Source organism: Algoriphagus sp. PAP.12 (assembly GCF_026652115.1).
In the GTDB taxonomy this organism is placed as follows: domain Bacteria; phylum Bacteroidota; class Bacteroidia; order Cytophagales; family Cyclobacteriaceae; genus Algoriphagus.
On record NZ_JAPPSQ010000001.1, the window covers coordinates 461373 to 519043 of the forward strand.

General features: G+C 40.2%; 47 protein-coding genes (2 of these 47 cut by a window edge). 24 read left to right on the top strand and 23 right to left on the bottom strand.

Annotation, left to right across the window (positions count from 1 at the left end; all coding sequences use genetic code 11):
• On the bottom strand, window positions 1-209 hold the 5' portion of the coding sequence (gene clcA / locus O0V13_RS01950) for a H(+)/Cl(-) exchange transporter ClcA (RefSeq protein ID WP_268033310.1). The gene continues 1135 nt to the left of window position 1, outside the view; only the first 209 of its 1344 coding nucleotides appear in the window; it begins with the start codon at window positions 207-209; the stop codon falls past the left edge of the window.
• A gap of 98 nt (window positions 210-307) precedes the next feature.
• On the opposite strand from clcA, the gene O0V13_RS01955 reads away from it, so the two are divergent.
• The 4 genes from O0V13_RS01955 (at window position 308) to O0V13_RS01970 (ending at window position 5457) form a co-directional block, all read left to right on the top strand.
• A complete protein-coding gene (locus tag O0V13_RS01955) occupies window positions 308-724 on the top strand; it encodes a cupin domain-containing protein (protein ID WP_268033311.1) in 417 nt (138 codons plus the stop codon).
• Window positions 725-860: 136 nt separating this feature from the next.
• Window positions 861-3941: a VPS10 domain-containing protein gene (locus tag O0V13_RS01960; protein WP_268033312.1), complete on the top strand. Its 3081-nt coding sequence runs from the start codon at window positions 861-863 to the stop codon at window positions 3939-3941.
• A 49-nt stretch (window positions 3942-3990) separates the two neighbouring features.
• Complete coding sequence (locus O0V13_RS01965) at window positions 3991-4884, top strand: NAD-dependent epimerase/dehydratase family protein (RefSeq protein ID WP_268033313.1); 894 nt, start codon at window positions 3991-3993, stop codon at window positions 4882-4884.
• Window positions 4885-4908: 24 nt separating this feature from the next.
• The gene (locus O0V13_RS01970; protein WP_268033314.1) at window positions 4909-5457 is read left to right on the top strand and encodes a GNAT family N-acetyltransferase; all 549 of its coding nucleotides are present in this window, start codon (window positions 4909-4911) and stop codon (window positions 5455-5457) included.
• 17 nt (window positions 5458-5474) lie between these two features.
• Here the strand turns inward: O0V13_RS01970 and O0V13_RS01975 are convergent, their stop codons facing one another.
• The 4 genes from O0V13_RS01975 to O0V13_RS01990 form a co-directional block, all read right to left on the bottom strand.
• Window positions 5475-6140 carry a heme exporter protein CcmB gene (locus O0V13_RS01975; RefSeq protein ID WP_073571429.1) on the bottom strand — a complete coding sequence of 222 codons (666 nt, stop codon included), beginning with the start codon at window positions 6138-6140 and terminating at the stop codon, window positions 5475-5477.
• Window positions 6141-6164: 24 nt separating this feature from the next.
• On the bottom strand, window positions 6165-7673 hold the full coding sequence (locus O0V13_RS01980) for an amidase family protein (RefSeq protein ID WP_268033315.1): 1509 nt from the start codon (window positions 7671-7673) through the stop codon (window positions 6165-6167).
• 66 nt (window positions 7674-7739) lie between these two features.
• On the bottom strand, window positions 7740-9533 hold the full coding sequence (locus O0V13_RS01985; protein ID WP_268033316.1) for a patatin-like phospholipase family protein: 1794 nt from the start codon (window positions 9531-9533) through the stop codon (window positions 7740-7742).
• 209 nt (window positions 9534-9742) lie between these two features.
• Window positions 9743-10828, bottom strand: a complete 1086-nt coding sequence (locus tag O0V13_RS01990; RefSeq protein WP_268033317.1) for a DmpA family aminopeptidase — start codon at window positions 10826-10828, stop codon at window positions 9743-9745.
• Between the two features lie 154 nt (window positions 10829-10982).
• Between O0V13_RS01990 and nth the strand changes: the two genes are divergently transcribed.
• The 3 genes from nth to O0V13_RS02005 are packed head-to-tail and all read left to right on the top strand — an operon-like array spanning window position 10983 to window position 14643.
• Complete coding sequence (gene nth / locus O0V13_RS01995; RefSeq protein ID WP_073571433.1) at window positions 10983-11648, top strand: endonuclease III; 666 nt, start codon at window positions 10983-10985, stop codon at window positions 11646-11648.
• On the top strand, window positions 11648-13423 hold the full coding sequence (gene asnB / locus O0V13_RS02000) for an asparagine synthase (glutamine-hydrolyzing) (RefSeq protein ID WP_268033318.1): 1776 nt from the start codon (window positions 11648-11650) through the stop codon (window positions 13421-13423). The genes nth and asnB overlap by 1 nt, the downstream gene beginning before the upstream one ends.
• Entirely contained in the window at window positions 13420-14643 is a 1224-nt protein-coding gene (locus tag O0V13_RS02005) for a glycosyltransferase family 4 protein (RefSeq protein WP_268033319.1), read from the top strand. Before asnB ends, O0V13_RS02005 begins: the two co-directional genes overlap by 4 nt.
• On the opposite strand, the gene gldB is transcribed toward O0V13_RS02005, so the two are convergent.
• Complete coding sequence (gene gldB / locus O0V13_RS02010; protein ID WP_268033320.1) at window positions 14606-15613, bottom strand: gliding motility lipoprotein GldB; 1008 nt, start codon at window positions 15611-15613, stop codon at window positions 14606-14608. The genes O0V13_RS02005 and gldB overlap by 38 nt on opposite strands.
• 101 nt (window positions 15614-15714) lie before the next feature.
• On the opposite strand from gldB, the gene O0V13_RS02015 reads away from it, so the two are divergent.
• The 10 genes from O0V13_RS02015 to O0V13_RS02060 all read left to right on the top strand — a co-directional run bounded on the left by O0V13_RS02015 (window position 15715) and on the right by O0V13_RS02060 (window position 28411).
• A complete protein-coding gene (locus O0V13_RS02015) occupies window positions 15715-16719 on the top strand; it encodes a radical SAM/SPASM domain-containing protein (protein WP_268033321.1) in 1005 nt (334 codons plus the stop codon).
• Between the two features lie 116 nt (window positions 16720-16835).
• Complete coding sequence (locus O0V13_RS02020; protein WP_268033322.1) at window positions 16836-19421, top strand: SLBB domain-containing protein; 2586 nt, start codon at window positions 16836-16838, stop codon at window positions 19419-19421.
• The gene (locus O0V13_RS02025; protein WP_268033323.1) at window positions 19421-20485 is read left to right on the top strand and encodes an exopolysaccharide biosynthesis protein; all 1065 of its coding nucleotides are present in this window, start codon (window positions 19421-19423) and stop codon (window positions 20483-20485) included. Before O0V13_RS02020 ends, O0V13_RS02025 begins: the two co-directional genes overlap by 1 nt.
• Before the next feature lie 14 nt (window positions 20486-20499).
• Window positions 20500-21789, top strand: coding sequence for an oligosaccharide flippase family protein (locus O0V13_RS02030; protein ID WP_268033324.1), 1290 nt, complete (start codon window positions 20500-20502; stop codon window positions 21787-21789).
• Window positions 21773-22747, top strand: coding sequence for a glycosyltransferase family 2 protein (locus tag O0V13_RS02035; protein WP_268033325.1), 975 nt, complete (start codon window positions 21773-21775; stop codon window positions 22745-22747). The genes O0V13_RS02030 and O0V13_RS02035 overlap by 17 nt, the downstream gene beginning before the upstream one ends.
• Complete coding sequence (locus O0V13_RS02040) at window positions 22738-24138, top strand: O-antigen ligase family protein (RefSeq protein WP_268033326.1); 1401 nt, start codon at window positions 22738-22740, stop codon at window positions 24136-24138. The genes O0V13_RS02035 and O0V13_RS02040 overlap by 10 nt, the downstream gene beginning before the upstream one ends.
• Before the next feature lies 1 nt (window position 24139).
• Window positions 24140-25264, top strand: a complete 1125-nt coding sequence (locus O0V13_RS02045; protein WP_268033327.1) for a glycosyltransferase family 4 protein — start codon at window positions 24140-24142, stop codon at window positions 25262-25264.
• A 3-nt stretch (window positions 25265-25267) separates the two neighbouring features.
• On the top strand, window positions 25268-26158 hold the full coding sequence (locus O0V13_RS02050) for a class I SAM-dependent methyltransferase (RefSeq protein ID WP_268033328.1): 891 nt from the start codon (window positions 25268-25270) through the stop codon (window positions 26156-26158).
• The gene (locus tag O0V13_RS02055) at window positions 26151-27311 is read left to right on the top strand and encodes a glycosyltransferase family 4 protein (protein ID WP_268033329.1); all 1161 of its coding nucleotides are present in this window, start codon (window positions 26151-26153) and stop codon (window positions 27309-27311) included. Before O0V13_RS02050 ends, O0V13_RS02055 begins: the two co-directional genes overlap by 8 nt.
• Window positions 27287-28411 carry a glycosyltransferase gene (locus O0V13_RS02060; RefSeq protein WP_268033330.1) on the top strand — a complete coding sequence of 375 codons (1125 nt, stop codon included), beginning with the start codon at window positions 27287-27289 and terminating at the stop codon, window positions 28409-28411. Before O0V13_RS02055 ends, O0V13_RS02060 begins: the two co-directional genes overlap by 25 nt.
• A gap of 336 nt (window positions 28412-28747) precedes the next feature.
• Here O0V13_RS02060 and recG read toward each other — a convergent pair whose 3' ends face one another.
• The 3 genes from recG to O0V13_RS02075 form a co-directional block, all read right to left on the bottom strand.
• Complete coding sequence (recG, locus tag O0V13_RS02065; protein ID WP_268033331.1) at window positions 28748-30841, bottom strand: ATP-dependent DNA helicase RecG; 2094 nt, start codon at window positions 30839-30841, stop codon at window positions 28748-28750.
• Window positions 30842-30927: 86 nt separating this feature from the next.
• Window positions 30928-31986 carry a phosphotransferase enzyme family protein gene (locus tag O0V13_RS02070; protein WP_268033332.1) on the bottom strand — a complete coding sequence of 353 codons (1059 nt, stop codon included), beginning with the start codon at window positions 31984-31986 and terminating at the stop codon, window positions 30928-30930.
• 87 nt (window positions 31987-32073) lie between these two features.
• Window positions 32074-33564: a choice-of-anchor I family protein gene (locus tag O0V13_RS02075; protein ID WP_268033333.1), complete on the bottom strand. Its 1491-nt coding sequence runs from the start codon at window positions 33562-33564 to the stop codon at window positions 32074-32076.
• A gap of 290 nt (window positions 33565-33854) precedes the next feature.
• On the opposite strand from O0V13_RS02075, the gene O0V13_RS02080 reads away from it, so the two are divergent.
• Window positions 33855-35630 (top strand): sodium:solute symporter family protein, encoded by a 1776-nt coding sequence (locus tag O0V13_RS02080; RefSeq protein WP_268033334.1) that lies wholly within the window; start codon window positions 33855-33857, stop codon window positions 35628-35630.
• Here the strand turns inward: O0V13_RS02080 and gldD are convergent.
• The gene (gene gldD / locus O0V13_RS02085; RefSeq protein WP_268033335.1) at window positions 35627-36199 is read right to left on the bottom strand and encodes a gliding motility lipoprotein GldD; all 573 of its coding nucleotides are present in this window, start codon (window positions 36197-36199) and stop codon (window positions 35627-35629) included. The genes O0V13_RS02080 and gldD overlap by 4 nt on opposite strands.
• A 78-nt stretch (window positions 36200-36277) precedes the next feature.
• Here gldD and O0V13_RS02090 point away from each other — a divergent pair, with 78 nt between their 5' ends.
• Window positions 36278-36808 carry a DinB family protein gene (locus tag O0V13_RS02090; RefSeq protein WP_268033336.1) on the top strand — a complete coding sequence of 177 codons (531 nt, stop codon included), beginning with the start codon at window positions 36278-36280 and terminating at the stop codon, window positions 36806-36808.
• Between the two features lie 73 nt (window positions 36809-36881).
• Here O0V13_RS02090 and O0V13_RS02095 read toward each other — a convergent pair whose 3' ends face one another.
• From O0V13_RS02095 to O0V13_RS02115, 5 genes are all read right to left on the bottom strand, one after another.
• Window positions 36882-37034 carry a lmo0937 family membrane protein gene (locus O0V13_RS02095; RefSeq protein WP_134204377.1) on the bottom strand — a complete coding sequence of 51 codons (153 nt, stop codon included), beginning with the start codon at window positions 37032-37034 and terminating at the stop codon, window positions 36882-36884.
• Between the two features lie 204 nt (window positions 37035-37238).
• On the bottom strand, window positions 37239-37847 hold the full coding sequence (locus O0V13_RS02100) for a nitroreductase family protein (protein ID WP_268033337.1): 609 nt from the start codon (window positions 37845-37847) through the stop codon (window positions 37239-37241).
• 16 nt (window positions 37848-37863) lie between these two features.
• Entirely contained in the window at window positions 37864-39216 is a 1353-nt protein-coding gene (locus O0V13_RS02105; protein WP_268033338.1) for an FAD-dependent oxidoreductase, read from the bottom strand.
• A 24-nt stretch (window positions 39217-39240) separates the two neighbouring features.
• Window positions 39241-40518, bottom strand: coding sequence for a kynureninase (gene kynU / locus O0V13_RS02110; protein WP_268033339.1), 1278 nt, complete (start codon window positions 40516-40518; stop codon window positions 39241-39243).
• Between the two features lie 118 nt (window positions 40519-40636).
• Complete coding sequence (locus tag O0V13_RS02115) at window positions 40637-41149, bottom strand: 3-hydroxyanthranilate 3,4-dioxygenase (RefSeq protein ID WP_268033340.1); 513 nt, start codon at window positions 41147-41149, stop codon at window positions 40637-40639.
• 121 nt (window positions 41150-41270) lie between these two features.
• Here O0V13_RS02115 and O0V13_RS02120 point away from each other — a divergent pair, with 121 nt between their 5' ends.
• Together O0V13_RS02120 and O0V13_RS02125 are read left to right on the top strand one after the other, a co-directional pair.
• Window positions 41271-42251, top strand: a complete 981-nt coding sequence (locus O0V13_RS02120; RefSeq protein WP_268033341.1) for a dipeptidase — start codon at window positions 41271-41273, stop codon at window positions 42249-42251.
• A complete protein-coding gene (locus O0V13_RS02125) occupies window positions 42251-42862 on the top strand; it encodes a thiamine pyrophosphokinase (RefSeq protein ID WP_268033342.1) in 612 nt (203 codons plus the stop codon). The genes O0V13_RS02120 and O0V13_RS02125 overlap by 1 nt, the downstream gene beginning before the upstream one ends.
• On the opposite strand, the gene O0V13_RS02130 is transcribed toward O0V13_RS02125, so the two are convergent.
• The 4 genes from O0V13_RS02130 to O0V13_RS02145 all read right to left on the bottom strand — a co-directional run bounded on the left by O0V13_RS02130 (window position 42859) and on the right by O0V13_RS02145 (window position 46094).
• Window positions 42859-43341, bottom strand: a complete 483-nt coding sequence (locus tag O0V13_RS02130) for a GAF domain-containing protein (protein ID WP_268033343.1) — start codon at window positions 43339-43341, stop codon at window positions 42859-42861. The two genes, O0V13_RS02125 and O0V13_RS02130, sit on opposite strands and share 4 nt — an antisense overlap.
• Window positions 43334-44359, bottom strand: a complete 1026-nt coding sequence (ribD, locus tag O0V13_RS02135) for a bifunctional diaminohydroxyphosphoribosylaminopyrimidine deaminase/5-amino-6-(5-phosphoribosylamino)uracil reductase RibD (protein WP_268033344.1) — start codon at window positions 44357-44359, stop codon at window positions 43334-43336. The genes O0V13_RS02130 and ribD overlap by 8 nt, the downstream gene beginning before the upstream one ends.
• Complete coding sequence (locus O0V13_RS02140) at window positions 44359-45159, bottom strand: DUF4382 domain-containing protein (protein WP_268033345.1); 801 nt, start codon at window positions 45157-45159, stop codon at window positions 44359-44361. Before O0V13_RS02140 ends, ribD begins: the two co-directional genes overlap by 1 nt.
• A gap of 92 nt (window positions 45160-45251) precedes the next feature.
• Entirely contained in the window at window positions 45252-46094 is an 843-nt protein-coding gene (locus O0V13_RS02145) for a DUF4382 domain-containing protein (protein ID WP_268033346.1), read from the bottom strand.
• A 103-nt stretch (window positions 46095-46197) separates the two neighbouring features.
• Between O0V13_RS02145 and dgt the strand changes: the two genes are divergently transcribed.
• Window positions 46198-47544 (top strand): dGTP triphosphohydrolase, encoded by a 1347-nt coding sequence (gene dgt, locus O0V13_RS02150; RefSeq protein WP_268033347.1) that lies wholly within the window; start codon window positions 46198-46200, stop codon window positions 47542-47544.
• Window positions 47545-47645: 101 nt separating this feature from the next.
• The gene (locus O0V13_RS02155; protein ID WP_268033348.1) at window positions 47646-50648 is read left to right on the top strand and encodes an AsmA-like C-terminal region-containing protein; all 3003 of its coding nucleotides are present in this window, start codon (window positions 47646-47648) and stop codon (window positions 50646-50648) included.
• A gap of 107 nt (window positions 50649-50755) precedes the next feature.
• Here O0V13_RS02155 and O0V13_RS02160 read toward each other — a convergent pair whose 3' ends face one another.
• Both O0V13_RS02160 and O0V13_RS02165 read right to left on the bottom strand, forming a co-directional pair.
• A complete protein-coding gene (locus O0V13_RS02160; protein ID WP_268033349.1) occupies window positions 50756-51205 on the bottom strand; it encodes a hypothetical protein in 450 nt (149 codons plus the stop codon).
• Window positions 51206-51298: 93 nt separating this feature from the next.
• Window positions 51299-53587, bottom strand: coding sequence for a helix-turn-helix domain-containing protein (locus O0V13_RS02165; protein ID WP_268033350.1), 2289 nt, complete (start codon window positions 53585-53587; stop codon window positions 51299-51301).
• A gap of 37 nt (window positions 53588-53624) precedes the next feature.
• On the opposite strand from O0V13_RS02165, the gene O0V13_RS02170 reads away from it, so the two are divergent.
• Window positions 53625-54989 (top strand): purple acid phosphatase family protein, encoded by a 1365-nt coding sequence (locus O0V13_RS02170; RefSeq protein WP_268033351.1) that lies wholly within the window; start codon window positions 53625-53627, stop codon window positions 54987-54989.
• 3 nt (window positions 54990-54992) lie between these two features.
• Here O0V13_RS02170 and O0V13_RS02175 read toward each other — a convergent pair whose 3' ends face one another.
• Together O0V13_RS02175 and O0V13_RS02180 are read right to left on the bottom strand one after the other, a co-directional pair.
• A complete protein-coding gene (locus tag O0V13_RS02175; protein ID WP_268033352.1) occupies window positions 54993-57422 on the bottom strand; it encodes a poly(ethylene terephthalate) hydrolase family protein in 2430 nt (809 codons plus the stop codon).
• Window positions 57423-57598: 176 nt separating this feature from the next.
• On the bottom strand, window positions 57599-57671 hold the 3' end of the coding sequence (locus tag O0V13_RS02180) for an acyl-CoA dehydrogenase family protein (RefSeq protein WP_268033353.1). 1724 nt of this gene lie beyond the right edge of the window; 73 of the gene's 1797 nt are visible here — the last part of the coding sequence; the start codon falls outside the window, past its right edge; the stop codon is at window positions 57599-57601.

The following is a 57671-nucleotide window of genomic DNA, read 5'->3' on the forward strand; positions in this document are numbered from 1 at the left end:
AATATCGACCATAGCCCAGATTCTTGACCCAATTGAATCCAATGTTCATGAAAGTTTTCGATGGAAGTCAGAAAAAATCTAAAGACTGAAGAAAGCAGTCCTGAAAGGATTCCTATAAAAAGTGAAAGCAACAAAAGCTTTCCATTTTTGGTATCCTCCACTCTCAATCGTTCCAGTCTGTTGAAAATGATTTTTCTTGAAATTGGCATTTTAGAATTTAATAAACTCAAAAAGACAAAGTAATTAAAATGGATAAAGAATAGGGAGGAACAATGCCTCTATCAAAAATCATTTCTAACTTTTATCCATGAAACAACTTTTTCTTTTAGCGCTGATTGGCACTTTTTCATTTTCTAGCTGTGAAAAAGCCAGTCTTGAAGCTCCAAGTTCCGAACTCCTGATCGAATCATTCCAATCATGGAATGGAGACTCCCTACCAGAATATCCCAAAGGAAAACCCAAAATTTCCATAGTCAAAGTCACCATTCCCCCTCAATCGGAATTGCCCAAACATTATCACCCGGTCATCAATGCCGGTGTTCTTTTGACGGGAGAATTGACCGTCATCGACTCCAAAGGAGATACGCTCCATATGAAAGCCGGAGACCCAATCGTAGAGCTGGTCAATCAGGTCCATTTCGGAAAAAATGAAGGGGATATCCCTGCCGAAATCGTGGTTTTTTATGCAGGAACAGAAGGATCTGAGATTGTGGTAAAAGATTAAATGAACCGTTGAATTTCTTCTTTTTACATAAGACCATTTTCCCTAAATCGCCAAAAAATCAAAACCATTCCTAAAAAAGTAAATTGAAGCCTCCCTATATCTGATTAAATTCCAATTCATTCAGAAAACCACCTTTATGAAATTCAAATCAACCTTATTCCTCCTTGGAATTGGACTGTCCATCCATGTCCAGGGACAGGAATTAACCTCTGAGATTTTAGACGGATTACCCCTGAGAAATATTGGTCCAGCGACTATGAGCGGTAGAATTGTCGACCTTGCTGTTAACGAGTCGGACCCTTATACATTTTATGCGGCGACCGCCACAGGAGGGATCTGGAAAACCACCAACAATGGCGTTTCTTTTGAACCTGTTTTTGAAAATGAAAATACGCACTCTATCGGCGCTATTGCCTTAAATCAAGAGTACCCCAATATCATTTGGGTAGGAACCGGCGAAAGAGCCAATAGACAAAGTAACTCTTGGGGAGACGGCGTTTACGTTTCTCACGACGAAGGCAAGACCTGGAAAAACATCGGTCTAAAAGACTCCCATCATATCGGTAGAATTGCTTTGCATCCGACTGACACAGCAGTCGCTTACGTTGCAGCAATGGGACATCTCTGGGGACCTAATGAGGAAAGAGGTCTTTATAAAACTTCCGACGGAGGAAAGTCTTGGGAACAATTGATCTATGTAGATGAAAATACCGGAGTAGTCGACGTGGCGATGGACCCTTCTGACCCCAATATTTTATATGCTGCTACTTACCAACGAAGAAGAAAACCTTATGGATTTCATGGAGGAGGACCAGGTTCTGGCCTTCACAAATCTACAGATGGAGGAAAAACTTGGAAGGAATTAACAAATGGCCTACCAGAAGGAGATTACGGAAGAATTGGAATTTCAATTTTCCGAGAAAACCCAGAGGTCGTATTTATTTCCTTGGAGCAAGGCTTTCAATACAATGCCTCCACGGCCTATAATGAAAGAAGAGCTGGACTCTATCGAAGCAAAGACAAGGGAGAAAGCTGGGAATTGATGAGCGATTGGAATCCAAGACCTATGTATGCTTCTCAGCCATTGGTTGATCCAAGTGATGAGTCCAGAATTTACATGATGAACCAATACAGCTATTCCAGTGATAGCGGAAGGACATTTACAGCTCCGCGTCAGTCCCTTCATGGAGATGATCGTATCCTTTGGGTCAATCCAAAAGATTCCCGTCACGTGATCAAGGGAGATGATGGAGGTATTGGGATTTCTTATGACCGAGGCATCCAATGGCTTTTCATCAACAATCTTCCTGTCAGCCAGTATTATCGAGTTACCGTGGATGATGCCAAACCATATAATGTCTATGGTGGATTGCAAGACAATGGAAGCTGGGTTGGTCCAAGTGAAACCTACCGTGCAGATGGAATTCTCAATGAAGACTGGAAACGCCTGGGAGGTGGAGATGGATTCCTCAATCAGGTGGATCAAAACGATCCAGACGTCGTCTTTACCGAATCTCAGTATTTGGGTTTGTCTAGACTAAATATGAAGAATGGACAAAGACAATCCATCAGACCTGGTGATCCAAAAGGAAAAATCGGTGCGAGAAGAAACTGGGATTCTTGGGGACCGGGAATTCCCGAACCAGAATTGGGCAATGCCATGGCTCCGGGTAACTGGGACGGTCCTTTCTTTTTGTCAAAACATGATCCCAATACGATTTACGCTGGAACCAATGTCCTTTGGAAAAGTACGGACAATGGTTCTACCTGGCTCTCATTAGGAGATCTTACAACCAAAGTGAATCGAAGAGAGCTCCTGATCATGGGCCAAAGACCTGATGAAAACACGGCTTCTTTAGATGACGGAATCCCGTACTATCCAACATTAACAGCCATCGCAGAGGATTTATTTACTCCGGGAATCCTCTATGTGGGGACAGACGATGGATTATTGCAAGTTTCTTGGGATGATGGCAAAACTTGGAATGATATGACCAGCGCTTTGAGCGGCCTGCCTAAAGAAACCTGGATCAATACCTTCGAGCCATCCAAACACAAGGCCGGAACTGCCTATGTTGCCATCAATAATTACAGAAATGATGATTTCAAAAATTACATCTACAAAACAACAGATTTTGGGAAAACTTGGAAATCTGTGGAAGGTGACCTGCCTCCAAATCGAGTAGCTAGAACGCTCAGAGAGGACCCGAAAAATCCAGATCTTCTTTACCTAGGAACCGAATTTGGGCTTTTCATCAGCATAGATGGGGGAAATCATTGGGCTGAGCTGAAAAGCAATATGCCGACTCTTCCATTCAATGATTTGGTGATTCATCCAAGAGATAATGACCTAGTTTTGGGTTCCCACGGAAGGGGTGTATGGATTTTGGATCATGTGAATGCCCTGCAAGAAATGACTCCTGAGGTACTGAAAAACTCAGCCGCTCTTTTTTCCATTTCGGAAGCTCAGATCATCAATTATACCAGAGATGGAGCCCATACTGGAGATATGTATTACCGAGGCGAAAATCCAGATTTCGGAGCAGCTCTAGATTATTATTTGAAAGATTCTGTGTCAGCAGATGCGATCAGTTTGAAGATTTATGACAGCCAAGGAAACTCTGTTTCCGAAGTAAAAGCCAAGAATAAAGCAGGACTTCATCGAGTCATGTGGGATCTACGATATCAGAATGATCAAGCTGGAAGTGGAAGGTCAAGAATGAGCGTTCCTTATGTCAATCCTGGACTTTATACCGCCAAACTGAATGTCAATGGAGAAGAATTTGAACAAAAGTTTAGAGTAAGCGATGATCCAAGATTGGATGTGGCCATCGATGTGAGAAAAGAATGGACTGAATCCCAAATGCAGGTATTGGCTCTATCTAAAGAAATCGAGGCTGATCGAGCCGATCTTATCAAGCTGGAAGAGCAAATAGAAAAATTAAAAGAAAAAGAAGTGTCCATTGATAAGACTACAGCCGCTCCATTACTTGATTTCATGCAAAAATATGGAGAGTTAAGCAGTCGAGTAAGATCCCTGTATTCTGAAATAGGAAATTATATCGGCCCTTGGACTAATGACCAAAAAGAACAATACGCTTATTATCTTTCTATGAAAGACAAACTAAAAGCAGAAAGGGACCAAGTGATCAAAAGCACTGTTCCAAAAATCAATAAAGGATTGAAAAAGGAAAACTGGTTGCTGATAGCAAAGTAAAAACTAGCTCCCCGATTTAATTCGGGGAGCTTCAAAACATAAATCCAAAATGCGAATATTCTTTACAGGAGGCTCAGGAAAAGCTGGAAAACATGTGATTCCTTACCTTTTAGACCAAGGACATCAGGTCATGAATGTGGATCTGAAACCACTTGATTATCCAGGAGTGGATAATCTCATTGCTGACATTACCGATTCCGGTCAAATGTTCAATGCGATGAGTTCTTATACCAATTTGGGCGAACTCGAACCTGGAAATGGAGTTCCAAAATTTGATGCAGTCGTTCATTTTGCAGCTGTTCCCCGAATCCTGATTAATCCTGACAATGAAACCTTCCGAGTAAATGCCATTGGGACTTACAATGTGATTGAGGCAGCAGTGAAATTGGGAATCAAGAAAATCATCATTGCATCCTCAGAAACAACTTATGGTGTATGTTTTTCGGATGGAGAGACTGATCCCCATTCCCTTCCTTTGGAGGAGGATTATGATGTAGACCCGATGGATAGCTATGGTCTTTCCAAAGTCGTCAATGAAAAAACTGCCCGGACATTTCAGAGAAGATCCGGCTATGATATTTATGCCCTGCGGATTGGCAATGTGATCGAACCACACGAATACAAGGAGCTATTTCCCCATTATTTCAAGCACCCGGAAGTGCGGAGGAGAAATGCTTTCTGCTATATCGATGCGAGAGACCTGGGACAGATCGTTGATCTCTGTATTCAGAAGGATGGCTTGGGTTTTCAGGTTTTTAATGCAGGAAATGATCATAACGGCGCGGTTATCCCAAGCAAGGAATTGGCCGAACGGTTTTTCCCAGGTGTACCTATCACCCGTGAATTGGAAGAACATGAAGCTTTATTTTCCAATAAAAAAATCAGAGAAGTTTTGGGCTTTAAGGAGCAGCATAACTGGAGGAAATACCTGGATTGGGAATGAAATGATAATAGTTGAGGAAGGAATATGATTACTCAATTTCAAAGTGACAGATTAGTTATTAGTCCAATTACTATGTTGGATTTGGAAAAAATCCATGCACTTCATTCCCTTCCTGAAACGGATCAATTCAACACGCTGGGAATACCTGAAAGCCAAGAAAAAACAAAATCGATTATTCAGGATTGGGTGGAGAAAAATACCAATGGGCTCAATCGAAACTTTGTATTTAAAATCGAATCAAAAAAGACCAAGAATTTCATCGGATTGATAGCAATTAATTTGGGTAGTGAAAAATTCAAGAACGCTGAGGTTTGGTACAAACTTCTTCCTGACTTTTGGAAACAAGGATATGCAACGGAAGCATTGAAAAGGATTCTTGAGTTTGGATTCAATACTTTGGAATTGCATCGAATTGAAGCAGGATGTGCTGTCGAAAATATGGGAAGTATCCGTGTTCTGGAAAAAGTGGGAATGACTCGGGAAGGTAGAAAAAGAAAAGTTTTACCTCTCAAAACCGGATGGACCGATAATTACTCCTTTGCAATTTTGGAGGAGGATTTTAATTCGAATTGAGATTTCAGGACTACCCTTTAGCTTTTCCACAAATAAGGAAACAAAATATAGCCAGCAGCAGCTACGATGGCATTAATTGCCAAAAGGCTCAAAACCTTATCAGCACTCACTGACCAATCCAGACCATCCATCGCATTCTTTGAAATTCGGATGGCCATTAGCAAAATCGGGATGATCACTGGAAAACTCAAAATAGCCATCAAAGTGGCATTATTCCCTGCTTTGGAAGCAATCCCTGAAACCATGGTTAAGCTGGCCGAAAATCCCATTGCCCCCAAAATCAAATTCAATAAAAATAAGCCTTGATCCTGAATCGGGTTTCCCAAAATCACAGAAAAAACCCCGTAACCCAACAAAGCCAAAATCAAGGTTAATCCGGTGTTGTAGATAATTTTGGAGAGGATAATTGCCTCTGGCGAAGCAATCATATAATAATACAATTGTCTACCCTGATGTTCCTGCACAAAGCTTTTTGCCACTGCATTGACAGCCGAAAAAAGGATAATGATCCAGTACAAAGCGTTCCATGTTGGACCGGAAAGATTCCCCATTTTGGCTCCCACACTCAAATAAGTGATGAAAACTGCCGAAACCACATAGAGCAATATCCCATTCAGAGCATACTTTTGCCTCCACTCCAGGGTGATTTCTTTTCGGATCAAAACGGAAATTTCCTTTAGCATAGCCCAAAGATAGGGGATGAAATGTTAATTCGGAGTTTTTCTATGATGGGTACCTTGCTCAAAGGCATAAGTCAATTCGATCAACTTACCTTCATCAAACATTCTACCCAAAAACTGCAAACCGGCTGGCAAATTCCCACTAACAAAACCCATCGGAACAGTGAAGGCTGGCTGGCCGGTGTGTGGGGCGATGATTTGGGAATTATCTCCCTTGTATTCTTCCTGGAAATGATCGATTCTAGCAGCTGGATGATTCCAACTCGGATAGACCAAAGCATCCAAATTCAAGGAATCCATAACATTTTCAATCGCCTCTCTGAAAGCAATTCGATTCGGATCGGTAAATGGATCCCCACAAGGTCTGTCTTCTGGATAAGCCGCCTCAGCAGCATATTCCAATCGGGATTTTGCAAATTCAGAATGGGTGCCAATCCGAATTACATCTTCCAAAGTAGAAACTGTATCTCTCTTAACATAGGTTTGGAGAAAATCTTCCAAATCCTTTCTGAAATCCGGACACCACTGATTTTGTCTCAATTCTTGGAATCCTGGGACCTCCACATAATCCACTATTTCAGCTCCGAGAGTTGCCATATCAACCAAAGCCTGATCAAACAAAGCTGTAATTTCTGGGTTTGGATCGTTTTCACTCAAGGTTCTAAAAACACCGATTCTGGCATTTTCAAGCCCATTTTCCTTTAAAAAGCCAGTATATGTTTCAGGGATTTTTCCTTCTGAATGTTGAGTAATCGGATCTTTGGTATCATAGCCAGCAATCACATCAAGCATCCGGGCTGCATCCTCCACAGTTCTACACATCGGCCCGACGACATCGTTTCTCAAGTACAAGGGCACAATACCTTCTCTACTAATCAGGCCCAAAGTCGTCCTAAATCCGACCAAGGAATTGTGTGAAGAGGGTCCGCGAATAGAATTTCCGGTATCAGTTCCCAAACCAACAGTTCCAAAATTATCCGCGACAGCCGCACCTGTTCCACCACTGGATCCAGCGGGCACATGATCGAGATTATAGGAATTATGAGTTGTTCCTTTGGTTGAGCTTTCGGAGTGCATCGGGCTAAAAGCCCATTCTGCCATATTGGATTTAGCTATCACAATTGCTCCGGCTTCTTTCAGTTTTTGGATAATAAAAGCATCCGACTCTGGATAGAAATCTGCCAATGCCAATGAACCTGCGGTAGTGGGCATCCCTATTGTATTGATATTGTCTTTGACGATGACAGGAATTCCATGAAGCGGTCTTAATTTCCCGGTCTCTTTTAATTCCAAGTCCATTGCTTTTGCATCCTCAAGTGCTTTGGAATTCGTCTCAGAAATGGCATTAATCGCAGAATCTTCCAAAGCTATTCGATCCAGATAGGCCTGCACCAAATCCTCGGCATTAAACTTTCCGGATTGATAGGCTTCGTGTATGGACTCAATCGTCAACTCTTCAAGAACGATAGGATCCTTTTTCTTTTGACATGAGACGAAAAGAAATATAAGTAGGGAAAAATAGGCATTGAACTTCATGAAGGAAATTAGCAAGTTTCCTCGTATTCAAGAAATTATATTTTGTGGTCTTAAGGAAAAGTTCGATCAGACCAACTCTTCATTGGTATTTTGCTTCCAAAAATGCTCCTCAGGAGGAAGACTGTCCAGGTAAAGATTCGTCTGCTCATAGCCTTTATCCAAGATTTCCTTCCATCTCTTATCATCCATAAAACCAATTCCTTTTAGATTCAGCTCGAAATAATGAGACACTTTGGATTTAGTAACTTCTTCTTTTTGAAGGCTATTAAGCGTCAAAGAATTAATAATAATTGAACCTAAACTCGGAATTTTAAATCTCTTTTTCTTCAGCATCTTATCCCAGAATAGAGACCAACCGGTAGGGGTCTCTTCGTAATTGACTTGACGATCTGGCAAGCCTCCTAGAGAAACTGCGAATATCCTGGTAACAGGGAACCGATACATAGGTTCGATTGGCAAATTATCCATTACTGAGCCATCGACATGCAAATAGTTTTCAATCACCACCGGAGGAAAAACTCCCGGTATTGCGATACTTGCCATCACTTGTTTCCAGATCAATCCACTCTCATGGATCTTGGCAGATGCTCGGGAGAAATTGGTTGAAACGCAATAAGAATTAACCCAGATATCTTCCAAATGATGGTCTGAATACATGTCCTTTGCAAATTTTTTGATCTTTTTCCCTGAAAGAATCGAGACCATTGGGAAGGTCATATCATTGGAGGTAAGCTTTGATTTTACAGCGATTTCGGTCGCCTCCACAATCCTTTGAGGATCAAAATCAGCAAAGCTCATCGAAATCCCATAAATCGCTCCAGCACTGGTTCCTCCTAAGAAATCAATCTCAATTCCTCTTTCTTCCAAAGCTTTCACCACACCTAGATGGGCATAGCCTTTGGCTCCTCCACCTCCCAAAACCAATCCAGTGGCATTGTTAGTAATGATCCTACAAAACCGTCGGATGTCTCTCATATTCTTTTTCCTAACATGAAGGTGTAGATTGACCTGTCGGTCTTCTAGCCATTGACGGGTATTTTTTGGGGTAGAGGCATTCTCCTCATGAAGTAGTAGGAGGTAAATTTTCTTATTGAGAATACTCTGGGAATAAAGATCTAATTCCTTTTCAATCGAATACAATCCAGGGTCTTGATCGAATCCAACAGCCAAAATGACCAAATCAGCATAAACCATGCATTGATGGGACCATTCTGGCTCTGCTTCACTACATACCAAAATATTAATGCCTTCGTGCTGCTCCAAAGAATCAAAAAATGCCTGATCCGCATGCTCCAATTGTGATTCATAGTCATAAACCTGGACAGGAACGCGGTTACCTTGAAAGTATTTTTCCATATCCACAGTCCATGGAGTTAGGTCAAAATCTGCCCTCAGATTCACCAAGGCAATATTTTTAGGAGGAGTGGATTTATTCTGTTGGAAGGTATTTCTTCTCAATCTGTTGATCACAAAGCCAGTCAGGGAACTGGCAAACGTTGGATATTTGGCAACAAGAGAAAGGTACTCTTCTTGGTCAAATTCTAAAACCACGGATTTTCGGATGGCCAATACAGAAGCCATCCTCGGCTCCCCTGTGAAAAGAGCAAATTCGCCTACTGGCTCGCCTTCTCCAATATCACCTAGGATTCTGGTTCCATTTTTATCCTCTTTGATGGCACGAAGTCTTCCTGATAAAACCAGATAAAGAACATTCTCGGATTCCCCTTGATGGAAGAGGTATTCTCCTGTATTGATTTCTTTTTTGGTTCCAATTTTTAAAATCTGATCCAATAATTGATCGTCCATGCCTCCAAAAAGTTTGTGGAATAGGCGATGGTAATGTGCATTAAAATCCTGCATAAACTCTGGGTCTATTTGAGTTTTTTTGAATAATGTGAAGATCGAGAACCAGATATGGGGTTTTGAAAAAGATCCAATTCTCCCTTCAGTATTAATTTTGTACAGCTACTAAAGTTTTCTTACAATCTGGTGAAAAATTGCTGATTTTCAAACAATAACAAAAAAAAGCCCTACCTGGGCTTCAATTTTGAGGAAAATGACAAAAAATCTCAGGGATTTTTGCTTTTTATCCAACTCAACACCTTCCCTTTAGGTAAAGCCTCAATTACTCTTCCTTCTTTTCCTGTCATCGTTTCGGCAGCAAATAGAGAATTGACAACTGCTTCTTCAGTTGCTTCGATCACTGCAAGAAACAATGAACTCATATCGTCATTTCTCAGGAAGCTGGCTTCTTCAATTGCCCCGGATTTGGCAGAATAGGAAATCCTCAAACCCTCGGCTGTAGAAAACGCGATCACATAATCTCCTGATCCATTGGAAGCGATTCCTCCTGTTTTCCCTAAGCCCATCATAGCTCTTTGGGCCATTCTTTCCAAATTTCTTTCCAAAACTGGTGCATCTGTAGCAATTACAATCATGCAACTACCGTCGGCTTTTTCCAAAGCATCTTTGAAGGGATATTTTCCCAATTTTTCACCGACAGGTACTCCTGCAATTTGAAGGTTTCCTCCAAAATTGGTCTGAACCAAAACACCAACTGTATATCCGCCTAAGCTTTCTGGAAGTTTTCGAGAAGAAGATCCAATCCCTCCTTTCCAACCAAAGCATATTGTACCCGTACCAGCACCTACATTTCCTTCTTCTAGGGGAGCTGATTCCGCGGATTCGATGGTTTGAATTACTTCTTCAGGACTGATGTGCATTCCTCGAATATCATTGAGAAATCCATCATTGGTTTCTCCAACAACTGCATTGACAGAACCGACATTTTCATTTCCAGGAAGAGCCAAAGAATACTTGACTGCTCCTTCGATACCAGCTGCTACTGAAAGTGTATTTGTCAAAATGATCGGGCTTTCAATATTCCCCAACTCTTGTACTTGAGTGACACCTGCAAGCTTACCAAAACCATTTCCCACAAAAATTGCTGCAGGAACTTTCTCTTGGAAAATATTCCCACCATGAGGTAAAATCGCTGTCACTCCGGTTCGGATAGATTCCCCTTCGATTTTGGTAAAATGCCCCACTTTGACACCTGGAACATCTGTGATTGAATTCCAGGAACCTGTAGGCAATATGCCAAAAGGAACTCCCAATTCTCTAGGTCTTTTTTGAGCAAATGAGTTCGAATTCATCAGAATTAAGGATAAAAGTAAAAGAATAGATTGGTTCAGGTATTTCATGCCTTTGGGAGTGAGGTGGCTAATTTTCCAACAATTCAATCCGCTTTAGCGGACAATTTTTTTCAATAATACCTATCTTAACCCCTCCATCCAAGAATTTCATTTCATGCTTAAAAAAGAGCGATACGAAGCTTTCATCCAATACTTTTCTGAAAATATGCCTGTGGCAGAGACGGAGCTAGACTACGAAACTCCATTTCAGCTTTTAGTGGCTGTTGTACTTTCAGCTCAATGCACGGACAAGAGGATAAATCTTGTAACACCAGCACTTTTTAAGGATTTTCCGACACCCGCGCATTTGGCAGCAACCCATTTTGATGAGCTATTTCCATATATCAAGACTGTTTCTTACCCAAATAATAAAACCAAACACTTGATTGGTTTGGGAAAAATGTTGGTAGAAGACTTCAATAGTGAAATTCCCGAGACTGTGGCTGAATTGGTAAAGCTTCCGGGTGTTGGAAGGAAAACCGCCAATGTGATCACCTCTGTGGTTTGGCAACAACCAAATATGGCAGTTGACACGCATGTATTTCGGGTTTCCAAACGATTGGGCTTGGTCCCTCAAACAGCCAAAACTCCCTTGGAAGTAGAAAAGCAATTGATCAAACATATTCCCAAAGAATACATCCACAAAGCGCATCATTGGTTGATTCTTCATGGTCGATATACTTGCTTAGCGAGAAAACCTAAATGTGAGGAATGTGGAATCACTCATTTCTGTAAGTATTTTGAAAAGAACTTTGGCAAAGTAACCCGAGAAGAAAAGTAATGTGTGGAATCTATTTGATTTGGGGTAAAGGAGCCAATCAGGAATCAATAGAGTTTCTTGTCAATCATTCTACTCATCGAGGACCTGATCAAAAGGCTTTTTTCAGCCCTTGGCCTAGCTTGTGGATCGGTGTCAACCGACTTAAAATCCTTCACCCTGGTCCAGATGCAGACCAGCCATTTTTTGCCCCAGACGGAAACAGTTTTCTCATTTGGAATGGGGAGGTTTACAACTACCGAAACCTGAGAAACATCCTTGAAAAGATGGGGATCGAATTTATCACCCAGTCTGACACAGAAGTTCTTTTGCATTGGCTAAAGATTTTTGGGGCCAAAGGTCTTGAAAGCGTCAAAGGAATGTTCTCTTTGATTTTTGTGGATTTGGCCTCTCAAAATGTCTTGGTTGCCAGAGATAAAAATGGAGAAAAACCCCTCTATTACCATCAAGATCCAACTACGTTGACGATTTCCTCTGAGTCCAAAGGTTTAGGGAAATTATTGGATTCCAAACTGGATGAGGGCCAATTTGACAATTATTACTTCATGCGTACCGCACTTCCTGGCAAGACATTCTACAAAGGGGTCAAGGAATGGAAAGCAGCACGGTTTTCATTGATTCGCCAACATTCTGCATTCCGATGGGATAATATCCCAGAAATCAAGAAAGAGGAGTCCTTATTTACGAAAGACCGTTTCAAAGAGCTTTTACTTCAATCAATTAAGCGACAATTTCATGCTGACATGCCAGTTGGAATGCTTTTGAGTGGTGGTGCTGACAGTTCTTTGCTGTATTCGCTTTGGTATAAGGAAACAGGGGTTTCCCTTCCAACTTTTACCATCGAACACGAGACAAAATATTCCAAAAAGTATGATGATGCGCAAGCTGTATCAAAGCTGGCTAAAAGCATCCCTCTGGAAAAAAACGCGATTCAGGTCAGCCAAAAAATCTTTTGGGAAAACTGGGATGAGTACCTTCAGCAGCTGGATCTACCGGTTGGAGACTCTGCGAGCTTTTTGACTTGGTTGATAGGAAAAGAAGCCAAGAAATCAGTAAAGGTTTTGATCTCAGGGGCTGGAGCTGATGAATTGTGGGGAGGTTATAATCGACATCAGGCTTTTCTTAAATATCAGGAAAATAAAGGCTTATTTCTACCATTGAAACCCTTTTTGGGTATGCTTCCTTTGGGAAGAAACTGGAAGAAATTTTTGGAAGGTATAGAACCAGATTCCAAAAAGACATTTCTGAACTTTACTGCATTAGAGCGTATAGATCATGATATCTTCTCTGATTATGAGCGGGTTTTTGATCAAAAATTAAGTCCGTATAAACAGATTCTGGATTTTGACCGAAGGGTCTTTTTGGTTCAGGATATATTAAAAATTCAGGACAATGCCTTAATGGCACATGGCTTGGAAGGGAGGTCTCCTTATCTGGATGAGGATCTTTTGAATTTTTGGCATCAAATCACAGATGAAGAAGACCTCAAAGGCAAAAAATGGATCCGGGAAATTCTCACAGATCTAGACTTGGAATGGATTAGTCAGCGTAAAAAATTGGGATTTGGCCTACCTCTTTTGGAATGGTTTTCAGAAGAAGGTGAGTTTACAAATCGAGTTTTTGCTTCACTGGAGTCCTATAAAAATGACTACAAATCCAACCTACCAAAACCAGCCCTACAACTTTTGGAAAATCCTCGAAAGCATGTCAAAACGCATTTCTTAACTTTATACAATCTGTTTTTGCTGGCAGAATGGCTCAAGTTGAACAAGCTATGAAAGTCTATTACATCCATCAATATTTCAAAACACCTGAGGAAGGAGGAGCCGTAAGGTCATTTCATCTCGCCAAAGGCTTAGTAAAAAATGGAATCGAAGTGGAAATCATCACTGCCGGCAACCAGAAAGGTTATGATCAAAAATGGATTGAGGGTTTTAAAGTCCACTACTTACCTGTTTCCTATAACCAGGAATTTGGTTTTTTGAAAAGAATCCAAGCCTTTTATTCCTTTGTCAAACAAACCAAAAAGCTTATTCAAAAACTCCCAAGGCCGGATTTATTGTACATTACCTCCACTCCTTTGACTACGGGTTGGATTGGACTATGGGCCAAAAAGAAATTCGCCCTTCCTTATATTTTTGAAGTACGAGATCTTTGGCCTGAAGCTCCGATTCAAGTGGGAGCTATTCGCCAAAAATTCCTGAAAAATTACCTATACGGTTTAGAAAAAAGGATTTATCAACAGGCATTGAGTGTAGTGGCTCTCTCCCCGGGAATAGCTTCCTATATCCGAACCAAAGTTCCTAACCTAAAAATTTCCATCATCCCCAACTTTTCAGATTTGGAGCAATTTTATCCACAAAACAAAAATGAAAAGCTCCGAGAAAAACTGAGTTTAAGCAAGGGTTTGACGATTGCCTATGCCGGAGCTTTGGGAAAGGTAAATGCCGTGGATGAATTAATTGATCTGGCTAATATGGCTCAGCAACAGAAGAAAAACTGGCAGTTTCTCATTATGGGTGAAGGAAGTGAAAAGCAATCTTTAGAGGAAAAAAGTAATAGACTGGGCTTAAAAAATCTGGTTTTTGTGCCTTTTGGACCAAAAGAGGAAGTCAATCAAATTTTGGGTTTGGCAGATTTTGCCTGGATTTCATTTGCTCACCTACCAGTACTGAAAACCAATAGTCCCAATAAATTCTTTGATGCTTTGGCAGCTGGCAAAGCAATTATCGTCAACCACAAAGGCTGGGTACATCAGTTGGTGAAGAAAAATGATTTGGGAATTTCTTGCCTTCCTGGCAAAATGGGAAACTGCTTCAAGAAACTGGAGAAATTGGAATCAAATCCTGAAAAACTGGCTCGATTTCAACAAAATTCCAGGCAATTGGCTGAGCGTTATTTTACAAAAGAGATTGCTGTAGAAAAGCTTGCCTCAATCATTGACCCAAGCAAAACTCCTCCTACGCAGGGGGACGAGGTCTATATCCTGACTGCCTGAAAATCATCTCTGCATCTGGATTCATCATTAGCATCTGCAAGGTGACGTCCTGATTCATTACATAATCATCCACAATATTCCACCCTAACCATCTGCCCAACCTTCCCGGGGCTTTGGTGCTGATGGCATCGGTAAACGGTGCTTCTCCCATGTACTTTCTGATTTCAAATGGATTTGTTTCATAAAGCAATTCATTTTGAACAAAATGTGACCAGATATACTCCTCATTTGCATAGCTATCTGCGATCTCCTCTGGGGTATAGCCAATGATAAATTGATCAGAAGTACAGGGAAGAATGGCTTTTGTAAAATGATAGGCTTTCCCGTAATAGATCATTTCCGCCAAGAGCGTATTATCCTGAGGATTGGTATTATTGAATTGTGATGAAATCGCCGTCACAATCATCGGTACGATATAAGGTCTGTCATATCTCTCAGCCATATATCTGGCTAGCTCAGGCTGAAACTCATGGGTAGGAGGGAGAAAATAATCCAAACCGATCACAATCACTTCTTCTGTGACTACCAAATCTGAATTGAAACCAGAAACAAAGGTGTAAACTTTGGGAACCTGGAATTCTGGAAAATAATATTTGATGGCTTTGAAAGCAGTTTCAAGCTCATTTTCAATATCAGAGAAATCATTGAACACCAATTGTACCGAGTCATTTAATGTTCTCATCGAAGAATCCTGATGGATCATCAACAACTCAGCAGTCAATGTATCCAATGAAGGATATAAATCTGGGCGCAAATAAGTCTCAGTAAATTCTGGATACTTTTCAATCAAAAATAAATAATCCTCCTGGCTATTGGCGTCAAAAAACTCTCTTTCCAAACGGACGATTTCCAAATCCAATTCCTGATTTAGGATCTCCGAATCCAACTCACAATTCTCCTCCTCCTTTTTTCCGCAGGAGAAAATCAGAAGACAAATGCCGGCAAACCAAAATAGATTTGAATACTTCATAGGTGATTATTTTGCTCAAAAGTAATGATTTCAATGTGAATCTTAGAAAACGCAAAACTCATCAATTGAGTATTCTAGCAAGTTTGGCTTAACTTTCTGATGTGAACAACTCTTTTCAAACGGCCATATCTTACATCCAACATCTCAACATTCAAAAGTTGACTAATTTGGCTTTGCTTAGCCTTTCTTTTCAACTCAGCAGAGTTGTGAACAAACCGATTCTTTGGGGAAAACCGACCACCTTAAGCATCGAACCAACTACTTCCTGCAATCTTCGGTGTCCAGAATGTCCCTCTGGCTTGAGGGCGTTTTCAAGACCTACTGGCATGCTGGATGAAGTACTTTTTGAAAAAGTGATCCAGCAATCCAAAAAGCATCTAACCTGGTTACATTTATATTTTCAGGGAGAGCCTTTTCTTCATCCCAACTTTTCGAAACTGGTTTCTCTAGCTTCCAAAAATGGGATTTTCACCTCCACCTCTACCAATGCACATTATTTAACAGAAAACCGAGTAGAAGAAATTCTCGAGAGCGGATTGAAGCAATTGATCGTCTCTATGGATGGGATTTCACAAGAGGTTTATGAAAAATACCGGATTGGAGGAAACTTGAAAAAAGTACAGGAGGGGATTTCTCTTTTAGTTAGAAAGCGAAAGAATGCTAAGAAATCATATCCAAGAATAGTCCTTCAATTCTTGGTAACAGGACAAAATGAACATCAAATTCCTTCTCTCAAATCTTGGGCTGATGAGATTGGAGTGGACGAATTGCAACTCAAAACCACCCAAATTTATGGGTTTGAAAATGGTTCTGAATTGATCCCGTCAGATTTGAAGTATTCCCGATATATCCCAGATGGAAAAGGAAAATGGAAGCTGAAAAAGGAAATCGAAAATAAGTGCTGGAGAATGTGGCAAGGTGCAGTCGTAACCTGGGATGGAAAAGTCGTTCCATGTTGCTTTGACAAAGATGCCAAACATGTCATGGGGAGTTTTGAAAAGGAAAGTCTTGATTCCATCTGGAAATCCAATAAATATCAACAGTTTCGAAGTCAATTGCTTCAAGGCCGAGATCAAATCGATATTTGTAAAAACTGTACGGAATAGCCGCCGCTACTGGTCCCAAATCAATCCTTTTTGGAACTATTTTTGGTTTGGAAGAGAAATTCACGGATTTTTAGGGTGCATATTTGTTTGAATTTCACCCGGGACAGCATTTTCGCATGATTTTAAAAAAACGATTCTGGTACTTTTTAGGCCTTTTAGGATTTATCCTACTCGCTTCTCCTGAGCCTATTCAAGCTCAACAGACCACAGACATTTCTACTATTAAGGTGGACGAACTCAGCGATGAGCAGGTAGAAGAGCTTTTAAGCAGAGCAAGTGAAGCAGGACTGAGTACCGAAGAATTCCTTCAAATGGCCCAATTAAGGGGAATGCCATCTTCTGAAGTAGCAAAGCTCCGTAACAGAATAGAGTCTTTGGACCCAAGTGGCGCGGTTAACAGAAGCACCAATGCTTCCAAGAGAGATTCTCGCCAGCAAGTAGATATCAACAATATCACCCAAGGAATTTATAATCCTCAAACTGAATTGGTGGATCTAGATCAATCCAATCAGATTTTCGGAAGCTCACTTTTTTACCAGAACAATAGAAGATTGAGTTTTGAGCCAAGCTTGAATCAAGCTACTCCAAAAAGCTACGTTTTGGGACCAGGTGATGTGGTCTATGTGGACATTTATGGGCAATCTGAACAATATTACGAAGCAACTGTCAATCCTGACGGATTCGTCCTTTTGGATAATATCGGCCCAATTTCAGTATCTGGAAAAACAATTGAAGAAGCAACTGGTATCATCAAAAACCGAGTAAGTAGATTTTATACGGGCTTGAATGGAGCAAATCCAAATACTTTCCTTCAAGTGACATTGGGAAATGTCAGAACCATCAAAGTTCACATTTTAGGCGAAGTCAGGTTACCAGGAACTTTCACTTTGAGTGCTTTTTCCACTGTTTTCAATGCGCTTTACGCTGCAGGTGGTCCAAATGAAAATGGAACCATGCGCGAAATCAAGGTAGTTAGAAACAACAAACCATTAGCATCGGTTGACGTCTATGACCTTTTGATCAACGGAACTGCCAATTTGGATATCCAGCTTCAAGATCAGGATGTGATTTTAGTAACTCCTTTTATCTCCCGAGTTCAAATCAAAGGTGAAGTGAAAAGACCTATGAAGTATGAGGTCAAAGAAGGAGACACATTCAAAGACTTGGCAGAATATGCTGGTGGATTTACAGATTTAGCCTTTAAGGACCGGGTAGCAATCTCCCGAATTACAGACAACCAAAGATCAGTTTCTGATGTCTATCAAAATCAATTTGGGATGTTTATTCTCAAAGGTGGAGATGAAATCACGGTTGGAAAAATCTTGGATAGGTATAGCAACAGAGTTCAAATCAAAGGAGCCGTTTACCGTGAAGGTACTTTTGCTTTGGAAGATGATTTGACTTTAAAAAAGCTCATTCAAAATGCCGATGGTCTTCGTGGTGATGCTTATACGGATCAGGCAAGCATTCTTCGAACCAAAAAGGATCTAAGCACCGAAATGATTGAGGTGGATTTGAAGGCTGTTCTGGATGGTAATGCGCCAGACATTTCCCTTCAGAGAGAGGACGTAGTTCGTATTTCAAGCATTTATGATATCCGAAATGAGCAATATGTTCAGATCCTAGGAGAAGTGAAAAAGCCAGGAGTTTATCCTTTCTCAGAATCCATGACCGTGGAAGAATTGGTGATTTCTGCCGGAGGTTTCCAGGAATCAGCCAATCCAAATGACATCGAGATCGCAAGAAGATTGGAAGATACAGATTTGGGTACTCTTTCTGATATAATCCCTGTTCAGGTCAATCCAAATTTATCCTACCGATCTGATTCCAAAACTTTGCTTCCTTATGATCAGGTAATCGTAAGAAAAAAGGCAAGCTTTACCATGCAAAAACTGGTGGCTGTAGAAGGCCAAGTGAATTCTCCGGGGATGTTTGCGATTCAAAGTTCAGATGAAAGAATCTCTGATCTAATCAATCGCGCTGGAGGAATTAATCAATTCGCCTATGCTAAAGGAGCTACTTTGATCCGCAGAACGGAGTTTTTCAATACAGAATCTGAGGAAATCAGGAGACAAAGAAATTTGGAGGCACTTCGCCTTCGCTTAATGGAAGATCCAAACAATTCTGAGGCTCAGGAAGAATTGATTCAGCGCTTATTCACCAATCTGCCTAAAGCGGAAAATCCTGTAGACAATCAATTGGCTCTAACTAAAAAAGAGTCTTTGGATCAAATTGCGTCAGAAACTCCAGGTTTTGCAGTCAAAATTAAGGATACCGAAGCAGTAGCCATCGATTTGGAAGCAATCCTTAAAAATCCGGGGTCTGAAAATGACCTTTTACTTGTAGAAGGAGATATCCTTTCGGTACCTAAGTTATTGCAGACGGTCCGCATGAGAGGAGACGTCGTATATCCGACTACCATGCGTCACGAAAGTGGAAGAAGCTTGAAGCACTATATCAATGGGGCAGGCGGTTTCGAAAGAAGAGCCAATAGAAAGCAAACCTATGTAGTCTATGCCAATGGGGCTGTAAAAAGAACCAAGGGCTTTTTGGGCATTCGAAACTATCCTCCAGTAGAACCAGGAGCTGAAGTAATTGTCCCAACCAAAGGGCCAAAAGTTCCCCTTAGACTGGGCGATGTAGTGGGTATCACTACTGGATTGGCAACACTCGCATTGGTAGTTTCACAAATTAATTGGTAATGGCTTCGAAACACTTTTCTGACAATCAATTTACACTCAAAGAAGTCATCCAAAACCTGGGTGAATGGTTTGCCTATTTCCTTTCCAAATGGAAAATTTTAATTGCAGCTGGAATCTTGGGAATGGTACTGGGAGCCTTGGTTTCCATTTTCAAAAAACCAGTTTTTCATGCTGAAACCTCATTCGTTTTAGAAGAAGGAGAAGTAGGCAGTATGGGACAAATGTCCGGTCTGGCCTCTCTGGTGGGAGTAAATCTAGGTTCCTTGGGAGGAACTTCAGGTTTGTTTCAAGGAGACAACATCATGGAGCTTTATCGATCTGATCGGATGCTTGGTGAAACATTATTGAAGCCATTCAGTGAAAGTCAACTATTGATTGATCGCTTTGTGGAATTCGAAGAGTTAGATAAGAAGTGGGCCTCTAAAGTTGATATTTCCTCTATGGACTTTTCCATTCCTAGAGATCAATATTCAGTATCCCAAGATTCTGTAGTAAAGGAAGTCTCTAAACTAATCAGAGAAAATCAACTAAGCGTTGCCAAACCGGATCGTAAGTTGAGCATTATTCAGGTAAGCATTTCTTCGAAGGATGAGGGTTTTGCAAAAGCTTTCAATGAAACTTTGGTCGACAATGTGAATACATTCTACTTCCAGACTAAAACGAAGAAAACGGGTGAAAATCTTCAGATTCTTCAATCTCAAGCAGATTCCGTAAGAGCGATTTTGGATGAAAGCCTGGCTGAATTTGCCACAGCTACAGATCGAGTTCCAAATGCAAACCCACTATTGAGTTCCGCTCAAGTGGAAAGCCGAAAAAGGCAAATCGACGTGCAGGCTACGGGAGCTGTTTATCAAGAAATCGTAAAGAATCTGGAAATCGCAAAAGTCAATCATCGAAATAATTCGCCTTTGATCCAGATTATTGATTCACCAAGATTTCCTCTGAAAAGAAGCGAAATCAGATTGGTCAAAGGAATTGTTTTAGGAGCCATCATCACGGGTCTATTGGTACTTTTTGGATTGTATTTCCATCGACTGTACCAAAAACATGTGCAGGAAAGCTAACAAACTGAGCTGCCATGTTCGAAAAATTATCCCTCATTTCTTTAAGTAGCTTCATCCGGAATAAGTCTATTCAGAATTTCTTGTTCCTGGCAGTTATTCAATCTTCCAATGTCCTGATTTCAATAATCTCCATGCCTTTGTTGATCCAAGGCATAGGAGTAGATCAGTTTGGCTTGGTCAATCTTGCCCTTTCCGTCATTATTTTGCTGAATATCTTGGTTGGCTTTGGATACAACTTGAGTGCTCCAAGAGAAGTGGCCGTCAATCAGCAGGACAAGGACGCCCTTTCACATCTAGTTTCTAATGTATTTTCCAGCAAAATCATCCTTGCTAGTATGGCAACTTTTGTGATTTTTCTGGGAGTATTTGGCTTTAACTTGTTTCAGGAATACCAGATGATTTTGGTTTTCTCATCTCTGCTTTTGTTTTCAGAAGCCACGCTTCCTTTGTGGTTTTTTCAGGGGATGGAAAAAATGAAACTCGTTTCCATCGCCAATATTTTCTCCAAGCTCCTATTTCTGATGGGTATAGTGCTGTTTATCCACAGCCCAGCTCAAAGCAAATGGGTCAATTTCATGATGGGATTCTTTGGGCTCGCAATTAACCTGTCCCTGCTTGCCTACATTCATTTCTTTATGGGGGTCAAGTTTTATAGACCCGAGTTTTCATCCATTTGGAAAAGCCTCAAAGAGAATGTTTTACTCTTCTTTTCCAATCTGGCCAGCCATATTTCGATCAATGGAGGATTGATCATTTTGAGCTTTTTCTCGGTGGCAGAAACCTTAGGAATGTATTCATTGGCAGAGCGTGTGGTGATGGTTTTGAGATTATTTCCGGCACTTATCATCCAAGCAATTTTTCCAAACGCGTCCAAATTGTATAAATCGGATGCTGAGCGATTTTATAAGTTCATGAAAAACGTTTACCTGAGAGTTTTGTTTTTTGGGGCATTGATCTCTTTGGGTGCCTACTTGACTGCTCCTTGGATTATCAAAGTTCTCTCTAGATCAGAATTGGATGAATCGGTTCTTTATCTGAAAACCCTTGCAATCGTTCCTTTTATGGCCTGCTTGAATGTGGGAAATGTAGTTCTTTTGCTTGTGGCAGATCTGAAAGAACTCCTTTTCAAAGCAAGTTGGATGATGTGCTTATATATGATCATTGCTTCCTCCATTCTTACCTATTTCTTTGGGGGAGTTGGCCTGAGCTATGGTATCATTTCTACAGAAATCATAGTCTTTTTGATTTGTCTTGTGCTGCTATACCAACATAAAAAAGAATTGGTCCATGGCTTCTACACCTGATATTTCTGTTGCGATCATATTGGTTAACTGGAATGGCTTTTCATTTACAAAAGCTTGCCTGGAATCCCTAAAAAACATTGATTTTCCAGATCATAAGATTATTGTTGTAGACAATGATTCCCACAAGCCGGAGGGCCAATGGTTATTCAATGAATATCCTGAAATCATTTTAATAGAAAACACCCAAAACTTGGGTTTCACCGGAGGAAATAATGTCGGAATAAAAAAGGCACTTGAAATGGGTTTCTCCCACACCCTTCTATTGAATAATGATACTGAAGTTGAGCCAGATTTCTTAAGTAAAATGGTTTCTACCTTACAGCAACATCCCAAAGCAGGTATAATCCAGCCTGTCATTTGTTTTTTGGAAGAAAAGCAAAAAATCTGGAGCGCCGGAGGCAAATGGAAAAGTAGGTTGGGCAGTGCAATTACAATCGGAGATAGAAATCAGATCCAAGGATTTGAATTTCAGGAAAACTTAGATTGGGCAACGGGCTGCGCTATGCTGGTTTCTAGGGATGCAATCCTTCAATCAGGCCTGTTGAATGACCAGTATTTCGCCTATTTCGAAGATGTAGAGTGGTCCTTGAGAATCCGATATCAAGGTTTTTCAATTCACCTTTCGCCAGAAGCAAAAATATACCATGAAGCGGGAGCCTCTTCCAAAAAGAAAGGTTCTGAAGGAACACTTAGTGCAAATGTGTTCTATTGGCATGTAAGAAACCAATTCTATTTACTCAGAGGAATAAAAAAACTCTCCAAGGGTTTTGAACCCTTGGAGAGTTCCTTAGACAAGTCACCAATCGGAATTTTTGCTTATCCTTTTCATTTGGGTAGATTTTCGCTTTGGATGATCTACTTCTTGCTACGCGGTCGATTTCAAAAATTGAAGGCAGTTGCTAGAGGAATCAAAGATGGGTTATTCAATAAACTTCAAGCGATTCCGACATGGCCCTGATATTCTTTATCATCATAGCGATCGCTGTTGGGGCTGGCTTTTTTTGGACAGTCCAAGAAATGATTTTCAAAGGAAAATGGTCTCATTTCATTTTCTTTTTGGCTGCATTTTTACCCTTTTATATCACCAGCTTAAGTGTGGTGTATTTGGCAACTCGTTCTCCTGAATTGGTGAGCTTGTTCCAAATTCTCAAGGAATTGGTCGTTTTGATCTCACTTTTGGTTTTCATTCTTTACCAAAGAAAAATAGCCGATTACCCATTCCGCATGATGTCCACTGATTGGATGATGATCTCCTTTCTAGGATTGGCTTTTACTTATTTGGTTTTGCCTTTAGGCCAAGCTTCCTTTCTCAACAAAGCCCTATATTTCAAAAGTATGTTGATCCCCGGTTTTGTCTATTTCTTGGGAAGAAATACACATTTTGAGGATTGGGAAATCAATAGAATCTTCAAAATCATCTTTATCGTAGCGATAGGTGCATTTGTAATCAACTTGATAGAAAACTTTATTCTTCAAGCGCATTTGCAGCAATTCTCTGGCTATGCCTTATACAATTTGGCAATCAATGATATAGAACCAACCGGAAATTTTGGACTTACTTGGACCTTCGAAACTCAAGCTGTAACCAAACGATTGGCGAGCTTTTTCTCTGATCCTTTAGAGATGGCTAGTTCGGTATTGATGGGTTTTGCCGCTGGCCTGATTTGGTTTTTGACTAGTAAAAAAGAATACAACTGGCTATACATTTTAGTCATGGCTTGCTCTTTGGGAAGCCTGGTCTTTTCTGCTTCCAGAGCTGCTTTTGGGGCTTTTTTCGTCATGATCTTTTTTATTGCCCTGGTTTTCCGACTTTACAAGCTCATCGCTGCTGGTTTTTTGGTTTTGGTAGCTTTTGGAATTTATGTCCTCTTTTTTGCCTCGGAAGACTTCTATTTCTTCGTTCTTGATACGCTTACATTTGAAAATACTTCCAGTATTGGCCACGTGGTCGAATGGGTTTTAGCATTGGATTCAATGGTAGGAAATCCATTTGGAATTGGACTGGCCATGAGTGGAAATGCAGGTAGTGTGACCGACGAATTGAGAGTAGGGGGAGAGAATCAATTTTTGATTTATGGGGTACAACTCGGTTGGCTTGGTATGATTTTATACATACTCACCTTAGCCACTGGAGTCATTTTGAGCTTGAGAGTCTTTTACCAAACAGAGAACACTCAGGTCGCAAGAATTGCGTTTGTAGGAGCAGTTGTAAAAGTAGGTTTGCTTTTACCCTTGTTCACCGCCAATGCCGAAATGTACACCTATGTCGCTTGGCTGACATGGTGGATGATCGGCTACAGTGTGCACGAGTATAGCAGAATCCAATTATCTTTGAGAAAACCCCTTTAGTTTGAAAGTCCTTTTAGACCTGCAATATTTGAATGTGGCCACCACAGGCATCAAAACCTACATGGTGGAATTGGCCAAAGCCATTCGGAAATATCCCCATCCCGAAGTAGAATTCATTTTTACCCACGAACCGGATAAACAGGCAAAAGACAATTCATTTAAAGGCACGCAATCTAAAATCCAGCGACTCAACTATCATTTGGATTACTTTCGCTGGAAGGAGTTTCAGCTTCCAGATTTGGTCAAAAAGCATCAACCAGATGTCTTGATTTGTCCGGATTTTGTTTCTCCAGCTGCATCACTTCCTTGCCGAAGATTGACTGTGGTACATGATGCATTCTTTTGGCAAATGCCACAGAATTATCCGAAATGGTGGAGAACTTACTTTCTCAATCTGATCAAAAAAGGGCTGAAGGAAAAAACGGAAATCATAACGACTACAGATTATTCCAAAAGATCCCTGGAAAAGCATTTGGGAAAAAACTGGCCGATCTCTGTCATCTACCAATGTCCAAAAAGCCTCAAAGCTGCTTCTGATCCTCAGATTTTGAAAAAATTAGGATTGGTAAACCAGTCTTACTTTCTACACATCGGCACCTTTGATAAAAGAAAACAACTGCCGCTTTTGACTAAGACTTTTGCGGAATTTTTGAAGCAAACCAAATCTTCCAAAAAGCTCCTGCTGGTGGGAGGACCGGGTCAAAGTGCCCAAATGAATGATTTCCCAAAAGTCGAAAATCTGGTAAATGATCTTGGTTTGGAAAAGCATGTAATTTTGCCTGGATTCCTTTCAGATGGGGAAATCAAAGCACTTTACGAGCATGCTTTTGCCTATTTATTCCCTTCGGAAAATGAAGGTTTTGGGATCCCAATTCCAGAAGCTATGGGCTTTGGATTACCTGTGATTCACTCAGATCAAGAAGCGCTCTTGGAGGTTGCTGACGGAGCAGGGCTCCCTTTCCAAACCGGAAATCAAGAAGATTTATTGGAAAAAATGGTACTTTTAGACCGTGATTCTGAGCTATGCCAGAGTCTGAGTGAAAAAGGAAAAATCCGTTCCGGAGACTTTTCAGCTCAAAAATTTGTAGAAGCTTTTCATCAGATCATTCTGAAACCCGGATTGTAAGCCATGCGGCAAACCCAATGTCCTGTCTGCCAAACGCCGACTATTAATTACCCAACAGCAAATTCCCTCATTTCCTGTCCTTCTTGTAAGGTAAAGTGGACTTATTTACCTAAAGAATTTGATGCGGAAGCCCTGTATTCAGACGAGGTCTATGCTGTAGTTGATAATCGAAAATCCATTTTCGAAAGAATCATTTTTTCTGAAGCCAAAAAGGTTCTCAAAAATGTCAAAAAACTCAATCCAGAGGCAAAAAGATTATTGGACTTTGGATCTGGAAAAGGCCTGTTTCTTTATGTTGCCGAATCAATGGGCTGGGATGGAATAGGCGTAGAAACCTCCCAGGATAGAGCCAACTTTGCCATCGAAAAGTATGGTGTCAAAGTCCTATCGGAATATTATTCGCAAGGAAAAATTGAAGGTGGAAATTTTGATTTGATTACCCTCAATCATGTGTTGGAACACCTTCCAGATCCCATTGCATTACTCGAAGAGCTTTTAAAAGAAAATGCCAAAGGGCTTCTATATATCGAAGTTCCTAGAGAAAATTCTTGGCAGGCCAAAATTGCTGGATGCAATTGGATGCACTGGGATATACCGAAGCATTTGAGTCATTGGAACGAAGAAGCTTTGGGAAATGAAATTGGAAAATTAGGCTTTAAAAAGGTTGGCTCTCGTTCTTACTCTTTCCATTTGGGAGTTTTGGGAATGCTGCAGGCGATGTTATTTAAACTTGGTTTCAAAGAAAATCTTATTTTGCGGCTGAAACGGAAAAAGACCATTGGCTTACTTTTAGCTATAGCTGTGGTTCTCCCATTTGCCTGGATCCTAGAGATAATTTCCACCTTTTTTGGAAAATCAGGAATTCTAGGGATTTATTTTCAAAAGAATGCCTAAAACCCGAAATGTCCTTTTTCTCCAAAGCTCCTCTGAGCTTTATGGATCCGGCAAAATCATTTTGCAGGTCCTTCGGGTTTATCAAAAAGAAGGCTTCAATCCAATCGTCGTCCTTACCGGACCAGGAGCGATTCAAGGGTATTTAGAAAAGGAAAATATTCCAGTTTATATTCAGAATTTGGGCATTCTGAGAAGAAAATACGTCAATCCACAAGGTCTGATTAATCGATTCAACAAGAATTTAAAAGCCTACCGATTCATTAGCGAATTGCATGAAAAGTATCAATTCGAATTGGTGTTTTCCAATACATTGGCTGTCATCGTGGGTGCCTATTGGGCTCAAAAAAATCAACTTCCTCATATTTGGCATATTCATGAGATTCTTCCGGGACCAGCACCTCTTGTGAAGCTTTTAAGCAAAATGCTGGACAAAAGCACCGCAAAACCCATTGCTGTTTCACATGCTGTAGCTGACCATTGGCAAGGTTTTCTGAAAAAAGCCCAGATAGAAGTCATCCACAACGGGATACCATATGGGGAGTTTTTGGAATTTTTTCCAAATGCAAAAAAAGAACTGGGGATTCCCGAAAGTTCCATTGCTATAGGAATGATCGGAAGAATCAATCCGGGAAAAGGCCAACTCTTCTTTTTGGAAATGGCTAGACAACTCAGCTTGAAATATCCTGAAACTCATTTTGTTTTGGTAGGGGATCCTTTTCCGGGCTACGAACCCATTCTTGTGGGAATGATGGAAAAAATCCAACAAAAAAGTTTGGAGGGGAAAGTTAGCTATTTGGGTTTTCGAGAGGATATTCCAAAAGTTTTGGCTAGCCTAGATATTTTTGTTTTGCCCTCTATTTTGCCAGATTCATTTCCTACAGTAATTTTGGAGGCTATGGCTGCTGCGAAACCAATCCTTGCAACGCAAACTGGAGGTGCTGTGGAAATGGTAGCAGAGGGCAAAACTGGATTTATTATTGAGCCGGAAGATCTGGAAACAGGAGTTTCTCAGCTCAGTAAATTAATAGAACAAAAAGATCTTAGAAACCAATTGGGAGAAGCAGGAAGAAATAGAGTTCTTTCAGAATTTAGCCTGGAAGCTTTCGAGGAGAGAATTAAAAAACACCTATGGGAGCATCTGGAAAAAAATTAAAAGTAGCGATCATGGGTGCCAAAGGTTACCCCTATGTCTATGGTGGCTATGATACCATGATTCGTGAGCTGGGTGAAAGGTTGGTGGCAAAAGGCGTTCACGTCAGAGTTTATAATCACCGTTCTTTATTTCCAGAAAAACCTCGCTTTGTTAATGGAATCGAATGCATCTATACACCTGCAATCGAAACGAAAAAGCTAACTCAATTATCGCATACATTCTTTTCAATGGTTCATGCCTGTTTCTCAGATGTGGACGTGATTTTTGTGGTGAATTCCGGTAATGGACCTTTCGGAATCATCGCTAAAATTTTTAGAAAACCTACTGCTATCAATGTTGATGGTTTGGAATGGTTGAGGCCAAAATGGAAAGGTTTCGGAGCCAAATATTTCAAATGGGCTTCTAAAATGGCCACCAAACACTTTGATCAAATCATCAATGATTCTGATGAAATGAGAAGGGTGTATTTGGAGCTTTTCAATAAAGATTCAAGAGTAATCGCTTATGGAGCCAATCCCAGAGAAAGTGTCGACTCAGCTCCGATCAAAAAATGGGATTTGGAAAGCCGAGACTATTTCTTGATCGTTGGACGATTGGTTCCAGACAATAATGCCGAATTGATCGTTAACGGATTTCTAAAATCAGATTCTAAAAGGAAATTGGTCATTGTAGGAGATGTACCTTTTGAAGATGAATGGTCCAGTCGATTAAAACAGGTGCAGGATCCTCGATTATTTTTTATCGGCTATGTGACTGATCCAAATGAATTGGCCGCTCTTTATTCGCACTGCTATGCCTATTTCCATGGCCATGAGTTTGGAGGAACCAATCCGGCAATGTTGAAAGCCTTGGGTTATGGTTGCTCTATTTTGGCTTTGGATACTCCATTCAATCAAGAAATGCTTCAGAATGGAAAGCACGGTTGGTATTTTCAAAAAGAACCGGAATCGGTTAAAGAAATCGTAGAAAAGGCTGAGGCTGAGCCTGAATCCATGGATAGCTTCCGAAATTCAGCACGATCAGGATTAACCCAACGCTATAACTGGGATTATGTGACTGAACAGTATCTGGAAGTGTTTGAGGAATTGGCAGGGAAATAGGATTCTATTTACCAAAGACGGACAGGAATTAAGGGTAATTGTTTTAATACAATATCGAAACCCGAATGATGAAGTTAAAGAAAAGTAAAGCCTTGATTTCAAATTTTGAATAGGAATGGAGCTTTAGCCCATTCAATCCTGATCAATTATTCCACATCTGGGCTTTAGCCCAATTCTTATTGAATAATTGGGCTAAAGCCCCGCCGATTTTTTCAATTTATATCCACCAGCTGAAGCAGGTGGCAATTCAATCTCTATTCTCTTGTTCTCCTTATTTTTCAATATCGAACATCGAATGATGAATTTTGAATAAGAAAGAACCTTTCAACCTTCAACCTACGAAATCCTACTCCAATTCACCGCAGTTTTATTTTGCTGCTTGACCTGACGAAGGATTGGAGCATTCACAGGCTGAGTCAAATGAGGGTCATTGGCTAAAATCTGCTGGGCAGCATCCCTAGCCAACGTAAGAATCGGTGCATCCTTGCTCAAATCAGCAATCAACAAATCGGTAATCCCACTCTGTTGAGTGCCCATCAAATCTCCAGGACCTCTCAATCTCAAATCCACGTCTGCTATTTCAAATCCATCATTGGTTCGAACCATCGTTTCAAGACGAATTCTGGAATCTTTTGAGAGTTCGTATTTACTCATTAATACGCAGTAGCTTTGTTCGGCTCCTCTACCTACTCTTCCCCTTAGCTGATGAAGCTGTGAAAGCCCAAATCGCTCCGCATTCTCAATGATCATCACAGAAGCGTTAGGCACATTTACACCCACTTCAATCACTGTGGTCGCAACCATAATTTTGGTTTCTCCTTTCACAAAGCGCTGCATCTCATAATCCTTGTCCTCCGACTTCATTGCCCCATGCACAATACTCAAGGGATATTGTGGAAAGGCTCTTGCAATACTTTCATAGCCATCCATCAGTGATTTGAGATCCATTTTTTCTGAATCCTCAATTAAAGGATATACGATATAGACTTGCCTCCCTTTTTTGACTTCTTCATTGATAAAGCCAAAAACTTTGAGCCTATCCTTTTCATAGCGGTGAACTGTTTGGATCGGCTTTCTTCCTGCAGGCAATTCATCGATGACTGACACATCCAAATCACCATATAGCGTCATTGCCAAAGTCCGAGGAATAGGAGTTGCAGTCATGACCAGGACATGGGGAATAAATTCTTCATTTTTCGCCCAAAGCTTGGCTCTTTGAGCCACACCGAATCGATGCTGCTCATCTACGATTGCCAAACCTAAATTTTGAAACTGGACCACATCTTCAAGAAGTGCGTGCGTACCAATCAAGATCTTCAGTTCTCCATTCAAAAGCTCTTCATGGATGATTTTACGAGCAGATTTCTTTACGGACCCTGTCAAAATGGAAATCTTCAATCCAATCATGTCGGCAAATTCTTTCAAGCCCTCATAATGCTGATTAGCCAATATTTCCGTTGGGGCCATCAAACAGGCCTGTGAACCGGAACTGATAGCAATCAACATACAAATGAAAGCGACCATTGTTTTTCCACTTCCTACATCCCCTTGAACTAACCGGTTCATCTGCTTACCAGATTTCAGGTCATGATAGGCTTCTCGAATCACCCTTTTCTGGGCTCCAGTCAGTTCAAACGGAATATGATTTTGGTAGAAATCAGTCAGCAATTCGGTATTGTCCAAAATCTGCCCTCGGAACTTTTCAGTCCTGCTCACCTTCATCATTAAAAGACGCAGTTGTAGAAAGAAGAACTCTTCAAATTTCAACCGTTTCCTGGCTCTTTGAAGTAGTCCCGGTTCTGAAGGAAAATGGATCTCTTTGACTGCCTCTCTCTTTCCGATCAATTGATATTGGTCTAAAATTTCCTGAGGCAAAGTCTCTGAAATATGAGGGTAACAAACCTGAATCAGGCCTTCCAAAATTTTGGAAATTCCCCTGCTATCCAGAAATCTAGCCCGAAGTTTATCCGTCGAGGAATAAACTGGTTGGAAGGTATTTCGCTTTTCAGTTGCTTGAGAAAGAGGTTCCATTTCTGGATGGGCAATACTCCATTTTCTGCCAAATTGGGCTGGTTTTCCAAAAAAAATATAGACTGCACCGACAGGTAATTTCTTCTGCACCCATTGAATTCCTTTGAACCAGGTCATTTCCATTTCCCCGGTTTCGTCAGCCACATAAGCTACCAAACGCCTCTTTCCTCCCACTCCGACCAATTCAACTTTTCGAATTCTGGCGATGACCTGAACGTTTTCCAAGTCCTGCTGGAGCTCCCGAATTTTATAAAATTTACTTCTATCCTCGTATCTGAAAGGATAGTGTTGCAGTAAATCTCCATAAGTAAAAATTGAAAGCTCTTTGTTCAGTAGCTCTGCCTTTTGAGGGCCTACTCCTTTAAGAAATTCAATTTTGGTGTCGAAAAATCCGGACAAAGCTTAATCTTGTTTGCGACAAATTAATCTTGCTAAAATCAATTGCCAAGGAATTGACTGGAATTGTCAATTGGAAAGAATGAAAATCAAATTTGTTCGATCAAAGCCTTGAGAGTTCCTCTTTTTTGCTGAAGATCTCTCAGGTAAATCATTTGATTTTTGGCTCGATGAAGATTCTGCTCAGGGTATTGAACTCGATAGTACACATTACCCATCAAGTGATCAGTAAAAAATCGCAATCCCATCATGCAAGTCATCACTTCACCAGCCAAAAGCAAAGATTCTTTCTCCTCAGAGGTTGCCATGGACTTTAGACCTGACCAATAGCCTTCCAGCAATTGCTCAAACACTTTTTCTTCAAGACAAAGCTTCTCCCATTGGGTATCCGTTTCAGGAACGGAACAGGCAACTGTCCGTACCATATCCCCGAAGTCATACATCAGAAAGCCGGGCATCACCGTATCCAAATCAATCAAGGCCTCCACCTTGCTCAAATCTTTGGAAAAAATCAGGTTATTGATTTTGGTGTCGCTATGAGTCAATCTTACTGGAAGCTTTTGAGCAAATTCTTTGTATGCCTCTATCAAAGGCTTTTGATTGACGTAAAACAGTAGAATGGATTGCTCTTCTTCATCCAAATTTTGGGCTTTTCCAGCTTCTTGAAGGAACTTTTCATAGCGTAGATCCAATCTATGAAAATCAGGAATGGTCTCCTGAAATGCTGCCATATCCAATTGCGCACCAGCTAATGAAAACTTTGCAAAAGCAAAAGCTGCATTTTTTGCTTGATCCAAAGCTGTGATCTGCTCCAGAGTATTTCCTTCAACAAATTCAAAGATCCTCCAAGACTTTCCTTCCACTTCTGTCAATTGCTTTCCTTCCAAATTGAGCAAAGGCAAAGGAAGAACAAAAGGCAACTGATCATTCACTTTTTCACGGATCAAAATTCCTAAATTATTGGCAATTCGTTCAGGAAATGGGAATACAGACTGATTGTAGGCTTGCAATACATAACCACCATCAGCTGTTGTAATCCTATAAGTGTCATGAATCAGTCCATTACCAAGTGCATTGATACTGGACAATTCCTGAAAAGGAAGGCTAGGGTATAGGGATAGTATTTGGTGAATTTTCTGAAGATCCATCCCCAAAATTATTCAGAAATTTGATTGGGTCTAAAAAAAGCTGCCTCCTTTACAGAAGACAGCTTTATCAATCACAATTTCAGGGTATTAGTTTTGGAAAACTTTGATCTTTCCATCACCCTCAGAACTAACTACCAAAGTCGAACGACCATTCGGGCTTTCTTCAGCAGGGATAAAAAGCACCCCCTCTGGAGCATCTCCCACTTCCAATAATTGAATAAACTCAATAGAACCGACACCTCTCAATTCATAGACACCGACAGCATCAGCTCTCTCCATTCCAACGAAAAGATAGGTTCTCCCTCCACTTGTTCCGATTTCCACAGCCTCTGGCTCCACACCTTTGTTATCACTTCTTCCATCATCATAAAGGGACGAATTGTTATTGATCAAATCCATTTCCAAAGTCTTGTAATCATTGATCAAGGCACCATTGGCATTCCAAATGGTAAAGGATCTACCTCCAAAACCATGAATCTCATCAAAATCTCCATCCCCATCTAGATCACCTGAAATAGTGGTGGCAGTATATCTACCTAAATTTCCTTTCTTTTGAAGGTCTTCCCAATTTGGAAACGCCGTTTCATCCAGTGTCAAATCTTCCACTCTAGACTCCTCTTCAAAACCATCATATTCTCTAGCATCACCTTCATTGGCTGTGATCAAAAAGTCAGTATTACCTACAGAATAAGCTACAATTGCGTCAGGCATGAAATAAGTCTTCAATGGCCAGTTTCCTAATTCTATCGCATCATCTTTATCACTAGGATCTAAGACATTGGCTTTCTTAGAATAATCCTTCATTCCCAAAGGAAAAATTTCTGTGATCTGCTTTCCTAACAAGTCAACTTTAGCTATCCCATTGTTTTCTTGAAGTGTAACCCAAGCAGTTGTTGAATTGGCACTGATGGCAACATATTCAGGCTCGGTGTCCATTGCGAGTGTAGCCCCAGGTCCAAAAACTCTATAGCCTTGATCCATCAATGCTCCCTTTTGACTTTCAAATGCTCCAAAACCCAAAGTCTGGTAAGAAAACCCATCAGTTACATCAATAATAGAAATACTACCTTCTGGGTCGACAGAATAATCATCATTTGGCTCCCCTTCATTTGCAGAAACTATGAATTGACCGTTTGGACTGAAAGTCACCATATCTGGCAAAGCACCGACAGGAATTACCTGGATAGGAGTAATAAGATTTGTGGTCTCAAAAATTACGATCGAACCATTATCTGTTTTGGTATTTGCCTCCACAGCCATCGCCAAAAGTCCGTTCTTAACAGCAACAGAATTTACGCCTCCGCCAAAAGGTGTCACATCAATACTTCCTACAGACATTAAATTTTCGATATCTGAAAAATCAACAATATCAACTTGAGAAGCACCTGAGTTATTGACAACAAACAGTTTTTTTGTCAAAGGATCATAGGCAGATATTTCTGCAGCCCCTTCATCTCCAATATCGATTCCCGATCCGACTTCAGAAAAATTTGTAAAAACAGGAATCCCCTTCCCAATACGCTCTTGGCAGGAAATAAGGACTCCGGCCATTAAAACAACAATCCCAATTCTTTTCATTTAATTATAAGGTTATGGTGTATTTATAAAGAATTGAAATTACCTGAAACGGTTACTAAGAGGTTGATTTTTAGATTATTAAAAAATTAACAACCTATTAAAAATTCACTTCACAGTTAAAAAAATGTAACATATTCTTAATGTGTCAGGAAATTAGGCCAACTTACCTTATCAAAATAAATAGCAAATCACACTAAAAATCGGTCTGTTTATAAAATTTATTAAAAAAGTTGAAAGGCATTTAGATAAATTTTTTGTTATTTGTCTGCATTAAATAAACGCTTCCCCTTATGAATGTAAGTACGATTGACTGGGCCATTATCGGAGCCTTCTTTGTAGTCTCATTACTCATTGGACTTTTTACTTCGAAAAAAGCCGGTACCTCAGCCAAAGAATTTTTCCTTTCAGGTAGAAATATGCCTTGGTGGCTTTTGGGTGTTTCCATGGTGGCAACCACCTTTTCAGCTGATACTCCCAACTTGGTAACAGACATTGTCCGTAAAAACGGCGTTGCTGGAAACTGGGCTTGGTGGGCGTTCTTGCTTACAGGAATGCTTACAGTGTTTGTTTATGCTAAACTTTGGAGAAGATCTGAAGTTACTACCGACTTGGAGTTTTATGAATTGCGCTATTCTGGAAAAGGAGCGGCATTCTTAAGAGCTTTTAGAGCGATTTATTTGGGAGTATTCTTCAATGTGGTCATTATGGCTACTGTTTCCCTTGCCGCAATCAAAATCGGTGGGGTTATGTTGGGATTGAGTCCGGTACAGACCCTATTGATTGCCTCTATCGTAACTGTTGTTTACAGTTCATTAGGTGGATTGAAAGGGGTTCTTTTGACTGACTTCTTCCAGTTCTTCATTGCGATGATCGGATCATTCGGAGCTGCTTATTTTATATTGGATTTACCGGAAATCGGAAGCTTGAATAACTTGTTAACTCATGAGAATGTAGCAGACAAATTGAATTTCCTTCCGGATTTCGATAATCCAAACGTTTATATTCCTTTGTTCATTTTGCCAATCGCTATCCAGTGGTGGGCAACTTGGTACCCAGGATCTGAGCCAGGTGGCGGCGGATATATCGCACAAAGAATGCTTTCTGCAAAAGATGAAAAAAATGCAATGGGTGCAACGCTATTCTATAATGTAGCCCATTATGCCATGAGACCTTGGCCTTGGATTTTAATTGCACTTTCTTCATTGGTGATTTTCCCAAATATCAGCGACCTTCAAGCAGCATTTCCGAATATCCCTGCTGATAAGTTAGGAGATGATTTGGCTTATTCTGCCATGTTGACTTTCCTCCCAACAGGTTTGATTGGGATCGTGTTGGCATCCCTGATTGCAGCTGTGATGTCCACTCTTTCTACTCACCTAAACTGGGGATCTTCCTATGTAGTAAATGATTTCTACCTAAGATTTATTAAGCCTGATGCTTCTGACAAGCAATTGGTAGCGGTTGGTAGAATTTCTACTGTGGTTTTGATGGTCCTATCGGCAATCCTTGCCCTGGCACTTTCCTCTGCTTTGGATGCATTTAATATCCTATTGCAAATCGGTGCTGGTACCGGATTGATCTTTATCCTAAGATGGTTCTGGTGGAGAATCAACGCATTCACTGAGATTTCTGCAATGGCGATTTCTTTCGTAGTTGCGATTTTCTTCGAGGTAATCAATCCAAACATTGATTTGATCCACATTCCTGCTGAGCAGGCATATTTGAAATTGATCTATTCGGTTTCTATCACAACAATCGGATGGTTGTTGGTGACGTTCTTAACTGCTCCAGAGAAAGACGAGGTTTTGTTGAGTTTCTATAGAAAAGTGAGACCTGCAGCTTACGGCTGGAAAAAAGTTTTGGATAGATTCCCTACTGAAAAGCAAGAGCAAGGACAATTGCCAAAAGAAATTGGTTTGATGCTAGCAGGTACGGTGATGGTTTATTCTGCGCTATTCTCCACAGGTTTCTTTATCTATGGAAATACTCTTGGAGGAATTATCGGAGCTGTAATTGCAATCGCATGTAGCGTTGTAATTATCCGAGCTTGGAAAACGCTACATTAATCTAAAAATTTGACGGAATTCATCAGGTGGGCCATGTCCACCTTGATGTATTCTATCACTGGAGCCAAAGAATCATTTTTCATTGCGGTATTAAAATACAGGGCTCCACGCAAAAAGTGATCTGTTGAATCAGTCACAAAGAATTGAAACTGGGTAGGCACTTCTCCAGTCAATTCCACAACTACTCCAGTATAGCCGTTCGGCGTTACCAACACATTTTCAGAGATCCCATAGGCCATTTTCTGATGCTTTGCTGTCAAATTGAAAGCATCATTGCTCAAAGTCCTGAAATCATATTGCTCGTTGATAGGCTTATATGTCAAATGCACTTTTGCCTCAAACCCCTGATAATCCAGGTTGATCCAATATTTCTCTTTGAGATTGAAGGAATCAGGCTCCACCAAGCTATGAACCGAGTATTCAAGACTGTAAGGATAATCTCCTTGAAGAGTTGAAAAATTATGAGAAGGCAAATCTATTCGATTATAACCCGGAGGCTTGGGAAGATAGGTTTCTTCGCAGGAACTCAAAATACCAATTGCTAAACCGAACAAGATTAATTTTCTCATGTCCTAAAATTAGACTTTGGATTTGAATTGATTGGGGAAAAGTTGAAATTTATGAAAATAACCAAGACCTCTTTAAACATGAAAAAGACATTTACAACACTAGTTTTTAGTTTGGCAACAGGCCTATTCGTCTGCCTTGCTGGATTTTCTACTGCTCAAACCACCATGGATGAGTTTTTAAGCAAATGGAATAATAGCAAGCAATTCACGATTGATGTTTTGAATAAAATGCCTGATTCAGGTATGGATTACAAAACGGATCCGGAAGCAATGAGTTTCAAAGAACAAATACATCATATTGGAAATGCAATTGTGGGTATTTCTCAGGGATTCTTAGGGGGACCAGATCCGGGATTTACCATTGATGTGACCACCGCCAGCAAAGCTGAATTGGCTGATTATGTAGGAAAGGCCTATGACTATGGTGCCAAAGTCATGAAATCTCTGACTTCTGAGCAAGCTGGTGAAATGATGGAAGTATTTGGAAGTAACGTATCTAAAAGACAAGTAATGGCTCTATTGATGGACCATAGTACTCATCACAGAGGCTCGGCAATTGCTTACTTGAGAGCAAACGGGGTAGAACCGCCTGCATTCGTAGGATTCTAAAGTCAAATAATCGAAAATGAAGAAGGCCTGACGTTTTAATAAATGTCAGGCCTTTTATTTTTATTCATTTTCATCAGACTGTGCGGCCTGAGATCAATCTCAATAAAATAGCAACTACTGCTAATACCAATAGGATGTGGATCAATCCACCAACGCTATACACAAAGAATCCAAAGATCCATCCAATAATCAAAATCACTGCGATTAAATAAAGTAAAGAATTCATTTTCTTGTTTTTTGGTTGAACACTCTACTTATTTCAATCAAGGTGCCTATTCCTTAAAAAAGGGGTAAAACTGCGTTTCTGAACTCCAATGGCTTATTTTTCAAATAATTAAATCTTGTAGATCAGGAATTCTCCCCAATTTTATTCCTCAGCTTGGGAAAATTTTTTCACAAAAAAATCCCGACCATCAGGCCGGGATATCTTTTATTCTGTAATCCACGCTACTTTTTCAGCAATTGGCTCTCTTTTGCCGGCAGGCCAATTTTCAATTCCCGGCTTTGCAACATAGAAAAAGCCCATCAGCATATCCTCTCCTTCCAAACCGAAGTCTTCGCGAGCTTCTGGCCAGAAAGTAGGTCCGCCTGTTCCCCAATAAGCCGCCAGTCCATGAGCTGAAGCTGTCAAATACATGTTTTGAACCGCCATAGAAACCGCAGCGATCTCTTCCATCACTGGGATGCCAGAACCTTCAGTTCTTTTCATCAAAATCGCAATCACGTGAGATGCTTTCAAAGGATTCTCTTTGAATTTATTGAAAGTGGCTTCGATAAATGGAGTTCCATTTTTCTCAGCTCTCATTTTGTAAAGGTTTGCCTGGTAATCAGCAAACTTTTTCAGCCCTTCACCTTTGTAGACAATGAATCTCCAAGGTTGCGTCAATTTATGAGTCGGGGCCCAATTGGCATTTTCCAACATCTCTTCGATGATAGCATCATCTACTGGATCGTTTTCTTTGAATTGGGATACAAAAAGGGAACGTCTCCCTCTGATAATTTTGGTTACCTCTTCTGTGTTAAAGTCAGGTCTTTGCATAAAGTAAAATATAATCTTAAACCGCTTTCGCAGTTTCCATTTTATTGATGATTTCCTCGTAATCTAGCTTATCCCAATTTTCTGTGATCAAAGGATCTTCCATTACTCTGTCCATGATTTCTTCTTGCAATTTTCCTTGAGCATAAGCCTCCGCATAGCCCATATCTGAGAAAGTCACCATAGAATACAATGGGATCCAGTCATTGGGATAGAGGTCATTCAGCTTAGCTTCAATTTTCTTACGAAGAACAAACTTTGGATCAGCCACTGAATCTCTCATTTCTATGAAGTTTTCCATTGCCAATTGACAAATCGCGTCTGTATCCAGTTTTCTGTTCTTTTGGAATTTTTCGAATACCAAATCCCAAGAATTCAAGCCATACTTTTCCAACAAGCCATTCAAAATGAAGCAGTCCTCAAAACCACAATTCATCCCCTGTCCATAGAAAGGAACCATCGCATGGGAAGCATCGCCCAACAAAATGCTATGTCCTTGTACCCAAGGGAAGCATTCTACATTGATCAAGGCTGCTGTAGGATTTTTGAAGAATTCAGTCTTCAAATCTGGCATTAATTGATAGGCATCATCAAAATAATGTCTGAAAACTGACTCCAAATCCTTTTCGTCATTGATTTTATCAAAACATACTTTGGTGCCTTGGAAAGGAAGGAAAAGTGTACAGGTGAATGACTTATCCGGATTCGGAAGAGCGATCAACATGAACTTTCCTCTAGGCCAGATATGAAGAGCATTCGGGTCCATGGCAAACTCTCCATCAGCAGTAGCTGGGATTGTCAATTCTTTATAGCCATGGCTTAAATATTCTTGCTTGTAATTGAAGCGGATTTGCTTTTGCATGGAAAGACGAAGCGCAGAATAGGCTCCATCAGCACCAACGATTACCGGAGCATGCTTCTTTTTGATCCCATCTTTGGTTTCAAAAGTGATTTCCTGACTTTGGAAATCCACCTCTAAGCATTTGTGTTCAAACTCCAAGTGAGCACCCAATCTTTCTGCTTCTTCAGCTAACAATTGGTTGAATTTTCCCCTGGAAATAGAGTAGATGGCCTGGTTGTCTTTTCCGTAAGGAATGAAAGAAGTACCACCGTGCTCGTCATGGATTTTACGACCATACATAGGAATCGCCAAAGGCAAAACCTGATCTTTCAATCCAACTTGCTCTAAACTTTTCCAACCTCGATGGCTCAAAGCCATGTTGATGGAACGGCCACCTTCGTAATAGGGAGTTTTGCGTTTATCGGGTCTTTTGTCATAAATCGTGACATCCAAACCTTGACGCTTGAGATATATTGCCATCAAAGAGCCAATCAAACCAGCTCCCAAGACAGTTATTTCATTCTGTTTCATGTGGATTTTATTCTCCTCGCTCTTTTAAGCGAATTTTTTGATGGATTGTTCCAAAATTTTCGCAAATCTGTAAACATCCATATAGCTATTATAAAGAGGGGTAGGGGCCAATCTAATCACATTTGGGTTTCTCCAATCACCCACTACTCCATGTTGATACCACTCATCGAAGACAGCCTTACCGCCACGATGAATCAGCAAAGATAACTGACAACCTCTTTCCGAGGGATTTTCTGGGGTAATAATTTCCAAAATGCCTGATTCTCCGCTGATTTCACGGATCAAATACTCCATATAGCCTGTCAGGGAAATACTTTTATCCCTCAAATTTTCGATTCCGGCTTCCATAAAAATATCCAATGATGCCTGATGGGCTGCTAAAGCCAAGATATTGGTATTGGCCAATTGCCAACCATCAGCTCCAAACATGGGAAGGAATCCTTTCTCCATCTTAAAACGCTGGCCTTCATCATGACCCCACCAACCAGCAAATCGAGGTAAATCCGGTCTTTCGGCGAATCGTTCATGAACATATATTCCGGAAATATTCCCAGGGCCGGAATTCATATACTTATAACTACACCAAGTGGCAAAATCCACATCCCAATCATGCAATTTCAACAGTGCGTTTCCTGCAGCATGCGCCAAATCAAATCCCGCAAAAGCTCCCACTTCATGAGCAACTTTGGTGATGGCTTCCAAATCAAATAGCTGTCCCGAATAATATTGGATACCCGCCATATTGACCAAAGCCAAAGCATCCCCCTGCTTTTTGATTTCAGCTACAATATCCTCCGTTCTCAGGGTATGTTCACCAGATCTAGGCTTCAATTCCACAATGACTTCTTCTGGATTTAGTCCGTGGAACTTCACCTGAGTTTCCAACATGTATTGATCTGATGGAAAAGCTCCTGCCTCCACGATAATCTTATATCTCTTGGCAGTTGGTCGATAGAATGAAACCATCAACAGGTGCAAATTCACACTGAGATTGTTCATCGCCACCACTTCATGCTCATGAGCTCCCATGATTTCAGCTAGAGCCGGCTTGGATTTATTCTTCGCATAAAACCAGGCATCTTCTCCATGAAAGTGCCCATCTACAGCCATCTGGGCCCAGTTATGAAGCTCTCGATCCAATCCCTTTCGAACGGTTTTAGGCTGAAGGCCCAATGAGTTTCCGCAGAAATAAATAGCTTCCCCCCCATTCACCTGAGGGAAAATGAATTGATCTCTAAACTTCGCCAAAGGATCTTTTTGATCCATTTCCCTAGCAAAGGATTCTGAATATTGGTAGTTCATGTAATGAATTACAAGTTTTAAAGTCGGAAGGTTCAAAGGTTCAAAGTTTTAAGATGGCCCAAATAGTGTGGGTCAACTTTACCACTTTTTAACCTTCCCACCTTTCAACTCATTTGGTCTATTTTGTCATCACAGTCCCGCAGTTTTTGCAGGTACAGTTTTCAGGATTGTTCCAAAATCTATCCATAATCGGAGGCAATTGATTGACGATATCAGTCAACTCAACATACTCTTCGTAAAGCAAATTTCCACAGTTCTCGCAATGCCAGATAAAGCCATCTTTCTCACCTGCTCTTCTGTATCTTTCTACCACTAGGCCTACTGTATTGGCAGGTCTTCTTGGAGAATGAGGAACTTTTGGAGGCAAAAGGAAAATTTCTCCTTCCTTAATAGGAATATCTTTTGGCTTGCCATCCTCGATCACCTTAAGAACGATATCCCCTTCCAATTGATAGAAAAACTCCTCTCCCTCATCATAGTGATAGTCCTTTCGAGAATTGGGTCCTCCGACAACCATGATAATGAAATCATCATTCCCTTTGTAAACTTGCTGATTGCCAACAGGTGGTTTTAAAAGATGTCTGTTATCATCAATCCATTTTTTGAAATTGAAAGGTTGGGACAAGGCCATAATTAGATTTTTTTAGTGGAAAAGGGCATTCTCAACAGGATTTTCGCCCAATTGAATTAGGTACTAAAAGTATTAAAAAACACGCGTTTTTTTCCCTTACTTTGTTCAAAAGGCCGAATTCATGTCATTACCAATTATTGACCTACACTGCGATTTACTTTCTTACTTAGCTCGAATCCCTGAGGCAAGTCCATTTGCAGGAGATGAGATTGCCTGTGCTTTTCCACATCTTAAATCAGGAAATGTCCAAGTCCAGGTTTGCGCGATTTACACAGATGTTAGACCTATTTCCATGGATTTGGCTTGGAAGCAGGCAGAAAAATATAATGAATTAATAACCCAAGAAAAGGACTCTTTTTCGGCCTTTGATTGCAAAAATCTTCCTTCAGATGGGACTGTTTCACTTTTCGCATCCATTGAAAATGCTGCAGGATTGGGAAATGAGGAAGCCTCTTGGGATGAGATTTATGCTCAGTTTGACAGGATACTCGAGAAAACAGAAAAACTTGCCTATATAGGCTTGACCCACCATACTGAAAATAGATTCGGAGGAGGAAATTATACAGAAGGAATCGGTCTGAAGGACGATGGCAAAAAACTACTCGATTACATGAGCGGAAAGAAAATCCCAGTCGACTTTAGCCATACATCGGATCTTCTTGCTGAGGGAATCTTAAATCATATAGCTCAAGCTAATTTGGATATTCCAATCATTGCAAGTCACTCGAATTATCGAGCTATTTGGGATCATAAAAGAAACTTGCCTGATGAGTTTGCTCAGGAAATTATCCAAAGGAAAGGAATAATCGGGGTGAATTTCCTTCGTGCTTTTTTAGATACTGATGTTCCTGAAAGGTTGTTTGAACATATCCTTCATGGATTTGAATTGGGTGGAAAAAATGCACAGGCTTTTGGAGCGGACTACTTTTATACCAAGGATTTTGGAGATCCTAATCGATTTCCATTTTATTTCCCATTAGCGGAAGATGCCAGCAAATACCCAAGTTTGTTGGAAAGTTTGAGTAGCAAATTGGATTCAGAGTCTCTTGAAAATCTAGCTTACAAAAACGTACTAACTTTCTACCAAACCCTCCACAGCTGATGTCTTCCCATCATTTTGTCAAAGAACAACAAGAGCCGGCAGTTTTGATTTTGGATACCCAAGGAATTTCCTTTGACTCCATCAGTCCATTGTTGGAATGGGTTCCGACGGTCCTGATTGCCGAAAATTGCGTAGATCAAGTACTCTCTTGGGGAATCAAAATCGATGTGGTTTTAGCGAGTGAAGACTTTCAAAAGGCAAATCTGAATCTTTTGGAAGAACAATATCCATTGAGATTTTACACTTCCTCAACTGATAATTTTTTAGCTGATGGACTCCATTATTTAATGGCTTCCAATCATCAAGCAGCTCATCTGGTAGGGTTTCCACATGAAAAGGCATTGGAGCTCGGACTATTTTTGGAAAAAATGGATCTCACGATACAAGAAGCAGAATGGAAATTTTATCCCGTGAAAGGCGGAAAATTCAAGAAGTGGTTCCGATCTAGTGATATCGAAATTTTTGGACAGGAAGGATTACCGGTAGAATTGGAAAACGAGAACGGCAAACTCATTTTACCCCTTACTTTTGTGACGATTTTGGAAGTTCCAGAAGGCTTTACTGAAATACAGGCTCCAGGAGTTTTTTGGATTGGAGAGAGAACTACTTAAAGCGTTCCCGACAAAACAGCCATCAACTTTTCTAAATAAAGCTGATCGGTTTCGTCGAAATCATTCAATTGATCGCTATCCACATCCAAGACCATGGCAACTTCTGATCCTTTGAACACGGGAACGACAATTTCTGATCTGGAAGCTGAACTGCAGGCAATATGTCCGGGAAATGCATCCACATCCGGCACCAATTGAGTTGTGGCATCTTTCCAAGCCGTACCACAAACCCCCTTCCCTAAATTGATTCGAGTACAGGCAATCGGTCCCTGAAATGGTCCCAATACTAATTGCTCACCTTTGACCACGTAGAATCCAACCCAGAAAAAATCAAAGGCCTGCTTCAGTGCCGCTGCGATGTTGGAAAGGTTGGCATACATATCCGGTTCTCCAGAAATCAAAGCTTCGATTTGCGGAAGAACAGCTTCATATTGCTCTGCTTTTGTTGCAGATTGGGGAACGTATAGATTTTCAGACATGGTAATAAATCGCTAATTCGTCTTCTAAGAAATGAACTCTTTCACTTGCAGGATGGGAAATTTGTGGAGCTTTGATACCTTCCAGAAATTTCACTTGGCTGGTAAACACCCTTGCTTCATCCCAAAGTTCAGATTCGATGAATTTATTTAATAGGAAAGATCCCCCTTCCACAATTAAACTCTGGATTTTACGCTCTTGTAAATCATCCAAAATCTCCTGTATTTCAAATTTTGGCGAAAGCTTTTTCCATTCGAGATTCCCGTTGATTTCGGACTTTTTCAAATTGTAACAAATCGTAGGAATACCATGATCGAATAATTTCAACTCAGGCGAAAGCTGCAATTGTCTATCTATGACCAAACGAAGAGGATTTTTCCCTACCCAATCTCGCACATTTAAAGAAGGATCATCGTAGTGAGCAGTATTCCTTCCCACCAAAATAGCATCTTCCTCAGCTCTCCACTTATGCACTTGCTGACGGCTTAGGGAATTAGAAATCCATTTGGAGGAGTAATCTTTTCGCGCTACAAACCCATCAAGAGTCTGTGCCCATTTCAGGATTACATAAGGTCTTTTCTTTTCGATTTGGGTAAAAAACCTTCGGTTTTGCGCTCGGGCTTCTTGTTCCAAAATGCCGGTCTCGACTTCAATTCCAGCATCCTTTAGAATTTGGATGCCTTTCCCACCAACCAAAGGATTGGAATCAAAAGCTGCGATTACGACTTTTTTAACCTGCTTTTCCACCAACAGATTGGCACAAGGAGGAGTTTTCCCATAATGAGCGCAAGGCTCCAAAGTCACATAAACCGTAGATTCTGGAAGCAATTCAGGGTTTTTCACCGAGTTAACCGCATTGACTTCGGCATGAGGTCCTCCATATACTTTATGAAAACCTTCCCCGATTATTTGTCCATCATGAACAATAACACAACCTACCATTGGATTCGGGCTGACATTTCCACGACCCCACTCTGCAAGCTCTAAAGCTCTTCGCATGTATTGAGCGTGCATTTCCATCAGGGTTTGATTCTAAAGGTTACTAAATCCAAGGTTTGACTTTCTCCAGCTATTACCTGCACTCCAAGAAGTGTATCAGCTAAAAATCCATCATTTTTCGGATCAAAATAAAGGTCATAGGTGCCTTCAGGTAATCTGAAATAATAACCCATATCTTCATTGACATGAGTGCTCGTTGAATCACCATCCTGAATTGCAAAAATTGCAGGTCTCAATTGATCTTGGGAAATGGTTCCATAGATTTCACCCAAGTCTCCAGGTAAAAGCACATGCAAATAGGGATCAAAAGACAAGGTCAGTGGTTCTGGAGTAACAGTCTGAATGGATTTTTCCAAATCAAAATCCAAAACAACATCATAGGAAAAACCTGATTCCAAAAACATCTCGATATCGATTGGAATAAGTGTAGTCGCAGACTCTGCTAATGGAAGATTATATCGGTCTTCACTTTCCCAGAGGAAATTGCTTGTTCCGATTTCCAGCTCCATTCCGATAATCTGACCAGGAGGTAAAGGCTCTCTTCCCAATAGTAATACTTCTCCTCCTACAAAGTCAGAAACCTTGACTTGCTTATCTCCAAATTCATATTCAATAAAAAATGTCTGTTTTTCCGTCTCTCGACCTTGGACATTCATGGTGACATTGACCCCGAATATCTCCACAAAAACAGAATCATAAAGGGGAGGTGCATCAATCAATACCACATTGAGCAAGGCTTCCGGTTTGTCATCAGCACTGGTACAGGCTCCTAAGAAGCCCAAAAACAATAAAACTGTTGGGAAAAGATTTCTGATTCTCACATTACAAATGTAGACCAAATCTTGGTTTGGGGAGAATTCTAAAAAGCAAAAAAGCCGGCTGTGCCGGCTTTTTATATAATAATGTAAGAACTTTATTCTGTGACAAGTTCTAAGGTAATCGGTTCTACGACAGTCATTTCACCATCTTCAACCATTATTCCATCGATTTGTACAGGAACATACAATTCGTTCGGAGTAATTACCAAAGAATAGGTTCCAGCATCCAATCCCTGAATTTTGAAGTTTCCATTTTCATCCACATAAGTGGTATAAGTATCGTCGCCATCCATAGCAGTTACTTCAATCATTTGAGCCTCTAAAGGCATAATTTGACCGGAAATTCCAGCAGCCTCTTGTAAATATGCTCTCAAAACTGGCTTCAAATTGATATTTCCTGAGTTACCGGCTACTACAATTGATTTAGCGACATCAAAGTCAATGATCAAATCGTAGGTTTGACCTGCTTCAAGCTCTTGATCGATTTTGATTTTCAATCCACTTTGCTGAGCACTAGGAGTCTTCAAATCGGACTCAACTCCATCCTTTACTACATAATTGTTGGTACCCAAAATCAATCTGATTTGATCGATTTCTCCTTCATCAAAGTCTTCGGTTCCCAAAAGCAATGAGTTAGCCCCAGTTAGATCTAAAAGGTTGACCATTTGAGTTTCTCCTTCATAAGAGACCTCTTGCCAAGAATCATAATTGTCATCATCGTCTCCTTGGGTATCGTCATCATCCAAGGAGTTGTCATCCATTTTCAATCGTACAGCTAGTACTTCTACCCAGACTTCATCAAAGTCTCCAGGAGCATCCACTAGAAAGAAGTTAACTCTAGCTTTCCCCTGCAAATCATCAGGAGAATCATCCGTGTTACAGGAAGCAGCAAAAATGACAGTTAGGGCAGATAGAAAATATGAAATATACTTTTTCATAAATATTTGGTTTATGTTCCCCGATTCATTTTCAAGCATTATGCCAGTATCTAATTTACATCTTTTTTGAGGGTTTTCTCTGCAGGCATTCTTATTTTTGAGGATGATGAAATGGGAACGACTCCTCACTCGTGGGAGATTTGGAGACAAACCGGGGTTTATCCCCACACAAGCAACTAGAAGTGAATTTGAGGTCGACTATGATCGAATCATTTTTTCCTCCCCTTTTAGAAACCTTCAGGATAAAACACAGGTCTTCCCTCTGCCTGATCAGGCTTTTGTTCATACCCGATTGACTCATAGTTTGGAAGTTTCTTCTGTCGGGAGGTCCTTGGGAAAATCTGCCGGAGAATACCTTTTGAGTAAATATCCGAACCTAGAAAAAACGGGGATTACATCTTCTGAAATCGGTGGGATTGTGGCCGCTGCAGCTCTCACCCATGATATCGGAAACCCTCCATTTGGTCATGCCGGAGAGGAAGCTATTTCGGACTTTTTTAAATTCCATGCTCTCGGACAAGTTTGGAAAAATCATGTCAGAACGGAGCAATGGGCTGATTTATGCAATTTTGAAGGAAATGCACAAGGATTCAGAATGCTTGTTTCAAAGCAGTTTGGTTTGAAATTGACTTATGCGACATTAGCTGCATTTACCAAATATCCAAGACCAAGTCTGATTTCACATCGAGATGTGGCAAGAAGAAGCCAGAAGAAATTTGGTTTCTTCATCAATCAGCTTGCGGATTTCGAGCAGATGGCAGCCTTTCTTGGGATTGGAAAATCCAGTGAAGAATGTTGGATGAGGCACCCATTGGCTTTCTTGGTGGAAGCTGCAGATGATATCTGTTATAGCATCATTGATTTGGAAGATGGCTGCACTATGGGTTTGGTTAGTTTTGAAGAAACTGTCTCTCTTTTAGCTCCGATCTTAAAGGAAAAATTTGATCCGGAAAAATTAAAAAATCGAACCAATGCCCAAAACTTGGGTGCATTGCGCGCTTTGGCTATTGGCGAGCTGATCCAGGAAACTGTAGAAGCTTTTTCTCAATATGAGGAAAGCATGTGCAAGGGAAATTTTGATAAAGCACTGACTGACATCATCCCTTCTGCCAAATACCTCCAGAAAATTACTGAGGTTTCCATTTTCAAAATCTATAGATCTAAAGTGGTTTTGGAAAAAGAGGCCGCTGGATTTCAAGTCTTGGAAGGCCTACTTTCTGTTTTTTCCAAAGCGCTGTACCATCAATTTTATGCTCCGGATCGCTTCTCAGGGCAGGATAAGAGCATTTTGAGGCTCTTGCCGGAGGATTTTCCATTGAAAGGCTGGGGAGAAGAAGTCAACCCTTATCCATTGATCCGAATCTTAGTGGATTATATCTCTGGAATGACTGATAAATACGCATTGAACTTGTATCGGAGAGTCAAAGGAATCTCATTTCCAGGAAGCTAATTAAGCTTCCTTTTTTTTTGGAAAAATTATTGAACAAATACATCCTGTAATTGAATCAATTAGATACAGTTTCCGTATTTAGTTGCCTAAAGAATTAGACAATGAAAAAAGCCCTTTACATATTTCTCGGAGTATTCTTATTCCTTTTGGTTTCTGCAGTAGCAGTCCCATTTTTATTCAAGGATAAAATCATCGAGCGGATCAACCGTGAATTGGATAATTCTCTAAATGCTCAAGTATATTATGATCCTGAAAACATCTCATTGAGTTTATTGAGGCATTTTCCAAATGTAAGTGCGACCATTGAAGATTTTGGGGTTGTTGGCAAAGAAGAATTTGCAGGCGACACCTTAATTCAAGTGGATGAGTTGGATCTAGCCTTTAACTTGAAATCCATCATTTTTGATGAATCCCCATCTCTTTCTTCTCTTAGCATGATCGGAGGGGATATGTATATCAAGGTTTTGGAAGACGGAAAAGCCAATTATGATATCGTCAAAGAGGATAACACCTCCAACACAGATGATTCTGAGTCCACCTTTAAATTGGGAATTGAATCTATAGAACTAGATCAAGTCAATGTAATTTACGATGATCGCCAAATGCAATTTGCCATGGCCCTGGCTGAAATCTCTGCGAAAGGATCCGGGGATTTTACCTTGGATGTCTATGATTTACCACTTCAGGTAGAAGCTACTATCGCAGACATGGCCTATGAAGGGGTTCACTATTTGACCAATAAAAAATTCGAAGGGGAAACGACTCTTCAAGTAGATATGAATCAAATGAAATTCAGTTTTTCTGATGGGACATTTGGACTGAACGATTTCTTTTTCAATTTGGATGGCTTTGTGGCCTTGCCTGAAAATGGAATTGAATTGGATCTTCAGTTCGGAGCCATGGATTCTGATTTCAAAAGTATCCTTTCATTAGTCCCTGGAATCTATACCGAGTCTTTTTCCAGCGTAAAATCATCTGGAACTATGGCATTTAATGGCTTTGTAAAAGGGCTTTACTCCGAAACCCAATTACCAACATTTGATATCAATTTGGAAGTCAAAGATGGAATGTTCCAATACCCTGACCTTCCAAAGCCTGTCGATGCAATCAATGTGAAACTGCAGGCAAAAAATGAAACCTCCATTCTGGAAAATACGAGCCTTGATATTCCGACATTCTCCATGAGATTCGGTAGCAATCCGATATCTGGCAATTTCCACCTCGCCAATTTGAAGGACTATTTTATGGAAGGCCAGTTGATAGGAAAGTTGGATTTGAAAGAGTTGACTTCCATTTTTCCAATCGAGGGAACACAGCTAGCTGGGATTTTGGATATCGATGCCAAGGCAAAAGGGAAATATGATTCCGTCAATCATGTCTTGCCGGCAATTACTGCCAATATCAATTTGGCGAATGGCTATGCTAAAAATCAGGAGTATCCTTCAGCATTGGAAAACATCCGAGCCAATGCAAATATCATCAGCAACACCGGTCAGATGAAGGATTTTGTTGCTGATTTCCCTGATTTTGGTTTTGATCTGGAAGGAGAAAGAATTGCAGGAAACTTAAAAATTCAGGATTTCGAAGCATTGAACTGGAATGGAGAAGTGGCAGGAGCAATAGACTTGGAAAAAATCATGGCCATTTTTCCAATTGAAGACACCGAGTTGAAAGGAAAAATCAATGCGGATATCAAAACCTCAGGTTCTTATGAGGCGGTTGAAAAGAATCAATACGCCAAACTTAATACTTCAGGCGATATGCAGGTTCAGGACTTTTTCTACAAATCCCTCGATTATCCTCAAGGAGTCAGTATCAAAAAAGCAGATGCTTCTTTCAGTCCGGCTCAAGCAGATTTGAAGGAATTTGATGCTCAACTAGGAAAAAGTCCTTTAAAAGCTACAGGGACTTTGAACAATTACATGGATTACCTGCTGTCAGATTCAGGCGTACTCAAAGGTCAGCTTGATCTCAATTCCAGCCATTTTGATGTCAATGAATGGATGACAGAAAGTAGTACTTCGGCAGATACTGCAAGTTTGGAAGTTTTGCCTTTACCGGAAAATATTGATTTTACCATGGCTGTGTCCGCAGACCAAGTTTTGTATGACAATTTGGACTTGAAGGAAGTTCGAGGAAAAATGATCCTTAGAGATGGAGTCTTGACCTTTTCTGACGCTGGGATGAAAACTTTAGACGGAAGAATTACTCTTAATGGAAACTATGATCCTCGGGATCTGGCTAATCCGAAGTTTGCCATGAAGCTGGATATCTCCGAACTCAGCATTGCCAAGGCTTTCCAATCTTTAACCACTGTTAAAGCGTTTGCCCCGATCGCTCAGGATATTACAGGTAGATTCAATTCTCAATTGGAATTCTCCGGACTTTTGGGTTCGGATATGATGCCGGTACTTTCTTCAATTGATGTGAATGGGATATTGGCCGTACTAGATGCTGCTTTGAAAGAAAACAAGATGGTTCAAAGTCTGACTAGCCTGACTAAATTGCCTTCAGCCAACTCTCTTCAGTTTAAAGATTTGAAAATCCCAGTAACAATCGAAAATGGGATGATGGATGTCAAACCATTTAATGTGAAACTATGGGATTACCAAACAACCGTTCAAGGAAGTGCCGGATTTGACGGATCTATCAACTATTTGCTCAATATGCAGGTTCCGGCAGGAAAATTTGGAGCCCAAGCCAATTCACTTTTGGCAAGCATTTCTGGAACAGAAGCCAATGAATCCACGATCATCCCTGTCGCCATCAATCTATCGGGTACTTATAAATCTCCACAGGTAAGCTTGGCAGGTGGAAATAGCATGGAGACACTTTTAACAAATGCCCTGAAGTCCAGATTTGATAGTGAAAAGCAAAATCTGGAGGCTGAAGCCAAAGAGCAATTTCAAGCAGCACAGGATAGTATCAAACAAGAAATGAAACTGAAGGCGCAGGCATTTCAGGATAGTGTGAAAGTTGAATTGGCCAAAAAATCCGGTGAAAGTGGAGAAAAGGTCGTTGAGGAAGCCAAAAATTTATTGAAAGGATTCCTTAAAAGCAGCACCCAAACCAAGAAGGATACGACTATGAAAAAGGATAATTAAGTAGTCCGTAGATAATATAGTCGATAGACAATAGAATTAAATAGCCCATGGTTCTTTCAACCATGGGCTATTCCTGTTTATATAGAGTATTCAGGATCAATCTTTGTTTAGTTTTGATTCATCTCTGCTACTTTTTTCTCAATATGTTCAACTACTTGTTTCATTCCTTTCTCCGGACTAAAATCTAATAGTTTAAGATCGTCCAAAACTACACCAGAATGTCCAGGAGGCATATAAAACAAGTCTCCTTCATTTAAAACAACCTCACCTTCCTCGTCATAAATCATTTTCAAAGAGCCTTTAATGATGTATCCCCAATGAGGAACTTGACATGAATTATTTTTCAAGCCTTCCAACAAAGGCCCCATGTCTGTACCTGCAGGCATTTCGTTTACTGCTACAGACATACCCCCCCAATCATCCAAGTGATTGATGACCCTGTTCTTTGGAAAATCAGAGATCGCAATATGTTTTTCAGAATTGGCTTTTTCTTTAAAGCCCATTGCAGCCAAAAATCCTAGAAGGAATACTGCCGACATGATAAAATAATTTTTCATAGCTCTAATGTTTAATTTGCTATGAAAATTCGCCTTGAATCTTGTGGCATACATATCAAATCTGTGGCATATCCTTATAAAATAGTTGCAAAATCAGCTTTCAACTTGAACAAGTTTTTGAAAATCCGGATCATCAAAAAGCGAGACTAAAAATATATCTCTTTCATAATCCCAATAATGCCTTAATTGTCCTTCTTCCTTGGCTATGGCTAATTGTGAAATCGCTTCTTTTTTAAAACCTGCCAAAGCTAAAATCCTGGCTTTATGATAGGCAATGTGGTAGGGGTATTCATGCCTTCTCCATTTTAATTCCGTTTGATCTCCAAATTGATTGAGGAGATTTTCAATTTGATTAAAAGAACCTCTTTTGGCTTTTACATAAGTCAAATAGATCTCCAATTCTAGCCTCAATTTTGGCTGAAGTTTTAGCCTATCATTTATCAAACTCTCGGCATTTTCCATATCTCCAGCTAAAAAGTAAGCATCGATCAAATCATAATCTCCAACTCCTTCATTTGGAATATCTTTTAGGAATTCAATCGCTTTATTCGCAAAATACTTCGACGAAGAATCATTGGATATTAATTGATATTCCATTGCTGCATGAACCAAATATGCTGTATAAAATGATTGATCACGATAGGTATTTAGCAAACTATCCACCGAGTCCCTCCCTTTTCCCATCGCTACATAGGTACTAATCCATAATTCGGGAATAGCTGAATTTTGTAAATCTTCCGGAATCGACATTAAATATTCAACACATTCATCAAACCTGTGGAGCATCAGGAGAGATTCTGCTTTATTCCTAGTTTTGAAATAATGCCAAATCAAACCCATTTCATTGACATTGGGATCCTGAACTTGGGCTAATACTTCCAAGGCTTTTTCGGGCATAAAAAGGGACTTGTATTTATGTCCTGCCATAATATTGAAATAATAATCCTGCTGATAATCATCCAATATGCCCAAGCAAACCTGCAAAGCTTCCTTATACCTTCTTTGAAACATATTTGATTGCTCAAGGTATAAGGCCTTTTCATAGTGGGTCATGGTGGGAATTTTTTCAACCCTTTCCATGATTGAGTCAACCTTTGAATAATCGACAAACCAGGACATAAAAATCTGGGCCATGACAAAATTGGGTTCCAGCGTAGTAGCTTTTCTGAAATAATTATAGGCTTTAGATGGATATAACCCATCTTTCATTTCAGCAAGTCCTTTTAAATATGCACTGTAGGCATTATAGCTCGGAGGTTTCAATTTCCCGATTTTTACATCTTCCAAATTGACAAGGAGTCCCAAGACATCCAGTCTTATTTCTTCAATTATGGACATCACGCTATCCTTATGCCCTTTATTGATTGGAAAATGATAGATTGATTCCTGCGTAATTCCATCAATCAAATTCACATCAAAATAGATTTCATTGTTGGACAGGTAATAATTCCCAGTGAGTAAGTTTCGCGCATCAACCAATTGTGAGAATGTAGGTCGATTTTCCTGATCATTGCTTAATACACCCAAACTAGGAAGGTATTCATCGACTGTAAAAGCTGGAACAGTTTTGATACCTTCCACATTATCCAGCTGAGTGGCAATCCAACTACTGGCAATTTCACCTATGGAATTCAGCTGAGGATTTCCTGTTTCGTTTTTGAAAGGAATTACTGCAATTCTGGAGTTCTGAGGTAATTGGAATTTTGATGAGTCTTCTTTTTGAAAAAAATAAATTCCAAATGGAACTATGATCAAGAGTGCTATCCAAATCAAACTTTGATAGTTTTTTTTAGGAGTTGAATCGATATCCCAAGGCAATAGGATGTCTTTTTTTAGTATTTCATGAATTTCCGGATGCAAATAAAATTCGTAGATATCTTTCCCTTTAGGGCTGAAGTTATCTTCCTTTTTTTTGATCTCACCTGGACTAATTCCAAAATCATCTTTGAAACACTTATTAAAGTATGAGGGGTTTTCAAAACCTACTTTATAACTAATCTCTGATCCGGTAAAATCTGTTTTTAGCAGATATTCATAGGCTTTGAGTAGTCTTATATATCTGATAAATCTACCCGTGGATAATGAAATGGATTTTTTTAGTTTCCGATGAGTTTGTTCTCTACTTAAGGATAAAGCTGAGGCCAATTCATTTCCATTAAAATCACTATCGTCCAAATTGGACAATACAATTTCAATTGCTGATTGAATAAAACTTGCACTTTGTAAATCCATAATAAAAAAGTATTGTACTGAATTTAAGGTTTTTAAAGTTGGATTGATGAATTTCAGACTGATTCCATTCCTAGGCATTTTTCGAAATGACCTTTTTGTTAAGAGTTCACCTTTCATTCCTACATCCTTGGTCCTATTCCAATCTTTCATGGTATTTTAATAGAGAACAAGATCAGGCCAAATAACCATGAAAAACTTTGCCTACATTTTTTTATTGATCCTTATCGCAGGATGCACCCATACTGAAAAGCAATCAAGTGTTTCTGAACAACAAACCGTATCAAACGAGCTTCCCCAATCCCCACATCATGTAAAATTGACTTGGGAAACCTCCCCAAGCACAAGTCAGGCAGTTTCTTGGAGAACTTCTGATGAAATCAAATCTGGAACAGTTGAATATGTAAAAGCAACAGCTTCTCCATTTTTTGAAGAAGATGTCCGACAAATATCAGCAGAGACAGACACCTTAACTTCAGACGACCGAACTTGGGCTTATCACCAGGCAAATATTACGGGATTAGAATCTGGAACCACCTATTCTTATCGAGTGGGAGGTGGAGATTTTTGGTCTGAATGGTCGGAATTCACCACCGCCAGCGGAACTGATGAACCTTTTAAGTTTATCTATTTCGGCGATGTGCAGCGATTTATCTATTCCAAAGGAAGTCGAATTCTTCGCCAAGCAATTTTAAATGTACCAGATGCTAAATTCATGGTTTTTGGTGGAGATCTGGTTCATAGAGGTGCTCAAAACATTGAAAATTACGGTGAGTTTTTTCCTGGGGGAGGCTGGATTTTCCAAAATATCCCAACTATCGCTACTCCAGGAAACCATGAACATGATAATGCTAAATCAGGGATTGATTTGTCTGATCTCTGGTTTCAAAATTTCAATTTTCCCAAAAATAGCCCTGAAGGTCACGAGGAAGAAACCTACTTTGTGGATTACAACAATGTCCGGATCATATCCCTCAATATGTGCCGCTATAGATATAAGGATGATCGAAAAGAAATCTACGATTGGACCAAGGAAAGGCTTGAGGAATTTGAGGGAGACTGGGTATTTATCACCTTCCACTATGCCATGGATGCCTTGGCTCGTAATCGAGATGCAGGAATTCGCTTTCCGGAATTCAAGGCTTTGTTTGAGCAATACCAGATTCCAATGGTTTTGACAGGACATGAACATCTGTATTCCAGAGGAAGAATGGATGCACCATTTCCGGTCTATGTAGTATCTGTTGCTGGACCCTATCAAAATGCCATCCGCTTTGCAGATTGGATAGAGAGAGCCGGAACCAATATGCAGCTCTTCCAAGAAATAGAAGTAAGTCCCGATACGCTCCATTATTTTAGCAAAACTGTCCTAGGGGATATTTATGATGAGTTCAAGATTGTCAAAGATGGAGCAGGAAAATTGACATTTATAGATGGAAAAAATCTTCCTGAAGAATCATTGGAACCTACACAAGATTTTGAAGATCGTTATGACCAAGATTTGGTGGAATCCTATGAAAAAGATAGGGAAGAGTATTTAAAGAGGAGGAGATAATTGTTATTCCAATTCCACCAACTCTATCTTTTTGCTAAAGCCCACTTTATCCAAAACAATCACTCCCTTATCAATCTGGTCAAAAACATACTTGATTTCAGAAATGTGGTAAGGATCAAATTCTGGATTTTTGGAATTCATCTTTTCCAGTTCGAAAACATACTTTTGAAAAACGATTTCTGAACTTCCATCTCCATCCAAAAAGTCCATTTTCATGGTATTGGTAACGATTTGACGCTGCAAAGCTGAAAACTTACTCAATAAAAAAGAAACCTGATTTCCGGCAGAATCAATCATTTGAATCCTTAGATCCAAAGGTTTTTCAGGCTCTTTTTCATCCTCATTCTCCATTTCTTCTTCTACTTCCTCATCATTTTCATTGGAATTTTCCGAATCCTCAAGCTCTTCATCGTCTTCGGACTCATTCTCATTTTCATTATTGTTGGAAATCCACTTTCCCCCAGTTTTGGGATTGGAGCTTTCTTTGGATTCTGCCATTTCAAAGACAAAAACAGAGGTAGAATCTAATTGGAGTTTTTCCAAATCTGGAAAAATGGAATAGGAAGCGATCAAAGAATCAGCTACTGCTTCATTCACTTTTTCTTCTTTCAAAGAATCAGCGATTTCGTAATTCCAGCCCAAGAAAACTGCACGAGTTCCTTTTTTACCATATTTTAAATCTATTTCTCCCTCTCTCCAAACTTTCAGATTTTCTCCTGAAATTTTCCCTCCGGAACCAGTTGAAGTCACATCAAGATCTGCATTGAAATCGGTAATATATTGAGTATTCGAATCTTCAAATTGGTTCAGATAAATCGTCTCTGGCAACCAATCTTTTCCAGTCCTTGCGTCCATGAATAGAGGCAAATACTCCTTTTTGTCATTTAGTGTAATATCCAGAAAAGCCGAAATATAGACTTTGGCTATTTCCTGTTGGCTTTCCGCATCCATTTGCTGCTCCAAATTGAGCAGCCCTTTCAAAGGATTTCCCGTATCATTATCGCCCCAGGAGGTATTGAACTGCCCGTGATTGGCTCCTTGGATATACAGGCCGGTTTTGAAATGATAGGCACTGTCTTCAAAGGTTACCCTCTCAAATTGCATGGAACCCATAAATGAAGTTACGTCCGCATCCTGAGAACCGTGAAAAACAAAGTAATCGATATCCTTCAATTTCGTTCGGGTATTTCCTGGTTGATACTGACCGTCCACCGGTGCGATGGATACGATGGATTGAATGTTGAAATGGTATCCCAAAGGAATGGTCGCATCATCAGGATAATAATCCAATTCATTGAGCATAGCTGCATGAGCGACTGCTTCACCACCTCGGGAGTGTCCCATCAAGGAAATACGATTCATATCGACTTTCCCAGCAAAAAGATGTTCATCCGCTCCATTCCACTTCTCCCAAACTTTCAGATGCTCCAGTAACAACCAGCCACGGGCGTCATTTTCTTTTTCCAAGCCTCCAAATAAGTCAGACCAGGATCCATTGATGAAATTCTCATCCACAGACACCAATATCATTCCCCGAGAGGCCAACAATTCACCTAGATAATCATATCCTGGATCCGAAAAATCTTGCATGGAGTGATTACCATGAACTACCAAAACTAAAGGAAAAGGCCCATCTCCTTCCGGAAACCAAACTCTCCCATTGATCGGAAGAGATTTGGAATCAAAGCCCCAATATTTCTCTCTCCACCAGCCACCGATACCTTCCCAATTATCCAAAAATGCGACCCCATTTACTGAATCCGTTTTGAAGGTTACTTCTTCTCCAAATTCCGGTCTATGCTTATCCTTTCCACTACCATAGGTCATTGTTAAGACTCCATAAGTTCCTGCTTTTGCAGGTGAATCTCCAGGAATTTGAGGAATAGCAACATTGGAATAAAGTGCGGCATTTTCGATGTTATCCATCGCTATTCCTTTCAATGAGTAGTAATAAATACTCATGCCCAATCCGGCAATAGCTAAAAGTGCACCTAGGATAAAAATCACCTTTTTTGGTGTGGTCAATGGCTTGAAACCTGTTTTCGAAAAAGTGAACCAAGTGGCTCCCAAAAAAGAACAAAGCAAAATGCTCCATCCGATTAATTTGATATTCCCAAAGTAGTTGATCAGAAAAAGGGGAAATGCCATCAACAATGCTATTCTATACCATTTGGGGATTTGATTTAGTTTTTTGATCAACCAAGAATTAATGAATGCCAAAAGCGTGGCAGCCGCAATCATTAAAAGACCTAAAACGAATATCCAAGGATCACGAATATTGAAAGCTGACAAAAGCGCATAAATCAGCATCAGACCAATACTTCCAATCAATAAGCCTACACCAGCCCCCTTGATGGCTGTCTGCCCTGGAGTAATTAGTTTCAATTTAGCTTGTACCCAGGCCCAAGCTTGTTTGAATTTCTTCTTGATCATTTTCGGTAGGTTGATGATAAATATCTAAAAATTAACAGGTTCTCTAATCTACCGAAATTTTGGGATAGAACATGTTTTTTGGCAAAAGCCCAAAAATAGGAATGGCTTCAAGCAAAAAAAACCCTCAGGAAACTATTCCCAAGGGTTTTAACTCTATCTATTTGATCAATCTGAAATTAAAATGGATACTTGCCTTGAGCAATCATATAATCGGCGATCTCTCTTCTCAATGCTTTGGTATTGATCAGA

What these genes read in the sequence shown, in the direction of transcription:
- dgt (WP_268033347.1), top strand. Translation starts at nt 46,198, where the DNA reads ATGATGAAATGGGAACGACTCCTCACTCGTGGGAGATTTGGAGACAAA.
- O0V13_RS02145 (WP_268033346.1), bottom strand. Translation starts at nt 46,094, where the DNA reads ATGAAAAAGTATATTTCATATTTTCTATCTGCCCTAACTGTCATTTTT.
- O0V13_RS02130 (WP_268033343.1), bottom strand. Translation starts at nt 43,341, where the DNA reads ATGTCTGAAAATCTATACGTTCCCCAATCTGCAACAAAAGCAGAGCAA.
- O0V13_RS02125 (WP_268033342.1), top strand. Translation starts at nt 42,251, where the DNA reads ATGTCTTCCCATCATTTTGTCAAAGAACAACAAGAGCCGGCAGTTTTG.
- O0V13_RS02055 (WP_268033329.1), top strand. Translation starts at nt 26,151, where the DNA reads ATGCCTAAAACCCGAAATGTCCTTTTTCTCCAAAGCTCCTCTGAGCTT.
- O0V13_RS02030 (WP_268033324.1), top strand. Translation starts at nt 20,500, where the DNA reads ATGTTCGAAAAATTATCCCTCATTTCTTTAAGTAGCTTCATCCGGAAT.
- O0V13_RS02120 (WP_268033341.1), top strand. Translation starts at nt 41,271, where the DNA reads ATGTCATTACCAATTATTGACCTACACTGCGATTTACTTTCTTACTTA.
- O0V13_RS02050 (WP_268033328.1), top strand. Translation starts at nt 25,268, where the DNA reads ATGCGGCAAACCCAATGTCCTGTCTGCCAAACGCCGACTATTAATTAC.
- O0V13_RS02170 (WP_268033351.1), top strand. Translation starts at nt 53,625, where the DNA reads ATGAAAAACTTTGCCTACATTTTTTTATTGATCCTTATCGCAGGATGC.
- O0V13_RS02075 (WP_268033333.1), bottom strand. Translation starts at nt 33,564, where the DNA reads ATGAAAAGAATTGGGATTGTTGTTTTAATGGCCGGAGTCCTTATTTCC.
- O0V13_RS02060 (WP_268033330.1), top strand. Translation starts at nt 27,287, where the DNA reads ATGGGAGCATCTGGAAAAAAATTAAAAGTAGCGATCATGGGTGCCAAA.
- O0V13_RS01975 (WP_073571429.1), bottom strand. Translation starts at nt 6,140, where the DNA reads ATGCTAAAGGAAATTTCCGTTTTGATCCGAAAAGAAATCACCCTGGAG.
- O0V13_RS02100 (WP_268033337.1), bottom strand. Translation starts at nt 37,847, where the DNA reads ATGCAAAGACCTGACTTTAACACAGAAGAGGTAACCAAAATTATCAGA.
- O0V13_RS02160 (WP_268033349.1), bottom strand. Translation starts at nt 51,205, where the DNA reads ATGAAAAATTATTTTATCATGTCGGCAGTATTCCTTCTAGGATTTTTG.
- gldB (WP_268033320.1), bottom strand. Translation starts at nt 15,613, where the DNA reads ATGAAGTATTCAAATCTATTTTGGTTTGCCGGCATTTGTCTTCTGATT.
- O0V13_RS02105 (WP_268033338.1), bottom strand. Translation starts at nt 39,216, where the DNA reads ATGAAACAGAATGAAATAACTGTCTTGGGAGCTGGTTTGATTGGCTCT.
- O0V13_RS02020 (WP_268033322.1), top strand. Translation starts at nt 16,836, where the DNA reads ATGATTTTAAAAAAACGATTCTGGTACTTTTTAGGCCTTTTAGGATTT.
- ribD (WP_268033344.1), bottom strand. Translation starts at nt 44,359, where the DNA reads ATGGAAATGCACGCTCAATACATGCGAAGAGCTTTAGAGCTTGCAGAG.
- O0V13_RS02155 (WP_268033348.1), top strand. Translation starts at nt 47,646, where the DNA reads ATGAAAAAAGCCCTTTACATATTTCTCGGAGTATTCTTATTCCTTTTG.
- O0V13_RS02070 (WP_268033332.1), bottom strand. Translation starts at nt 31,986, where the DNA reads ATGGATCTTCAGAAAATTCACCAAATACTATCCCTATACCCTAGCCTT.
- O0V13_RS01965 (WP_268033313.1), top strand. Translation starts at nt 3,991, where the DNA reads ATGCGAATATTCTTTACAGGAGGCTCAGGAAAAGCTGGAAAACATGTG.
- O0V13_RS02115 (WP_268033340.1), bottom strand. Translation starts at nt 41,149, where the DNA reads ATGGCCTTGTCCCAACCTTTCAATTTCAAAAAATGGATTGATGATAAC.
- O0V13_RS02035 (WP_268033325.1), top strand. Translation starts at nt 21,773, where the DNA reads ATGGCTTCTACACCTGATATTTCTGTTGCGATCATATTGGTTAACTGG.
- O0V13_RS02095 (WP_134204377.1), bottom strand. Translation starts at nt 37,034, where the DNA reads ATGAATTCTTTACTTTATTTAATCGCAGTGATTTTGATTATTGGATGG.
- O0V13_RS01960 (WP_268033312.1), top strand. Translation starts at nt 861, where the DNA reads ATGAAATTCAAATCAACCTTATTCCTCCTTGGAATTGGACTGTCCATC.
- O0V13_RS02080 (WP_268033334.1), top strand. Translation starts at nt 33,855, where the DNA reads ATGAATGTAAGTACGATTGACTGGGCCATTATCGGAGCCTTCTTTGTA.
- gldD (WP_268033335.1), bottom strand. Translation starts at nt 36,199, where the DNA reads ATGAGAAAATTAATCTTGTTCGGTTTAGCAATTGGTATTTTGAGTTCC.
- O0V13_RS02025 (WP_268033323.1), top strand. Translation starts at nt 19,421, where the DNA reads ATGGCTTCGAAACACTTTTCTGACAATCAATTTACACTCAAAGAAGTC.
- kynU (WP_268033339.1), bottom strand. Translation starts at nt 40,518, where the DNA reads ATGAACTACCAATATTCAGAATCCTTTGCTAGGGAAATGGATCAAAAA.
- O0V13_RS02090 (WP_268033336.1), top strand. Translation starts at nt 36,278, where the DNA reads ATGAAAAAGACATTTACAACACTAGTTTTTAGTTTGGCAACAGGCCTA.
- O0V13_RS01980 (WP_268033315.1), bottom strand. Translation starts at nt 7,673, where the DNA reads ATGAAGTTCAATGCCTATTTTTCCCTACTTATATTTCTTTTCGTCTCA.
- O0V13_RS01990 (WP_268033317.1), bottom strand. Translation starts at nt 10,828, where the DNA reads ATGAATTCGAACTCATTTGCTCAAAAAAGACCTAGAGAATTGGGAGTT.
- nth (WP_073571433.1), top strand. Translation starts at nt 10,983, where the DNA reads ATGCTTAAAAAAGAGCGATACGAAGCTTTCATCCAATACTTTTCTGAA.
- O0V13_RS02040 (WP_268033326.1), top strand. Translation starts at nt 22,738, where the DNA reads ATGGCCCTGATATTCTTTATCATCATAGCGATCGCTGTTGGGGCTGGC.
- asnB (WP_268033318.1), top strand. Translation starts at nt 11,648, where the DNA reads ATGTGTGGAATCTATTTGATTTGGGGTAAAGGAGCCAATCAGGAATCA.
- O0V13_RS01955 (WP_268033311.1), top strand. Translation starts at nt 308, where the DNA reads ATGAAACAACTTTTTCTTTTAGCGCTGATTGGCACTTTTTCATTTTCT.
- O0V13_RS01985 (WP_268033316.1), bottom strand. Translation starts at nt 9,533, where the DNA reads ATGCAGGATTTTAATGCACATTACCATCGCCTATTCCACAAACTTTTT.
- O0V13_RS01970 (WP_268033314.1), top strand. Translation starts at nt 4,909, where the DNA reads ATGATTACTCAATTTCAAAGTGACAGATTAGTTATTAGTCCAATTACT.
- O0V13_RS02005 (WP_268033319.1), top strand. Translation starts at nt 13,420, where the DNA reads ATGAAAGTCTATTACATCCATCAATATTTCAAAACACCTGAGGAAGGA.
- O0V13_RS02175 (WP_268033352.1), bottom strand. Translation starts at nt 57,422, where the DNA reads ATGATCAAGAAGAAATTCAAACAAGCTTGGGCCTGGGTACAAGCTAAA.
- O0V13_RS02165 (WP_268033350.1), bottom strand. Translation starts at nt 53,587, where the DNA reads ATGAAAGATTGGAATAGGACCAAGGATGTAGGAATGAAAGGTGAACTC.